The organism is Denitrobaculum tricleocarpae (assembly GCF_007004665.1).
Lineage (GTDB): Bacteria > Pseudomonadota > Alphaproteobacteria > Kiloniellales > Kiloniellaceae > Denitrobaculum > Denitrobaculum tricleocarpae.
Genome location: NZ_ML660058.1, coordinates 114,648 through 171,168, shown reverse-complemented (window position 1 = coordinate 171,168; position 56,521 = coordinate 114,648). Strand labels below are relative to the sequence as shown.

At 59.9% G+C, this 56,521-nt stretch carries 54 protein-coding genes (2 of these 54 only partly in view); 25 read left to right on the top strand and 29 right to left on the bottom strand.

Annotated features, from left to right (window positions below):
* The 4 genes from FKG95_RS19850 to FKG95_RS19835 all read left to right on the top strand — a co-directional run.
* On the top strand, positions 1-1,067 hold the 3' portion of the coding sequence (locus tag FKG95_RS19850) for an ABC transporter substrate-binding protein (RefSeq protein ID WP_142898157.1). Its footprint begins 49 nt before the window's first position; 1,067 of the gene's 1,116 nt are visible here — the last part of the coding sequence; the start codon falls outside the window, past its left edge; the stop codon is at positions 1,065-1,067.
* An 82-nt stretch (positions 1,068-1,149) separates the two neighbouring features.
* Positions 1,150-2,199 (top strand): FecCD family ABC transporter permease, encoded by a 1,050-nt coding sequence (locus tag FKG95_RS19845; protein ID WP_142898156.1) that lies wholly within the window; start codon positions 1,150-1,152, stop codon positions 2,197-2,199.
* Positions 2,196-2,954, top strand: a complete 759-nt coding sequence (locus tag FKG95_RS19840) for an ABC transporter ATP-binding protein (protein WP_142898155.1) — start codon at positions 2,196-2,198, stop codon at positions 2,952-2,954. The genes FKG95_RS19845 and FKG95_RS19840 overlap by 4 nt, the downstream gene beginning before the upstream one ends.
* Before the next feature lie 163 nt (positions 2,955-3,117).
* On the top strand, positions 3,118-3,579 hold the full coding sequence (locus FKG95_RS19835) for a GNAT family N-acetyltransferase (RefSeq protein WP_142898154.1): 462 nt from the start codon (positions 3,118-3,120) through the stop codon (positions 3,577-3,579).
* Between the two features lie 4 nt (positions 3,580-3,583).
* Here the strand turns inward: FKG95_RS19835 and FKG95_RS19830 are convergent, their stop codons facing one another.
* Both FKG95_RS19830 and FKG95_RS19825 read right to left on the bottom strand, forming a co-directional pair.
* Positions 3,584-4,525 carry a DMT family transporter gene (locus FKG95_RS19830; protein WP_142898153.1) on the bottom strand — a complete coding sequence of 314 codons (942 nt, stop codon included), beginning with the start codon at positions 4,523-4,525 and terminating at the stop codon, positions 3,584-3,586.
* A 108-nt stretch (positions 4,526-4,633) separates the two neighbouring features.
* Positions 4,634-5,212 (bottom strand): TetR/AcrR family transcriptional regulator, encoded by a 579-nt coding sequence (locus FKG95_RS19825; protein ID WP_142898152.1) that lies wholly within the window; start codon positions 5,210-5,212, stop codon positions 4,634-4,636.
* A gap of 72 nt (positions 5,213-5,284) precedes the next feature.
* On the opposite strand from FKG95_RS19825, the gene FKG95_RS19820 reads away from it, so the two are divergent.
* Entirely contained in the window at positions 5,285-5,962 is a 678-nt protein-coding gene (locus FKG95_RS19820; RefSeq protein WP_142898151.1) for a hypothetical protein, read from the top strand.
* Positions 5,963-5,977: 15 nt separating this feature from the next.
* Here FKG95_RS19820 and FKG95_RS19815 read toward each other — a convergent pair whose 3' ends face one another.
* The gene (locus tag FKG95_RS19815; RefSeq protein ID WP_142898150.1) at positions 5,978-6,355 is read right to left on the bottom strand and encodes a DUF7079 family protein; all 378 of its coding nucleotides are present in this window, start codon (positions 6,353-6,355) and stop codon (positions 5,978-5,980) included.
* A 50-nt stretch (positions 6,356-6,405) separates the two neighbouring features.
* The gene (locus FKG95_RS19810; RefSeq protein WP_142898149.1) at positions 6,406-7,017 is read right to left on the bottom strand and encodes a LysE family translocator; all 612 of its coding nucleotides are present in this window, start codon (positions 7,015-7,017) and stop codon (positions 6,406-6,408) included.
* Between the two features lie 210 nt (positions 7,018-7,227).
* Here FKG95_RS19810 and FKG95_RS19805 point away from each other — a divergent pair, with 210 nt between their 5' ends.
* Entirely contained in the window at positions 7,228-8,103 is an 876-nt protein-coding gene (locus tag FKG95_RS19805; protein ID WP_142898148.1) for a hypothetical protein, read from the top strand.
* A gap of 79 nt (positions 8,104-8,182) precedes the next feature.
* Here FKG95_RS19805 and FKG95_RS19800 read toward each other — a convergent pair whose 3' ends face one another.
* The 3 genes from FKG95_RS19800 to FKG95_RS19790 form a co-directional block, all read right to left on the bottom strand.
* Complete coding sequence (locus tag FKG95_RS19800; protein WP_142898147.1) at positions 8,183-8,623, bottom strand: DUF1801 domain-containing protein; 441 nt, start codon at positions 8,621-8,623, stop codon at positions 8,183-8,185.
* A gap of 212 nt (positions 8,624-8,835) precedes the next feature.
* A complete protein-coding gene (locus FKG95_RS19795) occupies positions 8,836-9,672 on the bottom strand; it encodes a dimethylarginine dimethylaminohydrolase family protein (RefSeq protein WP_218940272.1) in 837 nt (278 codons plus the stop codon).
* Positions 9,673-9,941: 269 nt separating this feature from the next.
* The gene (locus FKG95_RS19790; protein WP_142898145.1) at positions 9,942-11,870 is read right to left on the bottom strand and encodes a hypothetical protein; all 1,929 of its coding nucleotides are present in this window, start codon (positions 11,868-11,870) and stop codon (positions 9,942-9,944) included.
* A 391-nt stretch (positions 11,871-12,261) separates the two neighbouring features.
* Between FKG95_RS19790 and FKG95_RS19785 the strand changes: the two genes are divergently transcribed.
* Positions 12,262-13,350: a DMT family transporter gene (locus tag FKG95_RS19785; protein WP_142898144.1), complete on the top strand. Its 1,089-nt coding sequence runs from the start codon at positions 12,262-12,264 to the stop codon at positions 13,348-13,350.
* Here FKG95_RS19785 and FKG95_RS19780 read toward each other — a convergent pair.
* On the bottom strand, positions 13,342-13,572 hold the full coding sequence (locus FKG95_RS19780) for a hypothetical protein (protein ID WP_142898143.1): 231 nt from the start codon (positions 13,570-13,572) through the stop codon (positions 13,342-13,344). The two genes, FKG95_RS19785 and FKG95_RS19780, sit on opposite strands and share 9 nt — an antisense overlap.
* 41 nt (positions 13,573-13,613) lie before the next feature.
* Positions 13,614-13,955, bottom strand: coding sequence for a RidA family protein (locus tag FKG95_RS19775; RefSeq protein WP_179954187.1), 342 nt, complete (start codon positions 13,953-13,955; stop codon positions 13,614-13,616).
* Positions 13,956-14,167: 212 nt separating this feature from the next.
* On the opposite strand from FKG95_RS19775, the gene FKG95_RS19770 reads away from it, so the two are divergent.
* Positions 14,168-15,637: a P-loop ATPase, Sll1717 family gene (locus tag FKG95_RS19770; RefSeq protein WP_142898141.1), complete on the top strand. Its 1,470-nt coding sequence runs from the start codon at positions 14,168-14,170 to the stop codon at positions 15,635-15,637.
* 76 nt (positions 15,638-15,713) lie between these two features.
* Here the strand turns inward: FKG95_RS19770 and FKG95_RS19765 are convergent, their stop codons facing one another.
* Together FKG95_RS19765 and FKG95_RS19760 are read right to left on the bottom strand one after the other, a co-directional pair.
* Positions 15,714-16,142, bottom strand: a complete 429-nt coding sequence (locus tag FKG95_RS19765) for a hypothetical protein (RefSeq protein ID WP_142898140.1) — start codon at positions 16,140-16,142, stop codon at positions 15,714-15,716.
* A 571-nt stretch (positions 16,143-16,713) separates the two neighbouring features.
* Positions 16,714-18,693 (bottom strand): copper amine oxidase, encoded by a 1,980-nt coding sequence (locus FKG95_RS19760; protein ID WP_142898139.1) that lies wholly within the window; start codon positions 18,691-18,693, stop codon positions 16,714-16,716.
* Positions 18,694-18,948: 255 nt separating this feature from the next.
* Here FKG95_RS19760 and FKG95_RS19755 point away from each other — a divergent pair, with 255 nt between their 5' ends.
* Positions 18,949-21,048 carry a PQQ-dependent dehydrogenase, methanol/ethanol family gene (locus tag FKG95_RS19755; RefSeq protein WP_218940271.1) on the top strand — a complete coding sequence of 700 codons (2,100 nt, stop codon included), beginning with the start codon at positions 18,949-18,951 and terminating at the stop codon, positions 21,046-21,048.
* A 100-nt stretch (positions 21,049-21,148) separates the two neighbouring features.
* Here the strand turns inward: FKG95_RS19755 and FKG95_RS19750 are convergent, their stop codons facing one another.
* From FKG95_RS19750 to FKG95_RS19735, 4 genes are all read right to left on the bottom strand, one after another.
* Positions 21,149-22,498, bottom strand: coding sequence for an MATE family efflux transporter (locus tag FKG95_RS19750; protein ID WP_142898137.1), 1,350 nt, complete (start codon positions 22,496-22,498; stop codon positions 21,149-21,151).
* A gap of 416 nt (positions 22,499-22,914) precedes the next feature.
* Complete coding sequence (locus tag FKG95_RS19745; protein WP_142898136.1) at positions 22,915-23,388, bottom strand: hypothetical protein; 474 nt, start codon at positions 23,386-23,388, stop codon at positions 22,915-22,917.
* Positions 23,385-24,728, bottom strand: a complete 1,344-nt coding sequence (locus FKG95_RS19740) for a C45 family autoproteolytic acyltransferase/hydrolase (RefSeq protein ID WP_179954186.1) — start codon at positions 24,726-24,728, stop codon at positions 23,385-23,387. Before FKG95_RS19740 ends, FKG95_RS19745 begins: the two co-directional genes overlap by 4 nt.
* Before the next feature lie 151 nt (positions 24,729-24,879).
* Positions 24,880-25,878: a hypothetical protein gene (locus FKG95_RS19735; RefSeq protein ID WP_142898134.1), complete on the bottom strand. Its 999-nt coding sequence runs from the start codon at positions 25,876-25,878 to the stop codon at positions 24,880-24,882.
* A gap of 94 nt (positions 25,879-25,972) precedes the next feature.
* Between FKG95_RS19735 and FKG95_RS19730 the strand changes: the two genes are divergently transcribed.
* Positions 25,973-26,917, top strand: a complete 945-nt coding sequence (locus tag FKG95_RS19730; protein ID WP_179954185.1) for a LysR family transcriptional regulator — start codon at positions 25,973-25,975, stop codon at positions 26,915-26,917.
* Here FKG95_RS19730 and FKG95_RS19725 read toward each other — a convergent pair.
* Positions 26,899-27,576: an HAD family hydrolase gene (locus tag FKG95_RS19725; RefSeq protein WP_142898132.1), complete on the bottom strand. Its 678-nt coding sequence runs from the start codon at positions 27,574-27,576 to the stop codon at positions 26,899-26,901. The two genes, FKG95_RS19730 and FKG95_RS19725, sit on opposite strands and share 19 nt — an antisense overlap.
* 221 nt (positions 27,577-27,797) lie before the next feature.
* On the opposite strand from FKG95_RS19725, the gene FKG95_RS19720 reads away from it, so the two are divergent.
* Entirely contained in the window at positions 27,798-28,082 is a 285-nt protein-coding gene (locus tag FKG95_RS19720; RefSeq protein ID WP_218940270.1) for a hypothetical protein, read from the top strand.
* A gap of 60 nt (positions 28,083-28,142) precedes the next feature.
* On the opposite strand, the gene FKG95_RS19715 is transcribed toward FKG95_RS19720, so the two are convergent.
* The 8 genes from FKG95_RS19715 to FKG95_RS19680 all read right to left on the bottom strand — a co-directional run bounded on the left by FKG95_RS19715 (position 28,143) and on the right by FKG95_RS19680 (position 37,672).
* Positions 28,143-29,084: a DMT family transporter gene (locus FKG95_RS19715; protein ID WP_218940269.1), complete on the bottom strand. Its 942-nt coding sequence runs from the start codon at positions 29,082-29,084 to the stop codon at positions 28,143-28,145.
* A 373-nt stretch (positions 29,085-29,457) separates the two neighbouring features.
* Positions 29,458-30,459 (bottom strand): ABC transporter substrate-binding protein, encoded by a 1,002-nt coding sequence (locus tag FKG95_RS19710; protein ID WP_142898131.1) that lies wholly within the window; start codon positions 30,457-30,459, stop codon positions 29,458-29,460.
* Positions 30,460-30,583: 124 nt separating this feature from the next.
* Positions 30,584-31,723: an ABC transporter permease gene (locus tag FKG95_RS19705; RefSeq protein ID WP_142898130.1), complete on the bottom strand. Its 1,140-nt coding sequence runs from the start codon at positions 31,721-31,723 to the stop codon at positions 30,584-30,586.
* Entirely contained in the window at positions 31,720-32,601 is an 882-nt protein-coding gene (locus FKG95_RS19700) for an ABC transporter permease (RefSeq protein WP_142898322.1), read from the bottom strand. Before FKG95_RS19700 ends, FKG95_RS19705 begins: the two co-directional genes overlap by 4 nt.
* Before the next feature lie 61 nt (positions 32,602-32,662).
* Positions 32,663-33,493, bottom strand: coding sequence for an ABC transporter ATP-binding protein (locus tag FKG95_RS19695; RefSeq protein ID WP_142898129.1), 831 nt, complete (start codon positions 33,491-33,493; stop codon positions 32,663-32,665).
* A gap of 113 nt (positions 33,494-33,606) precedes the next feature.
* Positions 33,607-34,839 (bottom strand): Zn-dependent hydrolase, encoded by a 1,233-nt coding sequence (locus FKG95_RS19690; RefSeq protein WP_142898128.1) that lies wholly within the window; start codon positions 34,837-34,839, stop codon positions 33,607-33,609.
* Between the two features lie 106 nt (positions 34,840-34,945).
* Positions 34,946-36,223 (bottom strand): NAD-dependent dihydropyrimidine dehydrogenase subunit PreA, encoded by a 1,278-nt coding sequence (gene preA / locus FKG95_RS19685; protein WP_142898127.1) that lies wholly within the window; start codon positions 36,221-36,223, stop codon positions 34,946-34,948.
* A 102-nt stretch (positions 36,224-36,325) separates the two neighbouring features.
* The gene (locus FKG95_RS19680) at positions 36,326-37,672 is read right to left on the bottom strand and encodes an NAD(P)-dependent oxidoreductase (RefSeq protein ID WP_142898126.1); all 1,347 of its coding nucleotides are present in this window, start codon (positions 37,670-37,672) and stop codon (positions 36,326-36,328) included.
* Between the two features lie 362 nt (positions 37,673-38,034).
* On the opposite strand from FKG95_RS19680, the gene FKG95_RS19675 reads away from it, so the two are divergent.
* Entirely contained in the window at positions 38,035-38,733 is a 699-nt protein-coding gene (locus tag FKG95_RS19675; protein ID WP_142898125.1) for a TetR/AcrR family transcriptional regulator, read from the top strand.
* A gap of 59 nt (positions 38,734-38,792) precedes the next feature.
* Here FKG95_RS19675 and FKG95_RS19670 read toward each other — a convergent pair whose 3' ends face one another.
* Positions 38,793-39,350 (bottom strand): hypothetical protein, encoded by a 558-nt coding sequence (locus FKG95_RS19670; RefSeq protein ID WP_142898124.1) that lies wholly within the window; start codon positions 39,348-39,350, stop codon positions 38,793-38,795.
* 132 nt (positions 39,351-39,482) lie between these two features.
* Here FKG95_RS19670 and FKG95_RS19665 point away from each other — a divergent pair, with 132 nt between their 5' ends.
* Both FKG95_RS19665 and FKG95_RS19660 read left to right on the top strand, forming a co-directional pair.
* Complete coding sequence (locus tag FKG95_RS19665; protein WP_142898123.1) at positions 39,483-40,259, top strand: hypothetical protein; 777 nt, start codon at positions 39,483-39,485, stop codon at positions 40,257-40,259.
* A 281-nt stretch (positions 40,260-40,540) separates the two neighbouring features.
* Positions 40,541-41,488 (top strand): DUF2336 domain-containing protein, encoded by a 948-nt coding sequence (locus FKG95_RS19660; protein WP_179954184.1) that lies wholly within the window; start codon positions 40,541-40,543, stop codon positions 41,486-41,488.
* Positions 41,489-41,566: 78 nt separating this feature from the next.
* Here FKG95_RS19660 and FKG95_RS19655 read toward each other — a convergent pair whose 3' ends face one another.
* A complete protein-coding gene (locus FKG95_RS19655) occupies positions 41,567-41,755 on the bottom strand; it encodes a hypothetical protein (protein WP_142898121.1) in 189 nt (62 codons plus the stop codon).
* Between the two features lie 239 nt (positions 41,756-41,994).
* Here FKG95_RS19655 and FKG95_RS19650 point away from each other — a divergent pair, with 239 nt between their 5' ends.
* Together FKG95_RS19650 and FKG95_RS19645 are read left to right on the top strand one after the other, a co-directional pair.
* Positions 41,995-42,564, top strand: coding sequence for a hypothetical protein (locus tag FKG95_RS19650; RefSeq protein WP_142898120.1), 570 nt, complete (start codon positions 41,995-41,997; stop codon positions 42,562-42,564).
* A gap of 9 nt (positions 42,565-42,573) precedes the next feature.
* Positions 42,574-43,020, top strand: coding sequence for a GNAT family N-acetyltransferase (locus FKG95_RS19645; RefSeq protein WP_142898119.1), 447 nt, complete (start codon positions 42,574-42,576; stop codon positions 43,018-43,020).
* Here FKG95_RS19645 and FKG95_RS19640 read toward each other — a convergent pair.
* Entirely contained in the window at positions 43,017-43,907 is an 891-nt protein-coding gene (locus FKG95_RS19640; protein ID WP_179954183.1) for a LysR substrate-binding domain-containing protein, read from the bottom strand. The two genes, FKG95_RS19645 and FKG95_RS19640, sit on opposite strands and share 4 nt — an antisense overlap.
* Positions 43,908-44,075: 168 nt before the next feature.
* On the opposite strand from FKG95_RS19640, the gene FKG95_RS19635 reads away from it, so the two are divergent.
* Positions 44,076-45,398, top strand: a complete 1,323-nt coding sequence (locus FKG95_RS19635; RefSeq protein ID WP_142898117.1) for a serine hydroxymethyltransferase — start codon at positions 44,076-44,078, stop codon at positions 45,396-45,398.
* Positions 45,399-45,404: 6 nt separating this feature from the next.
* Here the strand turns inward: FKG95_RS19635 and hutG are convergent, their stop codons facing one another.
* Positions 45,405-46,199, bottom strand: a complete 795-nt coding sequence (hutG, locus tag FKG95_RS19630) for an N-formylglutamate deformylase (RefSeq protein WP_142898116.1) — start codon at positions 46,197-46,199, stop codon at positions 45,405-45,407.
* 169 nt (positions 46,200-46,368) lie between these two features.
* On the opposite strand from hutG, the gene hutC reads away from it, so the two are divergent.
* The 6 genes from hutC (at position 46,369) to FKG95_RS19600 (ending at position 51,919) form a co-directional block, all read left to right on the top strand.
* The gene (hutC, locus tag FKG95_RS19625; RefSeq protein ID WP_142898115.1) at positions 46,369-47,091 is read left to right on the top strand and encodes a histidine utilization transcriptional repressor HutC; all 723 of its coding nucleotides are present in this window, start codon (positions 46,369-46,371) and stop codon (positions 47,089-47,091) included.
* Between the two features lie 279 nt (positions 47,092-47,370).
* Positions 47,371-47,949, top strand: a complete 579-nt coding sequence (locus FKG95_RS19620) for a LemA family protein (protein WP_142898114.1) — start codon at positions 47,371-47,373, stop codon at positions 47,947-47,949.
* 12 nt (positions 47,950-47,961) lie between these two features.
* The gene (locus FKG95_RS19615) at positions 47,962-48,906 is read left to right on the top strand and encodes a DUF3137 domain-containing protein (RefSeq protein ID WP_142898113.1); all 945 of its coding nucleotides are present in this window, start codon (positions 47,962-47,964) and stop codon (positions 48,904-48,906) included.
* 187 nt (positions 48,907-49,093) lie between these two features.
* Complete coding sequence (locus tag FKG95_RS19610; RefSeq protein ID WP_142898112.1) at positions 49,094-50,059, top strand: DUF3137 domain-containing protein; 966 nt, start codon at positions 49,094-49,096, stop codon at positions 50,057-50,059.
* The gene (locus FKG95_RS19605; protein WP_142898111.1) at positions 50,056-51,042 is read left to right on the top strand and encodes a DUF3137 domain-containing protein; all 987 of its coding nucleotides are present in this window, start codon (positions 50,056-50,058) and stop codon (positions 51,040-51,042) included. Before FKG95_RS19610 ends, FKG95_RS19605 begins: the two co-directional genes overlap by 4 nt.
* A gap of 85 nt (positions 51,043-51,127) precedes the next feature.
* Positions 51,128-51,919 (top strand): hypothetical protein, encoded by a 792-nt coding sequence (locus FKG95_RS19600; protein ID WP_142898110.1) that lies wholly within the window; start codon positions 51,128-51,130, stop codon positions 51,917-51,919.
* Between the two features lie 50 nt (positions 51,920-51,969).
* Here FKG95_RS19600 and FKG95_RS19595 read toward each other — a convergent pair whose 3' ends face one another.
* Entirely contained in the window at positions 51,970-53,727 is a 1,758-nt protein-coding gene (locus FKG95_RS19595; protein ID WP_142898109.1) for a methyl-accepting chemotaxis protein, read from the bottom strand.
* A gap of 728 nt (positions 53,728-54,455) precedes the next feature.
* Between FKG95_RS19595 and FKG95_RS19590 the strand changes: the two genes are divergently transcribed.
* Together FKG95_RS19590 and FKG95_RS19585 are read left to right on the top strand one after the other, a co-directional pair.
* Positions 54,456-55,616: an ABC transporter substrate-binding protein gene (locus tag FKG95_RS19590; protein WP_142898108.1), complete on the top strand. Its 1,161-nt coding sequence runs from the start codon at positions 54,456-54,458 to the stop codon at positions 55,614-55,616.
* Positions 55,617-55,717: 101 nt separating this feature from the next.
* Positions 55,718-56,521 carry the 5' portion of a branched-chain amino acid ABC transporter permease gene (locus FKG95_RS19585; protein WP_142898107.1) on the top strand. Its footprint extends 57 nt past the window's final position, so only the first 804 of its 861 coding nucleotides appear in the window; it begins with the start codon at positions 55,718-55,720; its stop codon lies beyond the right edge, outside the window.

The window sequence follows — 56,521 nt, the reverse complement described above, 5'->3', positions numbered from 1 at the left end:
TCAGCCTCTCGCTGCCGCTGAGCGCATCGGCCGAGACCATCACCATTACCGATACCGAAGGCCGCAGCGTTGAGGTCCCGCATGGCGCTCAACGGGTTCTGCTCGGCTTCTATTTCGAGGACTTTTACGCCATCGTCGGCGAAAACGCCTTTGACCGGGTCGTCGCTATCTCCCGTGAGCCCTGGGAGGGCTGGCGCAACAGCCAGTTCCAGGCCTACAGCGCGGTCTCGCCCCGCATCGCCGAGCTGATCGATGTCGGCTACGAAGAAGCTGGTGGTTTCTCCGTCGAAAAGGCGATCGCGGCCAAACCGGACGTCGCCATCATCGCCGCCTGGCAGTACCGCGGCCTGGGCGAGGAAGGTGTCGCCAAGCTGGAAGCCGCGGGCATACCGGTCGTGGTCGCCGATTACAACGCCCAGACTCTCGAAAAGCATCTGGCGAGCACACGCATCATCGGCAAAGTCATGGCGAGCGAAGCACGCGCCGAAAAGCTGGCCGGGGAGTACGAGGCGGCGGTGCTGGACGTCATCCAGCGGGTCAAGACCGCCGGGGGCACACCGCAGCCGGTCTATGTCGAACTCGGCAGAGCCGGGCCGGAGACCTATGGCAACTCTTACGGCAACACCATGTGGGGCGGCGTGATCAAGATGGCCGGCGGCGACAACATCGCCGAGGGCAAGATCGCGAACTGGGGGCCGCTGAACCCGGAATACGTTCTGGCCCGCAAGCCCGTGGCCGTGCTCCTGGCCGGCTCCGACTGGGTCGGACGGGACACCGCCGTGCTGATGGGATTCGGCGTGGAGGCGGGCACCACCCGCGCCCGCATGGCGGCCTACGCCAAGCGCCCGGGCTGGAGCAGCCTGCCCGCCGTCCAGAAGGGCGAAGTTCACGCGGTCTATCACGGCGGTGCACGCACGCTCTATGACTACAGCTTCCTGCAGTACATTGCGAAAATCCTGCATCCGGAAGCCTTCGCGGACTTGGATCCTGTGGCGAACCAGGCGCGCTTTTACGAGACCTATCTGCCGATCGAGGCTAACGGCAGCTTCATGGTGAAACTGGATTGATCAGCCGAGACACCCCCGCTGCGCGGATCTTTAAAAGTCGGCGCAGCGGGGGTGCCCTTCCCTGTTCGAAAAGGCACTCAAAATGTCACTGACCGCATCGGAGCCCCTCACCTACAGCACACTGGTCCGGCGCCGCAGTCTCATCCTGCTGGCTGCCGTGGCGGTTCTGGCGCTGGTCGTCGTGATCGACATCCTGGTCGGACCGGCCTTTCTGGGTTTTTGGGATGTCCTCTCCGCACTCACTCTGCCGGAAAGCCGGGTGGACGCGACGGTTCACGTTATCGTCCATGAAATCCGCCTGCCCATGACCCTGATGGCCCTGCTGGTCGGTGCCTCTCTCGGCACCGCCGGCGCCCTGATGCAAACCATCCTGGGCAATCCGCTGGCCAGCCCCTACACACTGGGCTTCTCGGCTGCCGCCGGCTTCGGCGCGGCGCTCGCCATCCTGACCGGTTTCGAGCTGCCCCTGATCCCCAGCTTCTCAATTCCCGTCGCCGCCGCTCTCGGCGGTTGCCTGGCGGCCTGCATCGTCTACGGCATGGCACGGCTGCGCGGCATGACATCGGAAGTCATGATCCTGGCCGGGATCGCCACGCTCTTCATGTTTCAGTCGCTGCAGTCCCTGGTGCAGTATCTCTCCGCGCCGGAGGTGCTGCAGGAAATCGTCTTCTGGCTCTTCGGCAGCCTGGTCAAGGCGACCTATCTTTCCGTCTCGATTACCGGCGGAATCCTGTTCTTTGTCATCGTCCTGCTGCTGCCCGAGGTCTGGAAACTGACGGCGCTCAGGCTGGGCGACGAGCGGGCGCAGAGCCTGGGCGTTCCGGTCGAGCGTCTGCGGCTCAAGATCTTCACCCTGATCGTCCTGCTGACCGCCGGTGCCGTGGCCTTCGTGGGCACCATCGGCTTCATCGGACTGGTCGCGCCCCACATCGCGCGGATGCTGGTGGGCGAAGATCAGCGCGTGCTGCTGCCCATGTCCGCGGTCACCGGCGCTTTCGTGATGGCCGGCGCGTCCGTGATCTCGAAACTGATTTCGCCGGGCGCGATCGTGCCGATCGGGATCGTGACGGCGGTCATCGGCGTGCCCTTTCTTTTCCTTCTGATCATTCGCGGCCGACGGAGATTCTGGTGACCCTGAACGTCAAAGATCTCGAGGTCGCGCTCGGCGGTGCCGCCATCGTCAAGCGGGCCAGTCTTTCCTGCGCACCGGGGCAGTTCGCCATGCTGATCGGCCCCAACGGCGCCGGGAAATCCACCCTGCTCAAGGCGCTCTCTGGACTGCTGCCGTCTCGAGGCCACGTCAGTCTCAAGGAGGCAACGCTGGGCAAGGCGGAACGGCAGGAGGTCATCGCCTACATGCCCCAGGACATCGGGCCGACCTCCTCGCTCACGGTCCTGGAGGTGATTCTGCTGGGCCGCCTGCGCTCACTCGGCCTCTCGGTTCCGGGAGATCTCGCGGAGGCCGCACAGGCTGCGCTCGCCCGCTTCGGTCTGGCCGCGCTTCAGGGGCGCACGCTTGACGCCATCAGCGGCGGTCAACGGCAGTTGCTGTTCCTCGCGCAAGCCCTGTTCCGCCAACCCGACGTTCTCTTGCTGGACGAACCGACCGCAGCGCTGGACCTTCGGCACCAGCTCGTGGTTCTGGAGGCTGTCCGGAAGCACTGCACGGACCATGGCACCATCGCCATCGCGGCCATGCACGACCTCACGCTGGCGGCGCAATTCGCCGACCAGATGATCTGCCTTTCCCAAGGCCGGATCGAGGCAAAGGGTCCGCCCGAAAATGTCCTGACCGTCGACCGCCTGCAGAGGGTTTACGGCGTCGAGGCCGAGATCTCCTTGAGCGCGCAAGGCCGCCCGAACGTCATGCCGCTCAGGGCGAGTTAGGAAGAACAGGCGACACCGCTCAATTGCGGCCTGGATCCGATACGAGTCCAGGGCGCCTGTCGCCTTGCCTTTGGCCCTGCCGGGCCGTTCAGACCGGACCTTTCGTGAGCGGCCAATCTCAGGGATCTTAGGATCTATCCGGCCTCAATAAGGAAATGCTCTCATGGCCCGCGAAACACTGGTACGTCCGCCCCTACAGACGGAATTCGATCCCTGGCTGCGCCTTTGGGAAGGCTACAACAGCTTCTATAAACGCAGTGGCCCGACGGCTGTTCCGGCGGAAGTCACCAGGACGACCTGGGCGCGTTTCTTCGATGCCACCGAACCGGTCCATGCGCTGGTTGCGGAACGTGACGGCGCGCTGGTCGGACTGGTGCACTTCATCTTTCACCGCAACACCACCATGCTGGGGCCGACCTGCTATCTGCAGGATCTCTTCACCGACGAGACGACACGCGGTCAGGGTGTCGGGCGCGCCCTCATCACGGCAGTATACGACGCCGCGCAATCCGAAGGTGGAACCCGAGTTTACTGGCATACGCACGAGACCAACGAAACGGCCATGCAGCTTTATGACAAGATCGCGGTCCGTCCGGGCTTTGTCATGTACCGGCAGGACTTTTGAGAGATCAGGCTTTCACCGCAAAGATCGACCGGAGAAAGCGCCAGGGCCGCCCATCAATGGCCGCCAGACCCAGCCCGATCAGCGCCATACCTGTCAGGTGCTTCGGCAGCAGCACTTCGCCCAGGATCAGCACACCCAGCAGGACGGCGCTGACGGGAATGAGGAAAGTTACCAGCAGCAGGTTGGTCGCACCCGCCGTGGCGAGAATCCGGAAGTAGAGAATATAGGCAACAGCGGTCGAAAGCGCCGCGACACCGATCAGCGAACCGATCGCGGCAGCACTCGGCATCGGCAGCAGCCAGGGCTGATCGACGATCAACATCACCGGCACCAGCATCACGCTGGAGGCCGTCACCTGCCCGGTTGCCGTCGCCATGGGGGAAACTTCCAGCGCCCGGAAACGGCGACCATAGACCCCTGCGAAGGCGTAGGACAATGCCCCCGCGAGAACGGCGAGCTGAGCGACCACATTCACGCCAAGCCCGGTCAGGGCATCACCACCGATCATGACCGCGACCCCGGCAAGACCGGCAAACACACCCATCACCCGACCTTTCGTGATCTTCTCATCCGCCGTCATCCAGTGCGCGACCAGGACGGTGAACAGCGGCGTTGTCGCATTCAGGATCGAGGCAACACCGGACGCAATATGGATCTGTCCCCAGACGATCAAAGTGAAGGGGACGACGTTATTGAGAAAGCCCATAACGAAGAAGGCGCGCCAGACGGTACCGCTCGTGGGAATCCGTTGTCCCAGGAACCGCAACAGAGTGAGCAGGATGAGGGATGCCAGAACCACACGGCCCACCACGACCGTCAGGGGCGGCAGCTCCCGCACGGCGATTTCATTGAAAAAGAAGGATCCGCCCCAGACCAGCGACAGCAGAATCACCATCCCCCACTCCAGCGCGCCCATTGAGCGATTGATCGCCGCTCCATTCGTCATAGCTTCCCGCCCGATCCCATTAAGCATCTCAAGGCTGGGAATTATCTGCTTTCACGCGATGAAGCCATCCGTTTCTTGCGCTGAAACAAAAGGGACCTGTGAAACGGTTTACCGCAAGCACAGCATCGCGGCATCGCATATCGCGCCAAGCCGGGCTTTGTCGCGGGTCAGGCGGCCGACAACGCCAAAGCCCTGAAAGCAGGCATTGAGATGCGCGGCAAGCAATGCAGGATCTTTGTCAGGACTTAATTCACCGGCAGCTTGCGCCTCGATCAGTCTCTCCTGGAAGGCCGTTTCAATTTGTATGACACCGGCGGCGACACAGGCTTGAATGTCCTTATCCGCCTTTGCCATCTCAGTGGCCGAATTGGTCAGCAGACATCCGGCCAATTGCTCGGGCTCGAGATCCTCGTAAGCAGTCCGGAAAAAAGCCTCGATCGCTTCCAGCGGGTCTGCGGTCTGCAAAAGCACCCAGACCCGCTGTCCGACCACCTGCTCCCGGTAAAAATCCAGCACCGAGAGGAACAGGTCTTTTTTGCTGCCGAACGCGTTATAAATGCTGCCCGGCTGAAGCCCGGTTGCCGCCTCGAGATCCACCATCGACGTCGCGCGATAGCCCTTCTCCCAAAAGACCCACATCGCGGCCTCCAGAACCTCGTCCGCATCGAACTCCTGATGACGCCCCATCTTGTCTCCACTTGCATTCGATTTCGCGTATGATATCCTTTTTTGAATGATCACTCAAGAATGGAGCGCAGCATGGCAGGTCAGCTATCAGCCTTCGGTGAACTGGAGGGAATCGAGGGCGTCTTCATCGCGGACAGCAACGATCTGCGCTGTTCGGCACTCAAGCTGAAAGACGACCGCCTGTGTCTCTTCAGTCCGGTAACGGGTCTTGGCGAAAAAGCGTTGGAAAGTCTGGCCGGGATTGGCGAAGTGGCGTTTTTGCTGGCCCCCAATCACTACCACAACAAGGCTCTGCGCGCCTATGCCGACGCCTTCCCAGATGCCGAACTCTGCGCCTCCGACAAAGCCGCGCCACGCTTGCGGAAGGTCACCGGCCTGGACATAGCGAGCCTGAAGAATCTGAGAGCACTCCTGCCGCCCGGCGTCGACTTTATAGAGCCTGTGGGTTTGAAGACGGGCGAAGTCTGGTTGCGGATGCGCAAGCACAAAGAAACAAGCTGGCTTGTCGTCGATGCCTTTTGCGGCCCGAAGATCCAGGCCAGGCGGAAGGAGGCAGCCAAACCCGAAATCCTCAAACCCTTCCCGACCTACGGGACAGGAGATAAAGCCGCTTACGCCGCCTGGGTGTGCCAGCAGATCCGCGAAGATGAACCCAAAAGAATCATTCCCTGCCACGGCGCGGTTCTGCGCGCGCAGGATCTGCCCGCAAAGCTGGAGAGCCTGGTCCAAGAGGTCTTTGTCGGCTCATAGGAGAGAGATCCGATGCTATACCAGCCCGCGCTCCAGGCACTCCCGGACGCGGCGCCAATCGGGCCGTACAAGAGTCATCTGCCTGCGGGTTCTCCAGTCGTGGAACCAGGTAAAATACCGCGGGCGTGACCGCAAGCGCTTGCAGACCATTTCGCACACCTGTGACTGGCTCCAGGGTTCCCACTCGCCTGCAGCCGCCAACATATTGCCCCAGAAGACCGGCGTCACTTCGAACCGCAGAATTTCCTCGGCCTGATCGGCCGTAAATCCCGCCGCGCGTATCGTCTCTGCGATGCCTGCGAAATCGGTTTCGTCGAGCTCCGTATCCAGAAACAAATCGGACAGGGCACGCCAGACCGGCGCACGGCGGGTTATCTCCTCAGCGTTATGCATTCAGCGTCCAAGGCGTTGCAATCCCCTCCGGCTCAGCGCCTCGACGCAGTTCATCGCTCCGACAGGGCCAGCCGCAGACCGAGAAGGCCGAAGGCGCCGGCGAAACCGCGCTTCAGCCAGAGCATAACGCCGGGCTTGGAGACCACATAGTGGCGGGCGGCTGCCGCGAAGGCCCCGTAGCCGATGAAAACCACGAAGGTCAGCAGCATGAAGACCGCCGCCAGACCCAGCATGGTCGCTGTGGGATTGACTGTATTCACCGGAACGAACTGCGGCAGGAACGCGAGGAAGAAAAGCGAGAGCTTCGGGTTCAGGATGTTCAGAAAGAAACCGTTGAAGACGACCTTGCCTGCCGACATGGGCGTAGTCTTCTCGGAAATCTCCATGCCACCGCCGTCCCGAAGCACGCACCACGCCATGTAAAAAAGATACGCGACACCGAGGTACTTGATGACCTGGAATGCCAAGGCAGAGGTGTGAAGCAGCGCCGCCAGCCCGGCAACCGAGGCGATGATCGCCGGAATGATCCCCAGGGTGCAGCCCAGCGCCGCCAGAATACTGGCCCGCCAACCCTTACCCAGCCCGATGGCCAGGGTGTAGAGAACACCGGTGCCAGGCAGAAGCACGACGATGATCGAGGTCAGGAGAAATTCCAGCGACATAGAGTAGCTCCACAGTCAGCGACTTATTCTCACTCAAGAAGACCAGAGTTCCGGACGGCTGGCAAGTTTTGCGGAGTGTCGCACCGCCCGGCACACCCGGCCGGCGATCCAGCGTAAGCAAAGCCAGGTTTGAAGCGTTAAGGTTTTATTGGAACTTCGCATCTCATGATAACGGCTTAAGCTATAAACCTCACAGTCTTTCAGAGCCTTATGACGGTCTCGACCAGATCAATCCTTGTCGCTGCGGCCTGCATCACGGCCATGGCCATAGCTCTGTTTTTTACGGCACGCATATTTACCGATTATGACTTGGGGCCGGGACCGACAGCGGAGATATACAATTGGTTCTCGGTTACGATTGTAGGTCTCTATATCGCCTGCTACCTCGCAACCAACGCGGCGGTCTCGACGGTCTTCCATCCCGGCAGCCGATCGCTTCAAGTCTTAGTCGGCCTGCTCGCAGGTTGGATCATTGTCGCAGGTCCCTTCTTTGGCTGGACAATAGTCGCCGGCCTCGGGGTCTCGGCACTTATCTCGTGGATCCTGACACTGACACCCTTTGTCTCTGCTTCTCCGATGCAGGATCTTGCCGTCATCATCAGCCCGCTCGTCGCGGGATGTATAATCGGCGTTCTCGTTCAGTTTACGCAACGCATCCTCACAGGGCAGCAGTTATGGGATCCGCGGTCAAAGCGTGAATTACAGGGTCATTGCGTCGGCTTCGCCCTGGTCATCTATGTCACTTTTTACGGTCTTTCCGGGCTTGGTGACGACCTTGCTACGCTCGGCGAGGAAGGCGCGACAGCTTGGAGCTTTGCCGCTCACCTCTGGCTGATCTTTATTGCAGCTCCCTTGGCTCACCTTGCGCGCACATCACTGACGCGGACTCTCTATGGAGCCCCGAAGTCACATGCCCAACCATTGCGCCTGCTCTGCCTCGGTCTTTTGCTTTTTTTCATCGGCGGCGCAGGGCGCAGTATTGAAGCCAAAGACTGGCGCCTTCTCGCCATCTGGCCTGTCGAAGACATTTCCAGCGTCATGTTTTGGAAAGACCACGTAAAGCGAGAAGCACGGGGCATGCCCTGATGCGGCGAACCTGAAACTCGTTTCAGCTCGGCTTCGTAAGCAAAAAACATCCCACACAGCAATTCCAGCCAAGCCAGATCTACTTTGCCGAGGCTGCCCCCTTCTTCCGTGCGTGATAAGTCAAAGCCAGAGCGATGCAGTGTCTCAAAGCGTCTTCATCAGGCTTATCGGTCGCCTCGAAGACCATGGCGCGATTGCCCTCGAAGCGGAATTCGTCCGGATAGAGCGCGCGGAAGTCCTCGATCAGCGTGGTCTGGCAGTGACAGTAGAGCGCGTAGCGCCCCGCTTCCCCTTTGACCTGATCGATGCGGATGGTGCTGCCGCTTTTGGGTTTAAGCGTCAGATAACTCGGCTGACCCCATTTGAGGGTTTCCTGAAGCTGACCGGCCTCATCCGTCGTCGTCGCTGTTTCAAGAATCAGTGACCGCAGATTCAGGAGGCTTTCCCGGACGTCAGGCGGATAAGAATCGAAAACCGCTTTTACGGCTGAGTCGGCGATTTTCCGGGTCCGGTCGTTCATTATGCAGCTCCTCTCGCGCGCGACGACAGTCAGACACTAGACCGGATCATGTTTTGACGGAACCACAGAGTGGTTCCGTCAAAACATGTGAATCCGCTCTGAATCTTAGTGTTAGATCAGATTCACAAGCACGATAGATCGCCTTCGGCGATTCCATCTAAACTTGATCTGATCTAGCCGGTCACCGGCGAACCACGCAACGCAGCTTGAGACTAAAGCGCGTCCCGGCAAAGCGCCTGGCAGAGGCAGTGCACCCCGCCGCCGCCCAGGGTGAACATGGACATGTCCGGGTCGTACACCGTGAAGCCGAGCGCACGCATCTTTTCGTTCAACTCACTGGCCCCCTTCATAGACAGTACCTTGCCGTTGCCCAGCGCAACCAGATTGACCCCCAGGTTTTTGGCCTCCCGATAGGGGACGTCGACGAAGTCGAAACCCCATTCCTTCAGTTGCGCGACCAGCCAGGGCTCCAGGGCATCGACACAGGCGACCAAGAGCTTCTCGGCCAGGGGCACGACCAATCCATCCATGTGAACGAACTCACGGCTGATCGGTGCGGTGACCGCCTCCCAGCCTTCGCCGCGCACGAAATCGGCGACCTGTTCCGCACCTTCCTTTTCGGAACGCTCGCCGCAATACCCGATCAGGACCCGGCCCGGCTCCAGGATGACGAAATCGCCGCCCTCGAAGTGACCCGCGGTCGCGAAGTTCCAGATCGGAATAGCCTTCTCCTGATAAAACCGGATCGCCGTCACGTAATCCGCGCGCCGCACTTTGAGCTGCATATGGCAAATCAAGGCGCCCCAGGGCGTCATGGCCGAAGAGTCGCGGGCGAAGAAGTTCCGGTGCAAAACCGGGTCGGCCTCCAGATAATGGCAGGCGACGCCGTTGTCCTCGTAGATCGACACCATCTCGGCATGCTGCGCCATCGCTGTCTGCAGATCGAACTTCACCCCGGTCTTGTGCGCATTGGCCAGCGTCCGGCCGATCAGCGGCCCGGCCTCGACCCAGCGATAATACTCCGGCTTGCCCAGCAAGACATCGCGCAAGGATGCGGTGTCGTTGTTGATCCCCCAAGACCTTTTGGTTCCAGTCGCCGGCCCTGCCTCTTCTCGCGTCTCTTCTCGCGTCTCTTCTCTCTGCCTTGCCCCTGGCATTTGCATCTCCCGTGTCGCATTGCAGGCAAGGAGGCTAACGCCGGATGACTTCAGAAAAAACATCAAATACACAGTCCGGTCTTTGACCGGTATGGCTGCAGCCCGACGGCGCGGGACATGAACTCGACGGACCCGGTGCGGCGGGCCTCTCAGGCGCCGCCTCAATAGCAGTTGTTTTCCTGCGCGATCGTGGCAAGGGTCGGTCTGATCAGAACATCCAGGTTCCGCTCGTCCTTCCCGCCCTGACGGAACAGTCGGCCAACAATCGGCACCGTGGTGACGGGACTCTCTTCCGGCAGGGTCGTATGCACGACAAGATCCATCGGCCTGGCAAGATCTTCTCTTCTGATCTTGAAGAGCGCACCGATGGACCGCATGCCTTTGTTGGCGGTCTTGAAGCCCATCATCCTCCAGAGTCCGGCATCCTGCGCTGTCCCCTCGGTCAAGGAAGAAACAACGTAGACATTGCGCCCGTCCGCGCTCCAACCGCCACTCTCTTCCTTGACCAACTCATTGTCGACCCAGGCGCGATAGGTCCAGGTCACACTCAGGTGCCATTCGTGCCAGAGGCCGTAGAGGCGAATTTCATCGGGTGCGCGGCGGCGGCCTTCGGAGTCTTCCAGGAAAACCGACTGGAAGGTGCCATCACCGGGCGAGTCTTCGATGCTGATGCTGACCAGAAGCCCCTCGTCGGTCCAAAGCGCACCAGACGCCAGCTCGACGCCCTGAGCCTCCTGGGTCACTTTGTCATCGTCGTCGATGGGGTCGTCATCCAGATCGGGTTTTGGTCCGATAGCCGGACGGCCGCCGCCGCTGCCGAAGGTGCTGCGTCCCTGCCCGAAGCCGCCGCCGATCGAATTGCCGCCGCTGCCCCCGACCCCGAAACCGCCACCGAAAGCTTCCTTGACCTTGTTCTTCAGGCGCGCGCCGCTGCCGATCTTATCGTTCGCGCCGACCACGGCGGCAAGGTGTGCGGGAGGCATGGGGCAGACATAGGAGGTCCTCGTCTCCTTGGGCTCTGGCTTTTCCTGAACCGGCGCGCTGCCGGTCCCGGCGGACACGCAGGGATAGTCATCCGGACAGGTGAGCGTCATTTTTTCACCTGCGGCCTTGGCCTGCTTCACGCAGTTCCGGATACAGTCAAAGTAGACGTTGCGCGCCTTTTCGGTATGGCCTTTGACCCACTTCAAGTGATCCTGCCAGCTCTTGGCCTCGGCCTGCGCTTTTTTGAGGGCCGCGCTGACCGACGCGACTTCACCGCTCAAGCGCGCGACCGCCGGCTCGTAAATCGAGAGATCCTTGCCCGCCCGGATGACCGCCTGGCGCTCCTGGAAGGTACTGTCGGGATAGATGGTTTTCTTCACGGCCTTTTTGGCCTTGGCGACTTTCGCCTTGCTTTCCGCGAGATCGGCTTCGAGTTTTGTCAGCCTTTTCTGCAGGCCGGCGGCTTTCTGAGCGGCCTCGTTAGATATCTTTTCGGCGCTCTTCAGGGATTTTTCCCACTCCCGCATCTTGTCGAACGCCGCCTGGCATCTGTGACGGCAGATGGCATCGCCGACAGTCTCTCCGGGCAGCGGCTTGATCCGTCCGTCATCCTCGGCCTCGGCCTCGGTCTCTTCCTCCTCCTGCTCAGGCTCTTCTTCCGTCTCTTCCACGCTTTCCTCGCCGGCCGGTCCGCCATCGCCGATCAAACCAACGCGAGTACATTCAAGCTCCAGCTTGCTGACGAACTCGCGCATTTTGGTAATGGCTTGCAGATGCCGGATCTTCGCATCACCGGAAAGCTTTTCGTTTTCGATGATCATGTTGCGGATCTTGACGTTGAACCCGATCAGCCAGGAATTGCAGATCAGTTCACCCGAATTCAGCGCCAGTTCCGAGAGCGCGCCGCTCGCGCCGCGCACCGTGTTTCCCTGGGTTTTGAGGGCAGCCAGTTCGCTCTGAAGGGCATCGCCCAGATTCTGGGTCTCCGCGTCCATACCCAGTTCGCCGAGCGCCTTTCCGACCGGACCCGCTTCTGCGGACTGGAAAGCAGCTGGCACAAGTAACAAAGACACCAGAAAGACAAAGATTGAAATGAAACGCGCCACAAAAATTCCCCGCCGATTAACTATATTCCCCAAACGGCGCGCGATACTTTCTAAGTTATTGATCTTGTATTGATTTATTAAATGAAAATCGAAGCGCCCATGCCGTTATAACACATATGATATCTGTTTTCCATCAAGTTGAATGTTCAACACTTGGAAATACAGCAGCTGACGTAGGGGAGATCAGGCCTCATGGCGGTTACAGGAGATAGCGCGGCGCGCCGGCCAGCAGGTCTTCGGCCTGCGCCATGCTGTAACCTGCGCGCTTGGTCAACTGCGTTCACAAAGCCGTTCCAGGCGCAAAGCTCACGCCCGAAGTATTTTTACACGTATACATATGACTATGTTATGCTGTGGCTGGAAGTACTTATGACGAGGAGCGCGTCAAAGGATGACGACGCCAGAAAACCACGGCGGGCCGGCTGCGCCCGACGGGCGGGGTGAGGCTGTGTCTGCGCGCAGCGGAGCGTCTGCAAGACAGATGTCCGGCGGGTCAAAGCCCGGTGCGTCCCGGTCTGGTCTGCGTCCGGAGTGGCGCTACAGCCTGCCGCTCTTCATTCTGGGCGCGTCCTGGGGGCTGCAGTTCACACTCCTGAAAATCGCAGGCGATTCAGACTTGAACGAACTCGCCATTCTCACCATTGCGATGTTTCTGTTGGCCTGCGCCTATCTCGTGGTGATGGCCTGCAAAGTAATCTGGTTTCGCCCCTCGCTCTCTCATCTCTGGTTTTTCCTGATCAGCGCCTTCTTCGGCTTCGTGGTGCCCTTGGGTGCTGTCATTCTGGTGGCCGAGCAGCTCTCCGCCGGACTGATCGTGTTTTTCGAATCCCTGACGCCGGTTCTGACCGTGGTCATTGTCCTTCTGGTGGGGACCGAGCGCCTCAATGCGCCACGGCTGGCCTCTGTAACGCTGGGCATGATCGGGGTGTTGCTCGTGCTCTGGCCCGATCTCACTTCCCCCGGTTCGGCGCGGATGGAGAGCCTGCTGCTCGCGCTGATCATTCCGCTGGCTTATGCCATCGACGGCGTCTATGTCGCGGCCCGCTGGCCGTCCGATCTGGATGCCTTTCAGGTCGTGACCGGCGAGGCCATCGCGGCGACGGTGATGCTGTTGCCGTTCTTTCTGTGGCAAAGCTTCTCTTCCTTCGAGGCCATGGCGGCGCTCGCCGCCCCCTGGCTGCACGCGCCCTGGGGTTGGGGACAGTGGGCGGTCCTAGCCTTCGTGCCGGTGAGTTTCCTGGAGGTCTATCTCTACTTCTACCTGCTCAAGCAGGCGGGCGCGGTTTTCGTATCCATCGGCAGCTTCATCGCGCTCTTCGGCGGAATCTTCTGGGGGATGCTGTTGTTGGGGGAACGGCATTCCGCAACGGTCTGGATCGCAGTACTGCTGGTCTCCTGCGCGCTCTATCTGGCGAACTTCAGGGCCACCCGCCCGGGGGAAGCCAAGACCGAGCCAGCCGTCGTACGAGTCTCAGACTGATGGCCCGCCCTCCGATGACCCGCCGGTTTCGACACCCGGCGCTCTGGCATATTTTTCGGAACAGGCGGCACTGCAAAAGGGTTTGTTGGCGCCCGGCGCAAAGAGCGTGGGCGAAGGACCGATGCCCGCCCAATAGGTCGAGCCTTTGGTATCGGCACCGCAAACGGCGCAGGGACCGAAGGCGAAGTCACTTACCTCCCGCCCTTCGTGGTCGAATGTCATCAGACAAATTCTTTCGGAGATCGTTGGGGGTTTGGGCAGATCTATTTCGCCGCCAGCAGTTTGATCTCGACCAGATCGCCCGGCGCAAGGTTCGTGCCGACACAGGCCCGGCACGGCCAGCCGTCCTCGGGAATCCAGGCGCACCAGACCTCGTCCATTTCGGCCTTGGTCGCCATGTCGGTCAGATAGACCGTTGCTTCCAGAATGCGGTGCTTGTCCGTGCCCGCGTCTTTCAGATTGGTCTCGATCGCCGCCAGGGTATTGCGGGTCTGCTCGGCGACCGTCTTCCCGGCGCCGGTTCCCACGGTCCAGACGAAGTCGCCGCGCACGACGGCACGGCAGCGGCCAGGGGCCGTCCCGGGAAGTCTTATAATCTCCGTCACGATCTGCGGTCTCCCAAATACTCGGTTTCAAGGCGAAGTCATGGGGCCATCACAGCAGCAACATATCGGAATTACAATGCCGGTTTTATACCTGCGGATGTTAAAGGGCCTAAAGTCGTTAAACGGCTGGTAGAGTTCACGGAAACCTTGAAGCGATTGTCAAAAATCATCCGGACCTATGTTACTTTGAAACAAATAAATACGGGGAACAGATGGCGATGGACAATGCGACGGAAAACCCATGCCTGAAAGCCGTTGCGGCTTGGAAACTTGAGGAGCGCGGCGAAGAGAACGCGCGCTATTTCTTCGAGACCCAGAGGATCACAGGCCTTTACAGCGGCGAGAGCTGTTTTGTGATCGGGCGTAAAGGCTCGGGCAAGACAGCCATCGCCGAACACATTCTCAATATGCAGGATCACAGCACCTTCGCGCAGACCCTGTCCTTTCGAAACTTCCCCTTCAATATCCTCGCGCAGTTCGATCAGGAAGGCTTTTCCACCTCATCACGCTTCACGAATATCTGGAAATACATCACCTACATGACGATGCTCCGGACCTTCGCGAAGAACCACGCCATATCCGCCGAGCTGCGCGCGCTGATCGATGACGAGATGCCGCAGGACCTGGGACGCGCCACATCAAGCTACATCCAGCAGATCACGGACCGTTCCTTCGGTCTCAAAATTCTGAGCAGCGGCGGCAGCGCCTCGACAAAGAATGCCTACCTGACCAACGAAACCGCCATCTACGAGCGCGTCGCGATCCTGGAAAACATCATCGACCAGCACATCGACGAGAGCACCTATTACATCCTCTATGACGATCTGGACGACGACTACGACCGGGAAAGCGCCCACCCCGAAAGCACCTATGCCAAGCTCCTCGGCGGGCTCTTCAAGGCGACGGTCGACATCAAGGCCAGGTTCGCCCGGCGCGCAAACTTCTATCCGATCGTGTTCCTGCGCGATGACATCTATGATCTGCTGCGCAGCAACAACAAAGCCAAGCTGATGAGTGACATCATCGATCTGCGCTGGCAGAACTCCGTCCTCAGCGACATGGTGTCCCATCGTATTTTCAAGGCGGCGGCCTGTTCCCCGCCTGACGGCGTGACCGACTCTTCCGCGCTCATGGAAAAGGCCCTGGGGCTGCTGTTCGACAGCACGCGGGTTTCATTGAACGGGAAACGGCGGACCCGTCCGCTGATGAGCGAGATCGAAAGACGCAGCTACGGGCGCCCGCGCGACATCATCGCCTATCTGCAGCTTGCCGCCAGCAACGCCCTGCAGAAGGGAGAGACCATGATCTCGGTGGAGACCCGCAAAAACCTCGACCGGCTCTATTCCGAATATCTGATTACCGATCTGATCGACGAGTTGCACACGCGGATTCCGGATATCGAGGAGGTCTTCGCGATCGTCTCAAGCAGCGGTAAAGCCAGCCTGCGCTATCAGGACCTGGAGGTCGCACTCAAAGACAACCTGGATCAGTTCAGTGCTCACACCGCCGCGCTCGGCCCCAGAGGCATCATCGACCTTCTGGTCAAATCAAGCGTGCTCGGCAAACAGCTGCCCGTCGAAAACCAGCAAGAGTTCCGTTACCAGAACCGCTTCATCCGTGTTTCTCCAAACGATAAGCTCTATATCCACCGCGGTCTTCACAGCGGCCTCGTCGTGTCCTGACGCACGCGCCGGACGCTCGAATCTCGCGCTGAAGCCGCTGAGCAAACCTCGAAGAGATGGCGATCAGGGCCGAGACTCAATCGGGGCTGAGAAACCGCGACATTTCCGTCAGGGCAAATTCCGCCGTGTCTTCGATCAGGGATGCGGCCTTGGGCTGAAGCTTTACGTAACGCGGCCGCTTGTGCGGATCGCTCAGGCTCACGAAACCGGCCTCTTCGGCGATGGTGATCGCCCGGCGCACCTGAGACGCCGAGAGATGCGGTACGAATTTCTCCGCATCGGACAGGCTGGTCCGCCTGCCCTTGGCATCGTTGCGGTAAATCTGGGTGAGAAGCGGCCAGTAGTAGGCCGAATCCATTTTTTCGAACTTCGAAACCTCATCAAACCAGCGCATGCTGGCCTTCTCGATGGCCTGAATGTAGCCGATGACGCTCTCGGTCTTGCTATCCGGAACGTTTTCGGCCGCGCTCTGATCCTGCTCTTTTTTCGACATCGTGTCGGGCATGATAAATCCCCTTAAAGCCGCTCATTGCGGTCATGCAGACGCTAAATTAAACTCTCTATAATGTCAATTAGCATTGCCTTAAGAGAGATATAAAAAATTAATTTGGCAATCAATTAATTTTCAATTTGACAATTATATGCATACGAGCTACATAAGAGGACATGAGACGGCATTGGTCTCATGAAGTTCAACAAGTGAAATGGCTAACAGGAGAGCCGATCATGTATGCAACGAAACACTGGACACCTCCGCTGAGTTTGAGATCGCAGGCGTCTTTGGTGGGCATCGCGATCGTCTCAATCGGGATGAAGGACGGTCGAACCAGAGCACTGAAGTTCCTGGATCACTGTCGGCATCAAGAGGAAGTTAGCCGCTTCACTGTGTCAAAGTCTTCACGTTAATTCGGCACAGCTGCTGGTTTCACAATTAGGGGAATTGGTGAAGCAGAACACTCCTCGCAAAAAAATTTAGATATCGAATTCGACAGATTTTATTGGACGGCAGTCGCAGGACTGCCGTTTTTTTTTTTGCGGTTTTCGAGAGCGGCAGTGTCTGCTGCGCGAAACCGGCCCTATTCGTCCTTGCGGATCGTCAGCGCCGGGTTATGGGCGAAGAAGTTATGCGGCATGATGTGGATGGTCTTCCACTCCGTCGACATCACGGGCCAGTCCTCCATGCGCGGAATGTGGTGAAAGCCCGCCGAAAACCAGGTGACGATGTCCTGCCCTAGCAGGTTCCGGTCCGCCCTCACCCATTCAGCCAGCGTATCCGAGCCGTCACCCTGCATGGGAAAAGCACCGCCGGCATAGCGCTGCGCCGGATCGTGGAGCGTGTTCCAGACGCTGTATTCGATATAGGCATTGCGCTTCATGGGCGGGTCGTTCTCAAAGTCGAAAGGCCCATAGGCGATACTGCCGTGATGAATCATGTAGCCGGGCGTGTGACCCAGCGGTCCCGTCCGGTCCGGATTCATGAGATGGAAGTAACGCGGCGACTTGGCACTGATCTGGTAGCGGGCTTCGAGTTCGGTCTTGGGCATTTTATGTTCGACCGTCCACATGGAGCGGCGCGGGCTGCCGGCTGCCGGCTTGGCCGGCACGATCTCCATGACCCCAAAGTTGTTCTTGGGTTGATCGATGTCGAAGTCGAGCCGGAAATTGAAGTAGTGATCGTGGAAGGGCGCCACCAGATGGGGCGCGATCAGAGTCCCGAAGCGGGTATCCTCGGCCGCGGTCGGATCCGCCATCGAGGTTGATGCCACGCCCTTGACCGCATCCAGCCCGGTCGCGCCGATCTTGATGTAGATCTCGCCATTCTGCTTGAAGCGGTAGTCGATCAGATAGTCGTAGTTGCCGACCTCCGACGCCGAACGCACCACCAGTTCCGTCTCCGGCCGCCCTTCCGCGGGCACGAAGGTTTCCTCGCTCTGCGCGAAGACCTCGAAGTGCCGCCAGGCCGGGTCGCCGATGTTACGCTCAAACACACAGATGGCGCCGGGGATCTCCAGCGGCTGTCCTGTATCGTCATTGATGACGGCCGGCAGGAAGGTCGCGTGAGCCGGACAGTCGACCCCGGGCGTCAGGGGCGTCAGGAAAAGCCCGAAGCCATACTCGCCGCTGTCCATGTAGGTCCGCCAGTACCAGCCCTCGCCCGGATCCATGTAAGGCACGAAGACCTCCGACAGGTGGGCCTGATAAAGCACCGAGCGCCATTCGCTGCCGTCGTTCACGTCGATGTTGGAGAGCACCACACCGGGCCGCTTGTCGATGCGGGTGCGGAAGCGCCAGATATCCCATTCGATCAGGCTGCCCTCGATCTTGTAATTGGGGCCGCCGGCCTGGGACAGGCGCGCCGGGTTGCTCTTGGGGCGCAGCGCGGTGCGTTCCGCCACCTCCTCTTCCGTGTAGCCCCAGGGGTCCTGCGGCAGCGGGATGGCGCCTTCGTCGACCACCCGCAAGGCCTCCCCCTTATTGAGATCGACCACGGCGAAAAGACCTTCGATCGGCTTGGCGTAGAAGTTCGAGCCGGTCGGGTTGAGATAACAGGGCACCTTCATCAGGCGCGTGCCCTGATATTCTTCCGTGAAGAAATTGCCCGCCGTCAATGGCAGACAGAAAACCTCGTCCGGCGTCAGTCCACGCTTTTCCAGTCCGGCACGCATCTCCGGATGACCGAGGGCGGCTTCCATGGCGCTGATGAACTCGGCAAAGAGCACCATGGGCTGCCCCGCTGCCGGTCCGTGCTCGTCGACAAAACTGTCGGTGATGTTCACGATCGCGCTCTGAAAACCCAGCGCACTGCTGTAGTGCACCCGGGCCCGGCGGTCGGGCGCCTCTCCCTCTGGCCAGGCCAGCACCTCGGCCTTGGGCGGCTCGATGAGTTCGATCAGGGGATACAGTGTTTGCGCGTCGGCGAGGCCTTGCGCGCGCATGATCTCGCTGACCCTGGCAATCTCTTGCGCCGACAGACCGTCGAGCGGATGGGCAGAGAGCGCTACGCTTCCCAGGCCCATTCCGCAAACGACGCCGATTAAAAGCTTCAGGCCTCTCATCGCACACTCCCCTGGGCTGCCAACCACTATTCCATGATTCATTTTTTCCACCATCATGCTAGGCCTGCCAGCAGTAGATTCCCATTGGAAAAACGTTGCAGGGCGGGCAGAAGCCGCGCTCCACCCAATTTGAACCGCCTCGACACTTCCCCTCAGAGTTGCGCAAAAATCACTCCCGACCTACCCTGTCGGCATGAAGGCGCGTCAAGACGCCTCAAAAATAACTGACCAAAAAATAACCTGTGGGAGGTTCCATTGAACAAGCTGTTTGCCGCTTCTTTTCTGCTGTCCGCCGGTCTGATCTCAACATCCGCAATTGCCCAGGACATCGCCGAAGACGCCATTCGAAAAGCCACCAGTGGCATCGATACCCAGGCCATCATCGACAACGCAGCCGAGACCAGAAACTGGCTGAACTACGGCCTCGATTACGCCGAGACGCGCCATAGCAAACTGAAGAACATCACCACCGAGAACGTCGGCGCATTGGGCCTGGCATGGCACCATGGATTGAAATCACGGCGCGGGGTCGAGGCGACGCCGATCGTGGTGGACGGCGTGATGTACGTCACGGCCTCCTGGTCCATCGTCCATGCCCTGGACGCAGTCACGGGTGAGGAACTCTGGGTCTACGATCCGGAGGTCCCGCGCGAGTTCGCTTTCAAAGGCTGCTGCGACGTGGTGAACCGCGGGGTCGCGCTCTACGAAGGCAAGGTCTTTGTCGGCGCCTATGACGGCTTCCTGCACGCCATCGATGCGGCGACCGGCAAGAGGCTCTGGAAAACCGACACCATCGAAAACCGCGAGATGTCTTATACCATCACCGGCGCGCCGCGCGTGATCAACGGCAAGGTGATCATCGGAAACGGCGGCGCCGAATTCGGCGTGCGCGGCTACGTCAGCGCCTACGATGCGAAAACCGGCGATCAGGCCTGGCGCTGGTACGTGGTGCCCGGCGATCCTTCCAAACCCTTCGAGGATGCTTCGATGGAAGCCGCCGCCAAGACCTGGGACCCAGCGGGCGAATGGTGGAAAGCCGGCGGCGGCGGCACGATCTGGGACGCCATGGCCTACGACCCGGAGCTGAACCTGCTCTATGTCGGCACCGGCAACGGCAGCCCCTGGAACCGCAATCTGCGCAGTCCCGCAGGCGGCGACAATCTCTACCTCGCCAGCATCGTTGCCCTGGATCCGGAGACCGGCGAATACCAATGGCACTACCAGAACACGCCGGGCGATAGCTGGGACTACACCTCTACCCAGCACATCATCCTGGCCGACCTGAAGATCGATGGCGAAGACCGCAAGGTGCTGATGCAGGCGCCGAAGAACGGCTTTTTCTACGTTATCGACCGCACCGACGGCAGCTTCATCTCCGCCGAGCCCTTCGTGAAGGTGACCTGGGCGACCGGCTACGGCGAGGACGGGCGCCCGATCGAAGCCGAAGGCGCGCGCTCGACCACGGAACCCTGGGAGACGGTTCCCTCCGCCTACGGCGCGCACAACTGGCACCCCATGAGCTTCAATCCGGAGACGGGCCTGGTCTATATTCCGGCGCAAGGCGTGCCGCTGGTGCAGACACAGGATGCGGCCTGGGAACTGAACAAGCACAAACCCGGTTCGGTCATGTCCGGGCTCGGCTGGAACCTGGGTTATCTCTTCAACACCGTCGCGCCGGAAGCCACGCCCTTCGGTCACCTGCTGGCCTGGGATCCGGTCGCCCAGAAAGAAGCTTGGCGTGCGGAATACGTTTCGCCCTGGAACGGCGGTACCCTGACCACAGCGGGCAACCTGGTCTTCCAGGGCACGGCCGACGGGCGCTTCATCGCCTACAACGCAAAGACGGGCGAGGTGCTCTGGCAGACCCCGGTCGGCTCAGGCGTGGTGGCCGCGCCCGCGACCTGGGAACACGAGGGCGAACAATACATCACCATCGCGGTCGGCTGGGGCGGTGTGTACGGCATGCTGCAACGCGCGACCGAGCGCACCGGTCCGGGACGGGTCTATACCTTTAAAATAGGCGGCACCGCAGAACCCCCGGCTTACGTCGAGCACGATCCGAAGACGCTGGTCGCCGGCCTGCCCTACAATCCCGATGACGTGGGACCGGGTGCCGCACTATATGTGGCGAACTGCCTCTTCTGCCACGGCGTGCCCGGGGTCAACAACGGCGGCAACGTGCCCAACCTGGGCTACAGCCAGGCCAGGACCCTCGCGGATGCCGAGGAGATCGTCTTGGGCGGATCGCTCAGCGGCAGCGGAATGCCGAACTTCAAGGACAAGCTGAGCGAGGATGACTTGGAAAAGGTCATCGCCTTCATTCAAGGCACTGCGGATGCGGTCAGGCCGAAGTGATCTGAAGGTTCAGGCGACACGGGGACTTGGTCTTTCTTGGCCTTAAGTCCCCGCTCCCTCTCAATGAGATCGTGATTTCGACAAAAGATGTGAATCCGTTCTAGTGTCCGCGCCAGCCTGGGCCCAGAACACAAAGCGCCTGTCCGACCCCCATGATGGTCAGGCCCACCGCAACGGCGGCGAAGAGCGCGGTGACCTCCCAGGCAAGGGAGACCGCCACTGCGCCGATGCCCGCGACCGTCAGGAAGCGGATAACCGTGACAGAGACCGGCAGAACCATGCGGCCGTTTCCCTGGCTGGCGAAATAGAACGCCTGCCCCGCGCCGAACAGACCGTAAAAAGGCGCCGCGATGGCGAGGTAAGTGACACCATAGGCATAGGCGCCGGGATCCGCCGTAAAGAGATCGAGCCAGAGACCGGGCAGGATCGCCACAGAGAGTCCCAGCGCGCCGGTGAGTACCAGGGTGATGCCGGCCCCGGCAAAGGCAAAGCGGCGCGCGCGGGCAAATTGGCCGGCGCCCACGTTGATGCCGACCGCCGCCGTCAAAGCTGCGCCCACCCCAAAAGCAATCGGTACCAGCATCAGTTCCAACCGGGCCCCCAGTCCGTAACCGGCCAGCGCTTCGGTTCCGTAGCGGCCGACATAGCCGGTGATCACGACCACGGTCATGGCCATGCAGGCACTGTTGATGAGACCGAGACCGCCGACACGCATGATGTCGCGAAGAGGTGCCCATTGCAGGGCGTGCGGGCGTAAGCGCACACGCCCTTTGCCGCGAAACAAATGTGCGGCGAGATAGGCCGCGGCAGATCCCTGGCAAACGACCAGCGCGGTCGCAGTGCCCGGCACGCCTAGCGCCGGAAGACCGAACCAGCCCAACGTCAAGGCACCGGACAAAAAAACCTGCAGGATGCTGGCGGCCGCGATGGCGCGGGCCGGTGTCGCCGTGTCGCCGGTGCCCCTGTGGATCGCGGACAACACAAAAATGAACCATATGGCCGCCGCACCGCCGAAGGCGACCCGGGCATAGGCGACAGCACCCTCGAGGGCGTCGCCTTCGCCCCCCAGAAGCTCGAATATGGGCCGGGCGAACAAACCCAAAAAGATCATGAAAACCCCGGACCCGGCGATCCCGATCAGCACCGCATGCCAGGCCGTGCTCTCGGCCCGCTCGACCTCCGCGGCACCAAGGGCGCGGGCCACCGCCGAGGTTATACCGCCGCCGATCGCTCCGCCGGCCATCATTTGCATCAGGCTCAAAAAGGGAAAGGCGAGTGCCAAACTTGCCAAAGCCGCAGTGCCCAACTGCCCCACATACCAGGCATCGGCGAAGGTCACCGCTGTCCACAGCGCAACCGCAACGACGTTGGGTGTCGCCAGACGCCAGAGCACCTTTGCGATGGGTGCGTCTAATATGAGTTGAGTGCCTGGCGCATGAGACCTGGACAAGCTGTTATTTCCCTTAGAACCGACGCTGACGGCAGGCAGTATTAATGGCAGCTATGCTCCATTCCCGACAGTTCATTGCAAAGACAATCACCCGCTGCTGGCCGGGCCGCCGGAGAGCTCCGCAGCGACCAGCGTGCCAAGAGGGGATAAAGATAGTTGAAAAGACACCAAAGACAGTTTCGGTCAAATCAATCTCGCAAAATTCTGGCACATACCTTGTTGGCAGCAAAGATGCGAGTTTCAATAAGGTCAAGGCTAGTGTGATGTTTCTGAAGTTCACCGCATAATGTGCGGCGAGTTTTAGAGACTGAATCACACTAGGCTCAATGAGTGAGTGTGCCGTTGAATCTGAAATTCAATGAGGTGAATTTCAGATTCGGGATACTAGGCCCAACGACTCATTGCGCAATCTACTCTTACGGCAGCACCTTAATGCCACCTTTTTCCGAAACAGCGATAACAAAACGATCGCGAAGCTGCGGCGTGCTCACAAAGCCCTGTGTAAAGGCAGTGTAAATTGTATACCCACCAATTTCCCGATAACCCGCTTCACTTGAAATCTGAATCCCGTTCGACAATTTCGGGATTTTCGCGAGCACATTGGAAGGGACGAACAGCTTCTTATCACGGAACTCGATTGTCAGTTCCTGAAACCTGCCATTGCCGTTCTTGTCACCACTGACAACTATGGGCCCGTGTTTCCAATGGGCAGATGTCTCGAGACGAAACGTGGAGATCGGTTCGAGGCCTTCCGGGGACGCATTGGCTACTACCGCGCTGAAGACCAGGCAAACAAGAACAATGCCGAAGAGTGTCTTTAATGAATTCGCCCCTGAAGTGTCTTTACAGGAAAAAAAGTCGCGTCTAACAGAGTCTGCCCGGTTCGTCATACTTCTCTTTTTGGCCCTTGTGCGTTGTAGGCTCTGAATAAATCCTCGACGCTGACCCCGGCGATGGTCATGCCCTTGAAGTTGCAGTTCCGAGTAATCTCGACATCGGCAAGACTGATGTTGTCAAAGCGTGCGCCGGCCAGGTTGATGTCAGCAAATTTTGCGCCGGCCATGTTCGCATTCTCAAAGACCGCATCTTTCAACGAGACGTCCCTGAAGGCGGCGCCGCTGAGATCGGCGTCGATGAAGTTCATATCGGAACCGCCGCTTTCCCCTTTCGCCTTCTCGCGGGCGCGTCGGTTTGGGTCAGAGGGTTTGAGCCTGCCGCCCAGTTGTCCTGTCAGTTGCGTGACCGCAAGATTGCTGCCTGCCGCCCAGGCACCGATATCGAGCTCCACCGGGGTGGCGTCGCCGCCCACACCGACCAGCATTTTCCGTTGAGCGGCATCACAGACGAGGCTGTGCAGCGTACCGCCGCCACGCGTATAGCCATGGGCGAAAACGGTCGAGCGAGAAGCATTGAGCCGAAGGAATAGGTCCGCCGCCGTGGTTCGATCACGCGACCAGATCTCCAAAGTCGGGAGCCGCCGGCAGGAACTGGCGTTGCGACGGTTTTGGCTTTGCAGTTCCGGGGACTGGTAGTGATTTGTGCAGGCAAGCTCCCTGCCCTCGCGCACGGCGATCCCGGCAGGCGAGGCTTCGACCACGGCCGCCTTGCCTTGCGCATCGGTGATCGAGTAGTTGAAGCCGAGACCGTGCGGCAGGCGTTTGGCCAGATCCACCGCTTCCGCCGTGGTTGCGCATTGATCCAGCAGAATCCGCACGATCAGAATACTGACCAGCCCGGGCTGCCAATTGGCCTCGTTCACGTAGTGCAGTCCGACGCAAAGGCCATGCTCGTTCATACCGTCGTCCCGCCCGGTGAATCGGTCGGAAAAGCCGATGTTGGCATTCACACCCTCGGGCTGAACGGCGATCAGCAGGCGATCGTAGCGTTTCGGACTGAAGTCGTAGTTACGTCCGTAGAGCCCACCGGTCATCACCGCGGAACAGCCGCGTTTGGGATAGCGCAAACGGCCATTGGAAAATTCCGCCACCGCGCGTTCCAGAGAGATTTTAAGCCCGTCCGCGAGGCCGTGTAACTCCTCCCAGATATTGGGCGCGTAAGCGTTGAGCGCGGCCTCCGCGTTCTTCAGGCTGAAGCCGAAAGGCCAGCGTTCCTTGCGACGCTTGAAAGCGCGCCCGCGGGGTGTCTTTCGAAAACCCTCGGCGACCTGCAGCCCAGTGTCATAGGAACTGCCTCTGCAGGTCAGAACATCGACGCTCCATTGCTGTGTCATCCGCGACTTCCGATTTTCCTTGGGGACCGTGCAAAGCAAGACACGGCGATCGAGTCGCAGAGTATCCTGATTGGGAAGCGCCGATCCAATCAACTTAGGCGTGGAAGAGAGATTCGACCTGTCTACAGGGTCTGGTCGCTTAGCGTCTGCCTTACCCGTCGCCGAAGTGCTCCATCCTGGCATCCCCCGCCGCGCGGATTTCCGCCGCGGCCGCGGACAGCAGTGCGGTCACCGCCTCAAGCTGTCCGGCAAGGCGTTCCCGATCGTCGGTGTACTCAGGCCGTTCGATCTGAGCCTGCAGCATCTCCCGCCCTATCCAGGCGATATGGCGGGCGTACTCACTGGCCGCGACATGCTTGGGGTCGGCCAGATATAGCTGATCGAAGCGGGTGAAATCGGGCACGCCGATCTCGCGTGGAACATAGCCGTTCACAAGCGTGATGCGTTCCCCGGCCTGCCGCAGGCCCTTGGCCCGGTGCGCGACCATGTTTCCCTGCTGCAGAACCGCGTGCCCCGCCCCGGGAAGACTTGGAGAGATAACGCGATCTGCCGGCAAAGGCTCTCCACGGCCAGTGATCGCCTGCATCTCGTTCTTGGTGCCCTCGAAATACTGGAACTCCCCACCCTCGACCTCATTTGGGTCGGTCACGAAGAGAACGTAATCGATCCGCAGCGTGTCGGTGTGCCACTTGTCGACATTCTCGCCTACCGTCTCGGGGTTATAGTTCAGATGGCCGAGCTGATGGGGAATAGAGTGCGGCAGCACTTCGCAGCCGCAGATACCGGAGACCGCTTCCGCCACCTCCGGCGACAGGCAGAAGTCCCGCAGGAAACGGGACTGATACACGCCGCCGCGCACGAGACGCGGGATCCGGTCATTGCTGCGGGCATAGCGGGCAAGGCTGCGCGCCACCTCCTGCAGGCAGGCCACGCCCTCATCGCTCAAAACCCGGAAGCAGGAGGTGATGCCCAGATCCGTGGGGCAGTCAGCAATCTCCCCAGGCGTGTATCCGAGTTCTTGCAAAGTGACAATCGTCTCGGGCTTCTCCAGCGCTAGATGAGCGCCCGGCTTGAACTCGGGCTCTTGCTCCAGACGCGGAAAACCTTCCGGAAGCTCGGTTGGAAATGCAAGTGGCTCGGCGCGCGGCATGAGGCTCTCCTCTCCAGATCACAGGGAGAGACTACGCAGGCGCAAAACCATCGACAAATTGATTATCAGACAGTTTTTCATTAAAATCTTTCATATGATAAAAATCGAATGGCGCCACTACCGGATCCTGCTGGCCATCCAGGAAAGCGGGTCGCTCACCGCGGCAGGCAAGGCTGTTGGCCTGACTCAGTCCGCCGCCAGTCATCAGGTCAAGGAGGCGGAGCGAAGGTTGGGTGCCAATCTGGTCCTGCGGCGCGGACGCTCGCTCCGGCTGACCGAGGCTGGTAAGGCCCTCGCCGATGCCGCGGCAGCCTGTGCTCCCCTTCTGCTGGAAGCCGAAACCAAGGCGCGTGAGGTGAGCCTCCGCGTCTGGCAGCGCCTGCGCATCGCTTTCGGTCCTCAGGATGGATTGAACTGGGTTCCCGATGTTGGCGATTACCTGCGAACAAATCCCGACCCCATGCAACTGGATCTGATCGCGGCGGGCCCGGGTCAGGCCACGGACTGCCTTCGCCGCGACGAGGCGGATCTGGCATTAGAGGTCGGACAGGTTGCTTTCGCAGGGCTCAAACGCAGTCACATTTGCGACGACGAACTGCTGTGTATCTTCGCGCAGGACTCGGCGCTCTGTCCGGCGCTTGACCCGACCTTAGCCGATGAGCCGGTTACCGCGCAGGAGATCGCAAACCAAACCTATTTCGCGCATTCCCTGGTGCCGCAAGCCGGTTTCGAACTGGAGACCTTCTTCCGTCCCGCCGCCGATCGCCCGGCTCACATCGCGCAGGTTCAGTCGATACCCGCCATCGTCGCGCTGGTCGCGGCCGGACAGGGCGTGAGTATCCAGCCGCGCTCAGCGGTTGCCGCCGCGATTGAACGCAACGAGATTACAGGCCGCTCCCTGGCCCCCACGCCGGTCCGGCAGCCCTGGTTTCTCTACGCAAGGCCGGAGGTCATCGCACAACACGGCGAGCCGCTTTTCGCAGGTGTCGCTGAAGCTATCGCGCCGCACCTCGCCGCCTCTCACCACGCGCGGCCCTGAAAAACGCGCATGATATCGCTGAAGCCGGAGAAGACCTGCTGCGCACCCGCTGCCCTCAAGCGGTCTTCCAGATCGGCATCGGCATGTCCGCCCCCGGTGAAGCCCCAAACCTCCATCCCCGCCGCGGCGGCACTGCGCACACCGTTTACGCTGTCCTCGATGGCGAGACACCGGCCGGCATCGACCTTGAGCCGCGACGCCGCAAGCAGGAATAGATCGGGCGCGGGTTTGCCGTGCGCGACGTCATCGCCTGAGTAGATGTGGGGATCGAAACGGGCATCAAGGCCGGTGATCTCAAGCTTTCTCCGCAAGATGGGACCGGAACTCGAAGAAGCGACAGCAACCGCGCCGTCGTAGCTCTCCAAAAATCCCTCCAAGCCGTCAAACGACGTGAGTTCAGATTCGTAGCGGGCCAGGCATTCCCTCTTCAGATCTTCGAAAAACGGCTCAGGCAGGGGGCGATCGTGCAGCGCCCTGTGATCCCTCTCGAGCGCAATATGAAAGTCCTGGCTGGTCAGGCCCACGAAACGGCTGAGGTAGTCAGTGGTGTCGTACATCAGCCCCACGCGCGCCAGATGTTCGCGCTCAACCGCAATCGCGATCCGTTCCGAATCCACAAGAACCCCGTCGCAGTCAAAGATGATCGCACTCTTCGTCATTCGCTTATTTCGCCCCAATCATTGGATGGGTTTCAATTAGTCCGACCTCGTCTTCTTTTGCAATCAGAGACTTGCACGACCCACCCTCTCTCCTAGATACTGTATGCACACGCCTCATTTGCGGTTCCCTGGCGGACTTGCGCCACCAGGATGACGCAGCAAGGAGTGGCGCCGGAAAGAACAGTGCGCAGAAAGCGTCCGATAAAACCTGGGAGTAAACAGTGGACCTGAAGGCATTCAATTCTTCGCTTGATATGTCATCGCCACCAGCCGGCTATAGCCTCCCGCTTCAAGCCCTCTGGTATCAGGCCAAAGGAGACTGGGACAAAGCCCACCAGCTTGCACAGGCCGATGACAGCAAGGCCGGCGCCTGGGTGCACGCCCATCTGCACCGCGTCGAGGGCGATGCCTCCAACGCCGCTTACTGGTACCGGCGTGCGGGTCAGGACGTTCCCGCAACCTCCCTCAGCGGCGAGTTGCAAAGCATCGTCGAGGCGCTGGATTAACCTGAGACCACTTGCGGGTCGGCGTAAGATCTTATCGCCACCTCTCTCCAAGTGAACACATCACTTGCCTGCCTCCAACGCCTTCTGACGACGCGCCGCCAAGGCTTCGCGATGCGAGATATAGGTTGCCGCACCAATGACGATCGCGCCGCCCAGGAAGACGAAGGGATCGAGACTCTCATCAAAGAGCGCCATGCCCAGCAGCGCCGCCCAGACCAGTTGAAGGAACATAATAGGCTGGGTCACGGTGATCGGCGCGGCCCGGAAAGCGCGGGTTTGTGTGTAGTGTCCCGCGGTCGCGAAGACCGCCGTCAGCGCCAGCCACATGAGCTCTTCCAGGGTGGGATCGCGCCACTGCAGGATCGCACCAGGCAGCAGGACAATCACACACACGACCGAGAGCATGCCAACGATCGCCGAGGGATCCGCCCGGTCGGTCAGCTTCTTTGCGATGATGAAGGATGCGGCGAAGAGAGGTGCCGCCACCACCTGCGCCAACTGTCCCGAGTTAATCTCCTGAAAGCCCGGACGCAGGATCACCAGGGATCCGGCGAGACCGACGAGAATGGCCAGCGTCCGGCGGAGCTGCAAGCGCTCGCCCAGAAAGAACGCGGCTGCGATGGTGATATAGATGGGTGCCGTATATCCAATGGCAGTGACCTCGGCGATCGGAATACGGGCCATGGCATAGAACCAGAGCATAACGGCAATGCCGTGCACCAGCCCGCGGAACCCGTAGAGCTTCAGCAGTCCCGGTTCCATGCGCTGCTTGGTGAGCTTGACCAGCACCGGCAGGATCAGCAGCAAACCGAAGCAGTAGCGGATGAAGGCCGCCTCGATCGCCGGCATGTCGGAGCCCAGATGACGCACGATCCCCGTCACGGCAACAAAGAGAAAACCGGTCAAGAGCATCCAGCCGACGCCCTGCAGCACATTGTTCCGGGGCGCCGGGACGGCGGCTGGCTCAAGTGGTGCGGCAGTCTTGGTCTGATCCGATGGCACTTGGTGGGCTCTGTTCAATCAGGTGGAGTGTGATTCCTGTTCCTGACGTATCTTGCCAGGAGGGATCCCACTTGAATCTGCGATCACCACGCCGAGGAGTGAAATCGAGAAACGGAAAAGGCTTCGCGTCAAGACGGGATGCGTCTTTCTACGTTGCCATCTTTTAGTGTCGGGTTAGCCGAATTGCTCTCAGGTACATAAGTCAGTCACTATGAAAGCCTCGACCAACGAGTGCAACGAGAAAGCATTTTTCGCGCTCTGAGATGCATTAAAGTGCAGCACAGTCGCATTCTGGCTTTGGTTTCAAGAGAAAGGGGAAGCTGTAACACTTCCCCTCTCGACCGGATCATCGCAAATCTGCTCTCGCAGGACCTTACTGGCCCTGAGAAATATTCCAGACCGCATGACTCCAGGCACCTTCCGGAGCCTTGGTAATCACAGGCGTTGAAGCATTGCCCAGCAGCACATCGACCGTACGCTGATAGTCGGCGGGATCCAGGAAGCCGATGCCTTTGTCGGAGCCGGCAACCAGCTTGTTGATCTCACGCACCATGCGCTGCTGATGCTTCTCGGTCTGTGCGCCGGTGGCGTCGTTCTCGAGCACGATCTCAGCCGCTTCATCCGGATTGGCCGCGGCGTATTCCCAGCCCCGCACGGAAGCCGCGACGAACTTGGCCATCTTGGAGACGAAGGCTTCGTCTTTCAGGTTCTCTTCCAGAACGTAGAGACCGTCTTCCAGAGTGGCCACGCCCTGGTCCTCGTACTTGAAGACCAGCAGGTCTTCGGGCGCGAGGCCGGCATCGATGATCTGCCAATACTCATTATAGGTCATGGTGGAGACACAGTCCGCCTGCTTCTGCAGGATCGGGTCGACATTGAAGCCCTGCTTGAGGACCGTAACACCATCCGCGCCGCCTTCGGTCGGAAGACCGAGTTTGCTCATCCAGCTCAGGAAGGGATACTCGTTCCCGAAAAACCAGACACCCAGGGTGCGGCCTTTAAAGTCGGCGGGCGACGTGATGCCGGAATCCTTACGGCAGGTCAGCATCATGCCGGAAGACTTGAAGATCTGGGCGATGTTGACCAGCGGCACGCCCTTCTCGCGCGATGCCAGCGCGGAGGGCATCCAGTCGATGATCACATCGGCACCTCCGCCGGCGATCACCTGCGGCGGTGCAATGTCGGGCCCGCCCGGCTTGATGGTCACGTCGAGACCGGCCTCCTCATAGAAGCCCTTGTCCTTGGCCACGTAGTAGCCGGCGAATTGCCCCTGAGTGACCCATTTCAGCTGTAGTGTCACTTCCTCAGCAGCCTGCGCCGCAAAAGCCGACAAGCCAACCGCGGCCGCGGCGGCAAGCAGTATAATTTTTTTCATTAAACCTCTCCTGTTATTATCCCTGCATGACGATCCGCTTTTCTGTGCCGGATCGCCCTTTTCACCAGTCGCTTCGTTGTTGCTCCGTCGATTCTCTCGTTTTTTGGGCGCCGACCGGTTTGTCTTACCCTCCCCTGCGCCGATAAGAAGGATGCCAGAAGGTCAGGCTGCGTTCCAGCATTGCCAGACCACCGTAGAACAGCGACCCCGACAGCGCGGCAATCGCAATGGTCGCCCAGACCAGGTCCACATTCATCCGCCCGACCTCAGTCGAGATCCGAAAGCCCATGCCGACGATCGGTGTCCCGAAAAACTCGGCCACGATCGCGCCGATCAGGGCCAGTGTCGAGTTGATCTTCAAGGCGTTAAAAATGAAGGGCAAGGCCGAAGGCAGCCGCAAAAGCAGCAGCGTTTCGAAATAACTCGCCGCGTAGGAGCGCATCAGATCCCGCTCCATCCGCCCCGATGCCGCCAGCCCGGCAATGGTATTCACCAGCATGGGGAAGAAGGTCATGATGACTACCACCGCCGCCTTGGACTGCCAGTCGAAGCCGAACCACATCACCATGACCGGCGCGATGCCGACGATGGGAATGGCGCTGACGAAGTTGCCCAATGGCAGAAGGCCCCGCTGCAGGAAGGGTACGCGGTCGACCAGGACCGCGACCAGCAACCCGGCACCACAGCCCATCAGGTAACCGGGTATGACCGACTTGATGAAGGTCTGATAAAAGTCCGCCCACATGGTACCGGTGCTGCCGCCCATCACCTCCCCGATTGCACTCGGTGACGGCAGCAGCACACGCGGCACCCCAAACCCCTCGACCAGAACCTGCCAGAGGTACAGAAGCCAGAACCCGAAAAGAGCGGGCACCAGCAAGGCGAAAACCGTGCTGGCCTGAGGCGATGCCCCGCGCAGATCCGAGAGCAGCGCCATCGCCCGCCAGGCAACGAAGGCGAGCGCAAAAAGATAGAGCCAAAGGCCGACGCCCAGCTCGAACCCGGTTTGTCCTTCCGCCGCAGCCGCTATAGCGGCGAGCGGCACAAAAGCTCCGGCAAGAAGACCCGCGACCGCAACCCCCGCCGCCTGGGCGCCGCCGCGTCCGTTCCAGAGACACCAGAGCGCGCAGAGCGAAGCGATGCTCAGTGCGACTGTCGCCGAGACTCCGCTGAACCAGGTAAACCCGCCGAGCTGCGAATCGATGACCACACTCAGCGCCGCCAGGAGCAGGAAAACCGCCAGCGAATTGATGCGCAGAGTCATCGCGCACCTCCCGCATGGATCACACCCATGTGGCGCAGGACGAACTTCTCGGCCACGCCGACCAGCGCCACCAGCAACCCGGCCAGGATGGAAGCCGTGACCAGCGCCGACCAGATTTGGATCGTCTGACCATAGTAAGAACCGACCAGAAGGCGCGCCCCAATGCCCGCCTGCGCGCCGGTCGGCAACTCACCGACGATGGCGCCGACCAGGCTGATCGCAATCGCGACCTTCAGGCTCGCAAAGAGAAAGGGCACCGATGAGGGCCAGCGCAGTTTCCAGAAGACCTGCGAGGCCGAGGAACTGTAGGTGCGCATCAGATCGAGCTGCAGCGGATCGGGCGACCGCAGGCCCTTGACCATGCCGATGGTCACCGGAAAGAAGCAGAGGTACATGGAGATGATCGACTTGGGCACCAGTCCGGTCAGACCGATCGCGCCCAGGACCACGATGATCATCGGCGCGATGGCCAGGATCGGAATGGTTTGGGATGCGATGACCCAGGGCATCAGGCTCTTGTCCAGAGCCTTCACATGTACGATCCCGATCGCAAGCAACATTCCCAGGGCCGTGCCCATGGCAAAGCCGAGCAGGGTCGAGGAAATCGTGACCCAGGAGTGATAGACCAGGCTGCGCTTCGAGGTGATCTTCTTGCCGAGGATGGTGTCGTTCATCTCGACCAGCACCTGGTGCGGCGCGGGCAGGATCGGCCGCTCCATCGCCCAGGCATCGTCGGTTAATTGCCCGAAGGTCCACTCGGTATCATTGCGCTCGTAGCCATCGATCAGACGCGGCGCGTTGAGGTAGACCGCACCGGCGTACCAGATCAGAACGATCACCAGCAACATGACCGCGACCGGTCCGGTCTTGCCACTCATGACACGCGACAGCAAACCCGGCTGCCGGACCGCGGGTGCTGCGCTGGAGGGGTCGGCGACCTCAGTCGTCATAGCTGTGTCCCGCCCGCAGCCCCTCGCGCACCCGGTGGGCGATCTCCAGGAATTCGGGAGTCTCGCGGGCATCCAAAGTCCGGTCGGGCGGCAGATTGCAGTCGATCACATCGATGATCCGGCCCGGGCGCGGCGACATCACCACGATCTTGGAGGAGAGGAAAACCGCCTCCGGGATCGAGTGGGTGACGAAGACCACCGTCTTTTGGGTTTTCTCCCACAAGCGCAGAAGCTGCTCGTTCAGATGATCCCGTGTGATCTCGTCCAGTGCGCCGAAGGGTTCGTCCATCAGCAGCAGATCCGGTTCAAAGCTTAGCGCGCGGGCGATGGACACCCGCTGCTGCATGCCGCCGGAAAGCTGCCAGGGAAACTTCTTCTCGAAGCCTTTGAGGTTGACCAGTTCCAGGTACTGCGCGGCTCGCTGCGCCTGTTCGTCCTTGGAGAGCCCCATAATCTCCAGCGGCAGGGTCACGTTGCGGTCGACCTGCCGCCAGGGATAGAGCGCGGGCGCTTGAAAGACGTAACCATAAGCCCGGTTCAGACGCGCGTCCCGGGGTGTAACACCGTTGACCGTGATGCGGCCCTGGGTCGGCTGCTCCAGGTCCGCGATCACCCGCATCAGCGTGGTCTTGCCGCAGCCCGAAGGCCCGATGAAAGATACGAATTCGCCCTGCTCGATCGTCAGGTTGACGTTCGACAGGGCGTAAACAGGTCCGTCCGCTGTCTGGAACGTCAATGACAGCTGTTCGGTCTCCACCACGGAGTTTCCGGCGCTCCGGTTCGCCGCCGCGGGTTCGGCTTTCACCGCCACGTTTTGCATTCCAACCTCAAATTTCCGGCCCGGCGCAACAGCCAGGCTCTGTCCCCCAGATCAATCCTCTTCCGCCCGATGGCCGCTTTGACGCGAGCGCTTTTTCTTGTTCGAGAGCTTTATCAGAGAGTCGCGCGGGCCACCATGGCCTGCAGCAGCACATTGCAACCGGCCGCCAGATCTTCCGGCGTGGCATTCTCAACCTCGTTATGGCTGATGCCGTCTTCACAGGGCACGAAGATCATGCCCGTCGGCGCAACACGGCTGATATAGCAGGCATCATGTCCGGCCCCGGAGATGATATCGCGATGCGCGAAGTTCTCGCTCTCGGCTCCGCCGCGCACGGCCTTTACACAATCGGCATCGAAGGCGATGGGCGGGGAATACCAGATCTCCTTGAGATCCAGCTCCAGGCCATCTTCGGCGCAGACCTTCTCGCAGACCTCCTTCAGCTCCGCCGCCATCGCCGAGAGGGCTTCGTCTTCGGGATTGCGCAGATCGACCGCAAAGAAGACCTCGCCCGGAATGGTGTTGCGCGAGTTGGGGCTGACCTGCATCAGGCCTACCGTGGTCACGGCATTCGGCGCGTACTTCATGGCAATGTCGTTGACCGCCGTCACCACCTTGGACGCGCCGAGCAGCGCATCCTTGCGCCGGTTCATGGGGGTCGTGCCCGCATGGGATTCGGCACCGGTCATGGTGACCTCGAACCAGCGCTGGCCCTGCGCGCCGGTGACCACGCCGATGGTCTTCTCTTCGGCCTCCAGGATCGGCCCCTGCTCGATGTGGGCTTCGAAAAAGGCACGGATCTTACGGCCACCGACCGGCTCGCTGCCCTTGTATCCGATGCGCTCCAACTCCTCGCCCATGGTCTTGCCGTCCAGATCCGCACGGCTGTGACCGTACTCCAGATCGAAGACACCGGCGAAGACGCCGGAAGACACCATAGCCGGGGCGAAACGCGAGCCTTCCTCATTGGTCCAGACGGAGGCCTCGATGGGCGCATCGGTCTCGATGTTGAAGTCGTTCAGGGTGCGGATGACTTCGAGGCCCGCCAACACACCGTAAACGCCATCGAACTTGCCGCCGGTCGGCTGGGTGTCCAGATGACTGCCGGTCATGACGGGGGGCAGCCTGTCGTCCTTGCCCGGGCGGCGGGCGAAGATGTTGCCCATCTGATCGACCTTGATCGTACAGCCGGCCTCTTTGCACCAGTTGACGAAGAGGTCGCGGCCCTCCTTGTCCAGGTCGGTCAAGGCCAGGCGGCAGTTCCCGCCCTTTTCCGTGGCGCCGATCTTGGCCATCTCCATGAGGCTGTCCCAAAGGCGATCGCCGTTAACCCGCATATTCTGCATCTGTCGTCCCCGAGTTTTCCGCGGCCCTCATCTTGGCGTGAGTGGCCGCATCCCTGTAATTCAGCCGATTTCCGGCCTTGCTTGTTCGTCCTGCAGCTATCGGCGGTTATTCCGCCGCCTTGATGTTCGCCGGATTACGCGGATCCTGCAACCAGTTCATGTAAGGCTTGCCATTGTCGACCTCGACCATGGTGATGCAGTCGTCCACGGGACAGGCCAGCATGCAGAGATTGCAGCCGACGCACTCCGGCACGTTGACCTCATAGTGCCGCTTACCGTCCACGCGCTTGGCGAAGATCGCCTGATGGGAGGTGTCTTCGCAGGCCACATGGCACAGGCCGCACTTGATGCAGAGGTCCTGGTTGATCTCGGCCACGCACTCGTAGTTCATGTCGAGCTGGTTCCAGTTGACCACGTTCGGCACCGCCGCACCGCGGAAGTCGTCCAGGTTTTTGTAGCCCTTGGAGTCCATCCAGTTCGACAGGCCGTCGGCCATGTCTTCGACGATCTTGAAGCCGTAGTGCATGGCCGCCGTGCAGACCTGAACCGACCCCGAGCCCAGGGAAATGAACTCGGCGGCATCGCGCCAGTTGCTCACGCCGCCGATGCCGGAAATCGGAATGCCCCCGCACTCCGGATCGCGGGCGATTTCAGCGACCATGTTCAGGGCGATCGGTTTCACCGCCGGGCCGCAGTAGCCGCCGTGTGCGCCCTTGCCGCCAACGATGGGCGTCGGCGCCATGGCGTCCAGATCGACGGTCACGATGGAATTGATGGTATTGATCAGCGAGACCGCGTCCGCTCCGCCTGCCTTCGCCGCGCGCGCAGGATGCAGGATGTTGGTGATGTTCGGGGTCAGCTTCACGAAAACCGGCATGCGCGTGTACTTCTTGCACCAGCGCGTGACCATCTCGATGTACTCGGGCACCTGCCCGACCGCAGAGCCCATGCCGCGCTCGGACATGCCGTGCGGGCAGCCGAAGTTGAGCTCCACCGCATCCGCTCCGGTGTCTTCCACCAGCGGCAGGATGCGCTTCCAGCTTTCCTCTTCGCAGGGCACCATCAGGGAAACGACCATGGCCCGGTCCGGCCAGTCACGCTTGACCTGCTTGATCTCGCGCAGGTTCACATCCAGCGGCCGGTCGGTGATCAGCTCGATGTTGTTGAAGCCGGCCATGCGGGTGCCGTTGTAGTTCACCGCGCCGTAGCGGGAGGAGACGTTGACCACCGGCGGATCCTCGCCCAGGGTCTTCCAGACCACGCCGCCCCAGCCCGCCTTGAAGGCGCGCACGACGTTGTATTCCTTGTCGGTCGGCGGCGCAGACGCCAGCCAGAAGGGATTGGGAGATTGCACGCCGGCAATGTTGCAACGAAGATCAGCCACCTCGACCTCTCCTATATTTTTCAGCCCCTTGGAGCCACCTGTTAATAAAGTTTCTTAACGAATTGCACTTGACGGCAGCGTCGTTTTTCAGCCGCCCGGTTTTTAACTGCGCAGCTTCCGGTCGATGGCCGCGGCGGCAACCTTACCGTCCTGAACCGCCACAACTGTCAGGTCGTCTCCGGTCACGCAGTCACCGCCGGCCCAGACATCCGGCAGCGAGGTCTGACGGTCTTCGTTGACCGCGATCCGGCCGCCGTTCAGTTCGAGCACATCGGCTGAACCATTCACCAATGGCGTCGGCACAAAGGTTTGTCCGATCGCTTTGAAGACCTGGTCCACCAGCAGCGTGAAGTGATCGCCGGTTCCCATCAGGCGGCCGTTGTCGTCGAGCTGCGTATATTCGAACTCGATTTCCTTCACCTGCCCGTCCTTGCCGATCAGTCTGGCCGGTTGGGCCCAGTGTTTGATCTTCACGCCGTTGAGCTGGGCGAAGTCCTGTTCGTGCCAGGTGGCGTTCATGTTCTCCTTGCCGCGCCGGTAGACCAGCGTGACATCTTCCGCGCCCAGGCGCCTGGTCTGAACGGCGATGTCGATGGCCGTGTTGCCGCCGCCGATCACCACGACCTTGCGGCCCACGGGAAGCTTCGAGAGATCTCCGCTCTGGCGCAGCTCGGCGATGTAATCGACCGCATCCACAACACCCGCCAGGTCTTCGTTTTCAAGCCCCAGCGCGTTGACCCCGGCCATGCCCATGGAGAGGAACACTGCATCATAGTCACGGCGCAGGTCACTGAGAGAAAAGTCTTTCCCGATCGCCTCACCGCACCGCAGTTCGATGCCGCCGAGCGAGAGAATGAACTCCACTTCCCGCTGCGCGAAATCATGCGGCACCTTGTAGGCGGCGATGCCGTATTCATTCAGACCGCCGACCTTGTCGCGCGCTTCGAATACCACGACGTCATGACCCAGCATCGAGAGCCGGTGCGCCGCCGAGAGACCGGCGGGACCGCCGCCGACAACGGCGACCGTCTTCCCGCTGGAGGGCGCACGCTCGAAGACTTCCGCACCGCTTTCGAACAGCCGGTCCGTGGCGAAGCGCTGCAGCTCGCCGATCTTGACCGGCTTTTCTTCCTGGGTGTTGCGGACGCACTCCCCCTCGCAGAGAATCTCTGTGGGGCAGACCCGTGCGCAGGCACCGCCCATAATGTTCTCGCTCAGGATATCAACCGCAGACCCCTTGACGTTGTCGGTCGCGATCTTGCGGATGAAACTCGGAATATCGATGCCCGTCGGACAGGCCTCGACACAGGGCGCATCGTAGCAGTAGTAGCAGCGCGACGCTTCGATCACTGCACGTTTGCGGTCGAGCGGCGGATGTACATCGTTGAAGTTTTCGACGTAATCATCAGGACGCAGCCGTCCTGCCTGGATATCAGCAGAAGCCGTCATCTTTCGGTCCCAGTATGTCTCTGTTCAAACGTATTCTTGTGGCCGGACTTTTGCCCGGCCCTGTTGTTGGCAAAAAGGTTAGTCAAATTCTGACCATATGGTCAACTTTTTTAAACTCACGAAATTTTATGCTTAATATCAAAAGCTTAAATATTGCGAACGCGTCTCATTATTACTTGAAATTGCCCCCGCAACAGCGAATGATGTCTCACTCGCGGCCTCTGTGTGAGAGAAGGAATTTTGCTTAGGCTGTGTCTGCCGTTATGCTTGTGCGGTAAAGATCGGCGGAGACCGACCTTGAGCCGGGCTGCCGGTCTCTGTGTCAAGCCGGTCTCTGCGCAAATAAGAAAAGTCGGAAAATCATGACGGAAGACATAAGGCGCGATGAAGCGCCGGGGGAAACGCACAGCGGTGATAGCACCGCGACCAGCGGCAGGAGTTCCGGGAAGACCGGACAGATCAGGGCGCGCAACAAGGCCAGGATCATTTCCGCCGCCGAGGAGGTCTTTGCCGCAAAGGGCTACGCGGGCGCGACAACCGCTGAGATCGCTACCAGGGCCGGTCTGCCCAAAGCCAATGTGCATTACTATTTCAGCACCAAAGAAGCGATCTACCGGGCGGTCATCGACAACATTCTCGATCTTTGGCTGGAGCCCTTTCAACGCATCACGGAAGACGACGATCCCGCCGAAGCGCTCGCCATCTATATCCGCACCAAAGTTATGCTGTCGCGCGACAAGCCCCTCGCCTCGCGCATATACGCCAACGAGATCATCCGGGGCGCGCCGATCCTCGCGGACTATCTGGGGACGGATCTGCGCGAATGGGTCGCGGAAAAATCCGAAGTGCTGCGCAAATGGGCGGACAAGGGCCTGATGGATCCGGTCGAGCCCGCCCATCTGCTCTTTCTGATCTGGGCCTCGACCCAGCACTATGCCGACTTCCAGGCCCAGGCCAAAGCCGTCCTGCACCACCGCGATCTGACCGAAGAAGACTTCGAGACCGCCGTCCAAACCATCACCCGCGTGGTTCTGAAGGGCTGCGGGGTCAAGACAGGTTAAAGTGGGACAGGTGACAGACCGCCCTCAGTTTTTATAGCCATCCTGTTCCCTGAGGCCGCTCAGTTTTCCGAACAGCCGGCCATCCGTGCTTCCAGTGCCGCACCCGCTTCTATGAAGTCAGCGGTGATTTGCGCAAAGGCTCCCCCTTCCGACATTTCGCTTCGGACAAAGCTGCGCATAGCGGGCCAGTCGGGATGGCCCTGGTTCCTGCCTTTCAGACGCTCCAGCCGCACGCTTTGCTCCCGGTATTCGGTGCTGTTGGCGGTCATCCGGTCAAGATCCTCCTGCGTCCAATCGAAGTTCCGGAACCTGGAGAGTCCGTTTTTGCCGTCCACGCGCTCCGGGGCGGTGGTGAGCAGGTAGTCCACCCGCGCAAACCGCATCTGGGCAAGAAGAAGCTGGAGGTCCCGATTGATATCTGCGAGCTCCGCAAACTCCGGCCTCCGATCGACGATCAAATCCCTCAAAGCGCGCTGGTAAGCGGTTTTCGCTTCGAGGTCGGCGTCGGCGATCTCACCCAGGCAGGTTGTATAGGCATCGGCAGCGGCGGGCCCGGCTTTGACGAAGGCCAAAAGCAGGAAGCCGCTCAGTGCAAGAGCGAATTTGCTGTCAGGCATAGCCCAGGTATCCCAAGACAAAAGATCTCGCGACGCTACGTGGAGGTTCTTTGTAAAGCGTAAATGACGCAACGTTTTGGCACGGTTTTTGCTACCTGTAAGCGAATTCGAGTGAACCAGAGGACATCCGTCATGATGCCGATTCAAGCGGGATTTTTCGTCAACTCTGCAAGTTTCAGAGGAATCGACCCGAGCTCTCTGAAAAAAACCGGCGGCAGCGAAGCTTCCGAAGCAAGTTCTCACAGCTACCAGGCGCAACAACAGAAGTACCTGGAAGCGCACTATACCAACCTCAACAGCACCTCAAACCAGGCAGCCCTTCAAGACTACGCAACAGTCAGCGTGAATGGAAAAGTTGTTGCAAGAATAGACAACAGCGGCTCCATCGAGACTTCCAACGGGCTCGGATCGAGCCTGTTCGGCGACCTGCCAAACGCCGTGAACGGCAAATCCGGCCCCATGCTGGCCCAGGCACGCGCGGAAAGAATTGCCGAGCTTACGGGTGGCAAAGTGGAAATATCTGCCGCTGCCCTGACCCAGGCAGAGTTCGATGCCCTGCCGCAATACGATGCAACCCTGACCGTGGCCGCCACGCAGAAGGATCCAGTGTACGAGCAACTGCAGCAGCCGCAGCAGGCCCTGAGCGAATTCATGACGCAGCTGATCGCGCAAGAAAGCGATGATGCCAACGCCACATCCAGCGATGCCGCCACCGAGTTCCTGGATTACATGAGTAAAACCCCGGAAGAGAGGTTCTTCGCGGCTTTCCTGAAAGAGGAGGGCCTGACAGAAGAGCAGTTTGAGAAGCTGCCGCCGAAAGAGCGCGCAGCCCTCATGCAGGACTTCGAACAGGAGATGAAGGACAAAACCTTAGAAGGCGTTGCTGAAAATATGGACAGAGCCACTTAGCACCAGCCTCTTTCCTCCAAGAAGAAGGGTCAGCAAACCAGAAAGTTGAAGCCGACACCTATCAAAGTCCGCAGCGCTCTACCAAACACTATATAGCGACGACGGCACATGAACTTTTGGTAGAAAAATCAAACTCAAAGGACCCGCGTTAAGCTTTGCATAACCACTGACGTAGATTCTGAGACAATTGCCGTTCATACGTTGAAAAAAGTGAGGCTGGCTCTCCTATGACGACGCAGAATACTCCTTCACCTCCTGGGCAAAAGCTCAGCGACAAGCCGTTGTCGAAACGAAGACAGCTTGCCGTCAAGTTGGGAGAACGTCTCGAGGGTGAGTTGAGCGATTCGGAGCGCGATGTCGCCTGGGGGATCGCACGGCAACTGATCGAGGATACCTCCCAGGCGGTTCGTGAAGAACTCGCGATCAGCCTCTGCAACCGGCCCGACCTGCCGAAGGAGCTCGGTTACATGCTGGCGCGTGATGCCGAGCGTGTTTCCGCGGCATTTCTTGCCAAAACCCCGGTCTTCAAGGACGAGGAACTCTGCGAGATCGTGCGCGTGGTTTCCAACAAGGTCCGCAAGGCCATCGCAGGCCGCCCGGCGCTCGAAACCGCTCTCGCCGACCTTCTCGCACAGGTCGGAGATGCCGGCGTTGCGGATATCCTGATTACCAACAAGGGCGCTCAGATCGGCATCTCCGGATACCGGGCAGTGATCGACCGCTTCGGGCACGAGCCCAGCCTGCTGGAGAAAATGGCAATGCGCTCACAGCTGCCGGCCAGCCTGGTCTCGGAATTGGTGGGCTACGTCTCGGAAGCAACGCGGATCTTTCTGGAAGAGACCTACGAGGTTCCGAAAGACATCGCGGAAAACATCGCGGAAGAAACCGAATCGGCCGTCCTACTGCGTCTGGTCGATGCACAGAAAAACGACGAAGCGGAAGCGCTTTTGCGGGTCATGTACAACAAGGGTCTCCTGAACCGCACGCTTTGCCTCTTGATCGCGCGCCGCGGCAACCTCTTTGCCTTTTCGACAGCCGTGTCGCTCCTGACCGACATTCCTGCGAAAAACATTGAGCTGGTCCTGCGTCAGGGCGCCGCCAATGCCATCGAGCAGGTGTGTCAGCGCGCCAAACTGCCTGAGTTCGCGAAGAAAGAAATCGTCGAACGCATCCTATCCTCCCGCAAGAGCGGATCCGGTGGCGCCGCGGCTCGGGGTGCAGTCGCCTGATCGCGTGACCGCGCTATTACAGGACATCCCATATAGGATATCCCAGAACCCCGATCCGGCTGTGATCCCAAACAGGGCCTACTTGTTCCCAATATTCTGATGCCGCCGGACCCGCTGCACCAGCTTGTTGTACTCCGCCTGCTCGCATTCGGCGAAGGCCTGACTTCCCGGCGTTAAACCGCGCTCGTCACGGCACACCCGCTCGGACGTGGTTTCACAGGCCGCGAGCGGCAGTGCCATAAGGGTGATGATCAGAAAAGAACGCATGACAAATGGGATCCTTTGCGAATTAACGACATCTAAACTAAATCCCGACCCAGACGTGAACCGCGACGCCCACGCTTCTGTAGATATGGGCGAGGTCCAACGGTTTGGAAAGCGTCACAACCACTTGCATTTGCGTTACCACTCGGCCATTCGATCTGAATTTCATCGACACCGCATCAATACACGCTTCAGTATATGGAAGTTCATGTCTCCGTTTCAGATCATCAGGCGTACATTTCATGTCCTTCCCCACAGAGTTACTGGTCGCCAAAGGCGGCGAACTGACAGGCTATCTGTTCGAAAACAAGAATATCGGGTTTCCGCGGACACTCTTTTTTGTCTCATACATCCATTTCGAAGAAGTCCAATATCTTGATGAAGACTTTGAATGTTCCCTGAACTCGGAAGACATCCCCTTCACGGGGCGCGACTGGCGAAGCCTCGAACAGATCGATTTCACCGCCGCAAAGGCGATAGAGCAGATCAATATGTCCTTCTATGACGGCGAACATCACTTCTGTCATGACATCAAGGGCAAGTTCACCTACCTCGGCGAGGATAAGTACAAAATTCGGCAATCGGCCAAGATCGACTACATGGGGTACGACGGAGACGACGCTCACCCCAACCTACCTGTGAGCGCCGAAGCAATCCTGACTTTCGACGGCATTCGCGTCGGCAAGGACAATCTGTCGAAACCCGCTTCGGCAACAGACGCAAAAGAGGCTTTGGCAGAATTTCTGGATCTCGACTTGCTCCAAGATCCCGATGAGTCTGAGTGGCACTATAATTTCAAACCTCGTTGGTAACGGCCGCAAATGAACCTCACATGCCGCGAAGCCCTGGCATCAGAGTTACAGGATCTTCTTCGCCTCTACCGTCAGCTCAATCCGGCGGACCCCGAACCGGATCCGCAGGCGGCGGAGGCCCTGTTTTCTCAGATGCGCGAAAACACCATGACACGGATCCTCGTCGCCCACGACGGGGAGAAGAGCCTTTCCACCTGCACCCTCGTCGTGGTGCCGAACCTAACCCGGAATCTTGAGCCCTATGCCGTGATCGAAAACGTCGTGACCGACGCGAAGAGCCGTGGTCAGGGCGCAGGTAAGGCGGTGATGTCCCACGCCATCGAGGAGGCCTGGAAAGCCGGGTGCTACAAAGTGATGCTGATGACGGGCACGCAGCGCGAGGGCACGATCGCCTTCTACGAGTCCCTGGGTTTTCGCGCGGACAGCAAGACCGGTCTGGAAATCCGAAGACCCTAGACCGGCTCAGATCCATTGCCCTGTTTCAGCCATTGCACCACCTGCCGGCTGACCTGATCTTCCCGGCTGAGTTTGGACACCAACGCGCAAAGCGGTTTCTCGCTGGGCAGGGAAAAGTTGAAAGCCTGAACCAACCGCCCTCGTGCCACGGCGGTTTCGACCAGCGGTTCATGGCCGATCAGCAGGCCCGCACCGTCAATGGCCGCCTGGACGGCGAGACTGTAGAGCGAGAACACCGGCCCGCTGTTGCCGTCGCTGGTGTGACGATGCCGGCCGCTGTGCGCCCGCGCGGCGCGCAGCCAGTCAGGCCAGTCATCGCGCCAGGTCTCGTCGTGCAACAGGACGTCATGAGAGGGCTCGGCCCTGCGTTTGAGCTTCTGTGCAAGCTCAGGGTTACAAACGGGAAAAAGGCGGTCCTCGGCCAGCACGCTGCATTCGACGCCTTCCGGCACCTCATTGAGAAAAAACAGCGCCAGATCGAAGGATTCGCGCTGCAGGTTCGGCGGACGTTCCAAGGCGGTGACCGAAATCAAGAGCTCCGGGAAAGCGGCCCGCAAGGCCGGCAGGCGCGGCGACAGCCAGAGTTGCGCCACAGAAGGCAAAGCAGCGATCCGGATCGAACCCGGCATACCGGCTCGCCGCAGTTCCTGAGCCGAAGCCCCCAAGGCGTCGAAAGCGGCCGTGAGAGCGGGCAAGACAGCGCGCCCCGGTTCGCTCAGCCGGACGCCCTGCGCCTTGCGTTCGAAGAGCCGGCAGCCCGCCCAGTCTTCCAGCAACTTGATCTGCTGGGCGATGGCGCCTGGGGTCACGCCGAGTTCTTCACCGGCTAGCGCAAAGCTCTCATGCCGGGCTGCCGCCTCGAAGGCACGCAGCGCCCGCAAAGGCATGGCTTTGGGTCTTGGGGGATCAACGGCCATACAAATAGTTAAGATAGACTCATTTTTTCTATGCCTCGATTCGACGATAACTGGTTTGCCAACGCGCCGCCAGACGTGGTTTCTGATGCGAAAGCGCCGGGGCTCAAGCTGGGCCCATCTAAAGACCGGAATGAATCGATGCCGAAGCTACAGTCGCGAAATTGGGTTCCCGCAGCCGCGGAGACCTACATCCAGTCCATCGCGGCGGAAACCGCGCATGCGGACTCTGAGACGCTAACCCGGCGGGTCGATGCGCTGATTGGAGAAAACCGCAGGATCCATGAAAAAGACTGCGTCAATCTCAATCCGGCCACCAATGTCATGAACCCGAGAGCAGAAGCCGTCCTGGCGCAGGGCCTTGGGTCCCGGCCCTCTCTAGGCTATCCCGGCGACAAATACGAGATGGGCCTGGAAGCCATCGAAAAGATCGAGGTCATTGCGGCGGAACTGGCAGCTGAGATCTTTGATGCAAGCTATGCCGAAATCCGGGTTGCGTCGGGCGCGCTCTCCAATCTCTACGCCTTTATGGCCACGGCTCAGCCGGGCGATGCGATCATCGTACCGCCCGGCGAGATCGGCGGTCACGTCACCCACCACGCGGCCGGCGCAGCGGGCTTTTACGGCGTCGAAATCCACAGCGCACCGGTCGACGCCGATGGCTACAGCGTCGATGTCGATGGCCTGCGCTGGCTGGCACAGGAAATCAAACCCAAACTGATCACTCTTGGCGGCAGTTTGAACCTCCTGCCCCATCCGGTTGCCGAGGTCCGGGCGATTGCCGACGAGGTCGGCGCCACCCTGCTGTTCGACGCGGCGCACCTCTGCGGCATGATCGCGGGCCGCGCCTGGAAAAACCCGCTCGATCAGGGCGCACACCTCATGACCATGAGCACCTATAAATCCCTGGGCGGCCCCGCAGGCGGGCTGATCGTCACCAATGACGCCGAACTTGCCGAGCGCCTGGACGCCATCGCCTTCCCCGGCCTGACCGCCAACTTCGACGCAGCCAAGTCGGCGGCGCTCGCGATCAGCCTGCTGGACTGGCGTGACTATGGTGCCGCCTACGCCAACGCCATGATCGAGACTGCCGCCGCTCTGGCCGAGGCACTCAAAAAGGAAGGCCTGCCGCTCTTCTCGACCGCGCAAGGCGTCACCACATCCCATCAGTTTGCCCTGAAAGCAGCCGGTTACGGCGGAGGTCAGGCGGCGGCCAAACGGCTGCGCCGGGCCAATATCCTGACCTGCGGCATCGGCTTGCCGATCGAACCGGTTACCGATGACATGAATGGCTTGCGCATCGGCACGCCGGAAATCGTGCGCTGGGGAATGACCGCAAAAGACATGCCCGAACTGGCGGGACTGATCGCGCGCGGGCTATCAGAGGAAGATCCGGCCCGGGTCGCGGCAGATGTCACCGCGTTCCGCAGCCGCTTCACCGATCTGCATCACATTCGGAACTAATGGGCTCTAAGCGTCCCGCGCCCAGGCGGCGACCGACTCCAAAAAGCGCCGCAGGACGGGCCGCACACCGGTCGCCAGGTCCTCGCGGAAGCCGAAAGGCGGGTCCTCGTTCATGTAAGTCGCCCAGGACTGCTCAAGCTGAATGGCATGTATGTTGTTCGCCGGATCGCCATAGTGGCGCGTGATGTAGCCACCCTTGAAACGTCCGTCGATGACAAAACTGTAATCTGCCGTCACCTTGGCAATCTCGCCAAGCCGGTTCAGCAGCTCAGGCGCCGCGGTTACGCCTCCGCCACTGCCCAGATTGAGATCGGTTAGCCGCCCGTCGAAAAAGCGCGGTACTTCGCTGCGGATCGAGTGCGCATCCCAGAGAACGGCAACCCCGTGCTTCTCCCGAATGGCCGCGAGTTCGCTGGCAATCTTGTCATGATAGGGCTGCCAGACCTTTGCTCTGCGCGCCTCGATCTCCGCCTCGTCAGGCTGTTCGCCCGTCCGGTAGAGCGGGGCTTCCGAGAAGCTGGTGGTCGGGCAAAGCTCGGTATTGTTAGCCCCGGGATAGAGCGGCTGACCACCGGGGTCGCGGTTCAGGTCGATTACATAGCGCGAATGGGTCGCGCGAATCGCGCCGATTCCCAGGTCCTCCAGAAAGTCATAGAGCTGGGGCAGATGCCAATCCGTATCCGGTACGTCCAACGCAGCGGGAGTCATGCGCGCCTGCTGTTTAGGCGGAATGAACACACCACTGTGCGGCATCGACAAAAGAACCGGTGCGGTCCCGGATTTAAAGACGAAGGGCTCCATTGAACTTCCGGTTTCTTACTCGCTTCCAAGGCAAGCCATGCTGGCCAGAGGGCGCAAGCTTGTCTATACAAGCCTGAGTATCGCTCTTTGGACCTTGGGATAACGTTAAGATGAAATCCGCCCGCCCTGCAACCTGTGTGAACGTCTTGCAGAGACTGGACAGGACCGCATGACCCTTCCGCAAGGCCAAAACAATGCGCCTGCCTACCAGCAGGTCAAAGATCATATTCTGGACCGCCTCCTGAAAGGCGATTGGCCCGAGGGTGCCCGCGTTCCTTCGGAAAATGAGCTGACCCGTTCGCTCGGCTTCTCGCGCATGACCGTCAACCGGGCGCTGCGCGAACTTACCGCCGAGGGCTGGCTGACCCGCACCCAGGGGGCCGGAACCTTTGTCGCCGAAAGCCGCCCGCAATCCGCCGTGCTGGAGATCCGCAACATCGCGGACGAGATTCGCGAGCGTGGTCACCATTACTCTTCCGAGATCTATTTCTTGCGGGCAGAAACCGCGGGCAGCGTGGAGGCCGGTTTGCTGGGCCTCGAAGAAGGCACCGAGATTTTTCACTCGCTCATCCTTCACTTCGAGAATGAACAGCCGGTGCAGCTCGAAGACCGCTTTGTGAACCCCGCAGCTGCGCCCGACTACCTGAGCCAGAATTTCAGGAGCATCACGCCCTACGAATACCTTATGAAGGCCGCGCCCTTGAGTGAGGCGGAGCATGTGATTCAGGCGATCCAACCGGACCCGGAAACCGCGCGGCTGCTCTCGATCAGCCCGCAGGCGCCCTGTCTGCTGCTCAAGCGCCGGACCTGGTCGGGAGATAAGTCGGTCACCTATGCCCGGCTTGTCCATCCGGGCGACCGCTTCCAGCTTTGGGGCCGCTTCAGCAGCTGACGTCCGGGCCACATCGGCGATGCCCCCCTGCCGGCACCGTTCAGGTTGTGCATCCGTAAAGCCCCGCTCAAAAGCCTGGAGGATCGCCATGCGATCATTCGCATTGCCTTCGACGGCGCCAACCTTCGCAACGTAGAACATGCTTAACCTTTATTTACCATTCCCGGCTTATGTTCTGATCGCGAAATAGATCTCGAAAACTGGTAGCGGCTCCACTAAGAATGATACCTGTGTATTTGGATCTTCAACGAATCCTAAACCCTCGGGGGGAGTGACGGGATGGAATTGGGAACGCTGTTGTTGATCATCGTCGTACCCGGCGTGATCCTCTATATCTGGTATGCGAAACTCATCAGCCGCCGAAACGCAGCGCGCGAAGCCCTCTCGTCGATCGATGTCCAACTCAAGAAGCGGCACGATCTGCTGCCCAACATCCTGAAGCTTGCCGGCCGTTTCATGACCCATGAAAAAGATCTGCTGGAAGGTCTGACGGCCTTGCGCGCGCGCGTTGATGCCGGTTACGACCCGAGCGACCCGGCAGCCGTTCAAGCCCATCTGACCGCCGGCCAGGAGCTGCAAAGCGGCATGGCCCGTTTCTTCGCAGTCGCTGAAAACTACCCGGAGCTTCGGTCTGCGGAAACCATCACAAAAGCTCAGGACACCTTCACGGAAGCCGAGGCCCACATTTCGGCCGCACGGCGGTTTTACAACGCCGCCGTGACCGATTTGAACAACGCTGTCGAGATTTTTCCCGGCAGCATGATTGCGGGCTGGGCGAAGGTAAAGCCCATGCCCTTCTGGGAGATGGAAGACACTAGCCACCGCGCGGCCGTGAATGTCGACGACTATCTGAAGTGATCGGGGAAGACGATGGACTTGCCTTCACCGACACACACGCGCTCGCTGCTGGAGCGGTTCGAAGCGGTTTTCGAAGAAAAGATCGCCCCGCGTCTGCAGGCCCGTGATCACGAGCGTGTCGCTCTGACACGCAACAAGGGCCGCAACTGGGCAGTGATCATCGCGGCGAGCGCCGCGGCGACCTCCATCATGTTTTTTCTCACCCGCGACGTTGATTCGGTCTTCATGGCCCTGCCCGTGGGCGCAGGCGTCTATTGGCTGCTGATTGCCAGGCCGACCAAACGTCTGACCGACAGCATAAAGCAGGAGATCTTCATTCCGCTTTGCGACGCTCTCGGCTTTACCTACCGCCTGCGACCGGATGGTTCGAACGCCCGCTATTTCACCGAGCTCAGACTGGTCGGCGGCTTTAATCGCAGCAGGTTCGAAGACGAAGTCTCAGGCCGCTATGACGATCTCGATTTCTCGCTTGTCGATGCACACCTCAAGGACGTCGACAAAGACAATTCCCGCACGGTCTTTCATGGCTTGCTCGCAGCCTTCGAGATGACAAAGAGCTTTCGGGGACGCACGCTGGTGCTGCGGGACGGCGGCATGCTGGGTAATTTTCTCGGCGGCATCGGCAACAAGCTGGAACGCGTGCGATTGGAAGATCCCAGGTTCGAGCGGGCCTATGAAGTCTATTCGAGCGATCAGGTTGAGGCGCGCTATCTGCTGACCCCGGCCTTCATGGACCGCCTTCTGGACCTGGAGCGGCAATTGAATTCGAAGGTCCGCCTTGCTTTTGACCGCAACTCGCTGCTTATGTCCATCGAACTGAGTCGCGACGCCTTTAACATCGGAAAACTGGAAACGCCCCTGTCGGACAAAAGGCGGCTGCTGGGAATCGTCAAGGACCTGACCATGATCTTCGATGTGGTCGAAACCCTCCGCCTCAACGCAGAGACAAAGCTTTGAACGATAAGTCCGCTCTTTCCGACCAACCCGCAACGGCACATTCCGGCGTCCCCCTGGCCATAAAAATCGCCGCGACTACCTGTAACGATGGCATCGCGCCGCGCCTGATCACGCACTCTCCGTTACAAGCAATTTCGTTAAACTTTGCTTACCAATCAAAGCGTATTTTCGGAACGCTAGCGACATCTTGAAAAGTGATGGTGGAAATATGCACTTGCCATCGACAGCCCGCACAGGGTCATTGCTGGACAGGTTCGAGACAGTTTTCGAAGAAAAGATCGCACCAGGTTTAGAGGCCCGCGATCACGAACGGATCGCGCTCGCACAGAAAAAGCGTAGGAATTGGACTCTGGTTTTGGCCGAAGGGGCCGCGGCCGCTCTCGTCGCATTCCTCATCACCCATTCCGTTGACGCCCTTCTCTTAGCTGTACCCACGAGTGCTGTCAGCTACTGGTTACGCATTGCAAGACCAGTAAAACGCTTTACCGACAGCGTCAGGCAGGACGTCTTTGTTCCGCTTTGCGATGCGCTTGGCTTTACTTACCAACTGCAACCCAATGGCTCCGACGTCGGATACTTTCAAAAACTCGGGTTGGCCGGCAGTTGCAATCACCGCCGGTTCGAAGGTGAGGTGTCGGGCAGATACAAGGGTCTCAATTTTTCTCTGCTCGGCGCCCATCTCCGATACAGGGGTATCGAAAGCATGCAGACGGTCTTTCACGGTCTTCTTGTCTCTTTTGATATGAGCAAAAGCTTCCACGGACGTACCCTGGTGCTTCGGGATGGCGGCCTTGTGGGCAATTTTTTGGGCCACGGCGGCAACAAACTGGAACGCGTGCGCCTGGAAGACCTCGAATTCGAGCGTGCACACGAAGTCTACTCGAACGACGAGATCGAGGCACGCGATCTGCTGCCCCGCGCATTCACTGACCGGCTTCTCGAGCTGGAAGAGCAACTGGCGGCAAAGGTTCGTCTTGCCTTTGACCGCAACTCGTTGCTTATGTCAATCGATCGTAACCGTGACGCCTTTAGCATCGGCGGGCTGGATGCACCACTGGCGGACAAAAAGCGTTTGCGGGAATTCGTTATTGACCTGACCATGATCTTCGATGTGGTCGAAACCCTCCGCCTCAACGCAGAGACAAAGCTTTGAACGATAAGGCCGCTCTTTCCGACCAACCCGCGACGGCGCATTCCGGCGTCCCGCTGGCCACGAAAACCGCCGCGACCATCTACAACGAGGGCATCGCGCCGCGCCTGATCGAGCTGGTCAAGAAGCATCAGGCACGCAAACGCAGCGACGAGTTGACCTGGATCGCTTCTCTCGCGATTGCCCTGGTGGTCGGCAGTCTGGCCTATCTGGCAATCGGTACGGTGAACGGCGTGCTTCTGGGCGCACTGGCCGGTGGCGGCGCGCAGTGGGCGCTGAGCAAACGGCCACGGCCGGACATGACCCTGGCCATGCGCCAGGAGATATACAAACCCCTGTGCGATGCCGCCGGTATTTCCTATGCGCTCGCGCCCATGCAGTCGAAGGCAAAGAACTTTGCCAGCTTTGGCCTGGTCGGCGGCTTCAGCACATCCCGCTACGAAAACCAGTTGGCGGGGTCCTACAAGGACATCGTCTTTCTGCAAACCGATGCATTGCTCAAGGAGAACGGCGAAGGACAGCCATCGGTGGTCTTCAACGGCCTGCTTTCGGTATTCGAACTCTCGCGGCGTTTCAGGGGTCAGACGCTCATCCTGAAGAATGACAGGCATCTGCACGCAGTTTCGCAGGGCTTTCAAACGCCGCCCGAGCGGGTCGAGCTTGGCGATTGGACCTTCGAGCAGAGCTTCGAAATCTATGCGACCGATGAAGATGAGGCCCGCTCCATCGTCACGCCGGTCCTGCGCGGGCAGCTGCTGGCTTTGGAACAGAGGCTGGGGTTCGATATCCAATTCGCCTTCACCGGTTCGACCATGCTGATGTCGCTTGATCTGACGGAAAACGCTGCCGAGGTCACGGATCCCACCTGGCCTGCCGACGACCCCCGCCGCCTGGAGGCGGCCCTGATCCGTTTCTGGGCCATATTCGAAACCCTTGATGTGCTGAAGCTGGACAGCAGCAAAAGCAAAGCGCCCTTTCAGATATGACCTCGTGTGTTCAGGCCGGGAGTCTTCAGCCGAAGGCCGCGGGCGGCTTCAATGTGACACGGGACAGCTTTAACCGGGAGACCGCATGACCGAGATCCTCGCCGCAATGATCGAGTTCGACAACGTCGCAGACTTCGGAGGCGCCGACAGCGGCAGTTACGACCAGTTCGACGATGCTCTCTCACGAGCCGACGCTATGATGAGCCAGTATGGCAACGGCAAGGAACTTAAGATGTTCGTCGCGCCCGAATACTATTTTTCCGGTCACAGCATCACCGAAAAAGGCGGAACCGCGATCACGTCCCTCTCCCGCAGCCAGAAACACAGCCTCTACGACAAAATCGCGCAGTCTTCGAAAAGCTACCCGAACATGCTGATCATTCCCGGCTCGATTGCCTACTCTAAAGCGCGCGGGTTTTCCAAGCGCAAGTACTACAATGTCTGCCCGATCGCGGCCAACGGTCGGATCATTCACAAGTACTACAAGCAAACCAACGACACCTATCAGTCGACTGACGATTACAAATCCAAGGACTACGGCGCGACTTTTGCCCATGCCAATTTGGATTTCGGTATCGATATCTGCCTGGATCATGGTCACAAGATGCTCAAATCGAGCCTGGGCAATGCCACGGTCGACGTCCATATCCTGATCGCCGACGGCGCCGCGCCCTCCCCCATGTCCATCGCCGCCTCCACCGATGGGGGCGCCATGGTTTTTTGCAACATGGCGGGACGGGGAAAAAATGGTGTGTTGAGCGTCGTCGCAAATAAATTCGGCAACCCGAACACCGCAGGCAGAAACATGGTTGCGGAGCTCTCGCAACCTTTGACCGGCGGTATGCAGGTCGCTCTCTACAGAGGCAGCGTGAACTGAATGGGCCGGGGCTCAGGATCCGACGCGACCGAAAGCACCGGTTGCTCCGGTTACGCCGCCCGAATTTCGGAGAGAAAGCGGTCAACTTCCTGCTGCAGGATCACCGACTGTGTAGAGAGCTCGCCTGATGCCTGAAGCACCTGACTGGCGGCATGTCCCGATTCATGTGCCGCGTCGTTGACGCCCGAGATGTTCGACGTCACCTCCTGCGTTCCCTCCGCTGCCTCCTGGATATTTCGGGCGATTTCATTGGTCGCCATACTTTGCTCCTCGACGGCGGCGGCAATGTTGCCCGAAATCTCGCTCACCTGATTGACGGTCGAGCTAAAGCTCTCGATCGCCCTGGTCGTACTCAGGGTCACGCTTTGCATACCGGATACGTGGCTTGCGATCTCCTGCGTCGCACGCGCGGTCTGGGTCGCGAGGTTTTTAACTTCGGAGGCAACGACGGCGAAGCCCTTTCCGGCGTCTCCCGCCCGCGCGGCCTCGATGGTTGCATTCAGCGCCAGGAGATTCGTCTGCTCTGCAATCTCATTGATCAGATCGACGACTTCGCCGACCTTCGCTGCCATCTCCGCCATATCCTTGACAGTCGCGGAAGTTCTGCTGGCTTCGTCGACCGCCGTGCCGGTGATCGACGCGGACTGATCGACCTGGCGGGTGATCTCGCTGATCGAACTCGATAGCTCCTCGGTCGCGCTTGCCACGGTGTTGACGTTCGTGGTCGCTTCCTCCGATGCCGCCGCCACAGCCGCGGCCTGCGCGGAGGTTTCCTCCACGGCCGAGGTCATGACCTGCGCCGAAGACTGCAACTCGGTCGAAGCCGAGGTCACCACCTGAACGATTTCGCCGACCGAGTTTTCAAGATCGTCCGCCATGTTCAACAGTGTCTGTCGGCGAGCCTGTTCCGCGCGCTCTTTCTCACGGGCTGCCTCGGCCTCCAGTTCCTTGTTCTCGATCAGCTTTTCCCGAAAGAGCTCGAGCGCACCGGCCACCAGGCCGATTTCATCATCGGATCTGACCTGCACCGACACGTCCGTGTTTCCGGCAATGAGCTCTTTGAGGGCACCCACGAGTTCGCAGAGCGGCCCGGAAATGACCAGGCGAACCAACAGCACCGATAGTAACAGGCTGACGACAAACGCTGCGGCGGAGATTCCGATCAGCGTGTGCAGCGTTTGCTTTTCATGCGCGTCGACAGTCAACATGGCCTCGCCGGTAAAGCGCACAATTTCGGCCTGCAGTTCTTCCAGTTCGTGATTGAGTTCTTCTTCCGCCGCTTCGATCGGCTCTTCCATGGTCATTGCCTGCGCGATCTCGCCGGCAGACAAGAGGGCGAAAATCGCGAACACCTGTTTGTCGAATGCAGCGTGATGGGCCTCAACATCCTTCAGAACGTCCAGGATGTGTTTGAATTCCTTCTCTTCGATTGGGTTGTGCGCCAGTTTCAAGGCTTCAGCCGCCAGTTCCTCGCCCTGCAGGATTTCTTCATCCACTTGATGAGCCAACGCTTCGAACCTGGAGACTGCCTTTTCAAACTTCTCCTGCGTGTGGGCGTCATCACCCATTGTGGCGCCATACCGCAGAGCCCGTTCGAACTCGATGGCCTGCTCGAGTTGGTGAACCGTGATTTTGCTGATGATCTCGGTCAGAGGGATGTCTTGCTCGGCAACGGTCTCGATTTCCACAGCGATTCTCGACATCTGCGTGATGGCGATTCCTGCGACGAAGGCGAGCGCCAGGAGGCAAAAGCCGACGATCGCGAGGACTTTGTTTCCGACACTGAGATTCCTGATCTTCCGCAGCATGGCTTCTCTTCCCTTGCCAATCCGACCGTGACGCCTCGACAATCGGATAATACAACTATAACTATTCAGCAGGTATTCGCGTCCAGCTCTCTTATGGGATCGAACAAAACCCTGCTTAGCCGGCGAAAGTCTTCTTCAACACAGATGCCCCCCGTTTCGAGACGAAAGGTCTCATGACAAGTTTTAAATGAAACCCTGGCGCGAACCCAGCTGCCCCCTTCAAGCAAGCCACTTTCCACTTAACAGCAGGTTAAATCTCAGCCTTAACAGTCTAAAACTTCAGTCAAAAACCAACTTTTTTTCCAGGTTCTCCTTTTGACGTAAATTGCACTTCGTGTTGCTTCTTCTTCCAATTGTACCAGCCATGTACTCGCGACTGCCGCACCTTGCGCGCAGACGCCAGACAGTCTCCTCCAGAACACTCAAGACCCGGGATAATCAAGCCGTTCCGTCAGTCGGCGCGCCGCAGTTGGAACTGCTATTGGTAGCATCACCGGTTAGACTACACGGTAGGGCTGTTGCACTGCAGCGAACAGGCGACGCCGAGGCATTACGGCGATTTGACTCGTGAAAATTTCCTTGCCTATACTTGTATATACAAGTGAGGCAGCATGATGCTTCACAAAAAAACCGCTGCGAAAATAGACGGATGATGCAAGCGCTCGCCTTGCCCGTTCGGACTGGCATAAACCAGCGCTGCAGCGATTCATCAGGGAAACGAGACTGATATGCAGGAAAACTTTTTCAAGCGGGTCGCCCTCGCCACGGCTGTAAGTACGATGGTTTTTGGCACGGCTGGAATCGCCCAGTCCGACAGTATCAAGATCGGGATCAATGTGCCGCAGACCGGCTTTGCCGCCGCCGACGGCACCTCGGCGCTGATCGGTGCGCAGCTCGCGGCAGAACAGGCCAACGCCAATGGCGGCGTCAACGGCAAGACGGTCGAGTTGGTGATCTACGACGATCAGGCTTCGCCCAAGTCCGCTGTGCCCATCGCCACCAAGCTGGTCGAGCAGGACGAAGTCAAGATCGCGATCTCGGGCAGCTATTCCGGCGCGACCCGGGCCGCCGCCGGTGTCTTCCAGGAGGCGGGCGTGCCCTACATCTCGGCCTTTGCCGTGCACCCGGAAATCACCCGCTCGGGCGACTACGTCTTCCGCACCTCCTTTGTCGGCGAAGTCCAGGGCCGCGCCGGCGCGAAGCTGATCGGCGAAAGCCTGGGCAAAAAGAAAGTCACCCTGATTACGCTGAAAAACGATTTCGGCCAATCCCTGGCCAACGGCTTCAAGGAAGCCGCGGAGCAATTCGGCATCGAGATCATCAGCGAATACGAGTACTCGATCAAAGACCGTCAGTTCGGTCCCATCGTGGCCAAGGTAAAGTCCGACGCCCCCGACGCAATCTACGCCTCGGGCTATTTCTTCACCGCCGGCCCCCTGGTCTCACAGCTTCGTTCCGGCGGCATCGAAGTGCCGGTTATCGGGCAGGAAGGCTACGATTCCCAGAAGTTCATCGAGATCGCGGGCGGCGCCTCGGAAGGCGTGATCATCACCACTTCGCTGGACCGGGATTCGGACTCTCCGGAAGCCAAGGACTTCATCGCCGCCTTCGAGGAAAAAGCCGGATACAAGGCCGACATGGTCGCGGCCTCCGGCCATACCGCCATGAAGGTCGCGATCGCGGCTCTGCGCGAGGCGGGCAGCGAAGATCCCAAAGCGATCCGCGACGCCGTCGCCGGGCTGACGCTCGAAGCCTCCACCGGCACCATCTCCTTCAACGGCCTGGGCGAAGTCCGCAAGGACGTCCAGGTGCAGGTGGTCAAGGACGGCAACTGGCACCGCCATTCGATCATCAATGACCCGGACCTACTGGCCCCGCCTGAGAAGTAAGCCTGTTCCAAGGCCGTCCCCCGGCGCTGTCCCGAGTGCGGACCGCGGGTGGGACGGCCTTTTCTGTTCCCGTCATCCGTCTCCCCCGCAAGGCCCGCTGAATGCTCGCTTTCGAACTCCTGCTGCAAGGCCTGGTGCAGGGCAGCATCTACGCTCTGATCGCGGTCGGCCTGACCCTGGTTTACGGTCTGCTGCGCATCCTCCATGTGGCCCACGCCGGGCTCTTTACCCTGGGCGGATACATCGGCGTGATCGTGACCAATGCCACGGGAAGCCTGCTGCTGGCGCTTCTGGTCGCCATGCCGGCCATGGGTCTGCTCGGCATCGGCATCTACCGCACCTGTTACCAGCCGCTGCTGAGCCGGCCGCCCTACGTTGCCCTGATCGCATCCATCGGCCTCTTCATCATGATGGAAGAACTCTTCCGCCTGATCTTCGGCCCCTACGGCCTTTCCTTTACTGCGCCGCCTCTGCAAGATCCGGTTGCCGTCTTCGGCGTCAATCTGAAAGAGGCCGAACTGGCGACCATGATCGGCGCGCTGGTTCTGATCGGCGGCCTGGCGCTGCTGACCCTCCGCACCCGTATCGGCACCGCCTCCCGCGCGACGGTCACCGATCCAAAGATGGCCGAAGCCTTCGGAGTCAATATCGGGCGTATTCGCGACATCAACTTTTTCGTCGGCTCGGCCCTGGCCGCCGCCGCGGGCGTCATGGTCGCCCTGCTGAACAATCTGGTGGAGCCGACCATGGGCAGCGTGCCCAGCTACAAAGCCCTGGCGATCATCGTCCTGGGCGGCCTCGGCGATCTGCGCGGCACCCTGATCGCGGCCCTGGCGCTGGGCGTCATCGAGGCCTACGGCACGATCTATCTGGGCAATCTGCTCGACCGGGACGCCATTGCCTTC

Excerpts from the sequence above, each read along its gene's own strand:
- hutG (WP_142898116.1), bottom strand. The coding sequence starts at position 46,199 with ATGGAGCCCTTCGTCTTTAAATCCGGGACCGCACCGGTTCTTTTGTCG.
- FKG95_RS19845 (WP_142898156.1), top strand. The coding sequence starts at position 1,150 with ATGTCACTGACCGCATCGGAGCCCCTCACCTACAGCACACTGGTCCGG.
- FKG95_RS19805 (WP_142898148.1), top strand. The coding sequence starts at position 7,228 with ATGACGGTCTCGACCAGATCAATCCTTGTCGCTGCGGCCTGCATCACG.
- FKG95_RS19820 (WP_142898151.1), top strand. The coding sequence starts at position 5,285 with ATGGCAGGTCAGCTATCAGCCTTCGGTGAACTGGAGGGAATCGAGGGC.
- FKG95_RS19700 (WP_142898322.1), bottom strand. The coding sequence starts at position 32,601 with ATGAGTGGCAAGACCGGACCGGTCGCGGTCATGTTGCTGGTGATCGTT.
- FKG95_RS19690 (WP_142898128.1), bottom strand. The coding sequence starts at position 34,839 with ATGCAGAATATGCGGGTTAACGGCGATCGCCTTTGGGACAGCCTCATG.
- FKG95_RS19730 (WP_179954185.1), top strand. The coding sequence starts at position 25,973 with ATGATAAAAATCGAATGGCGCCACTACCGGATCCTGCTGGCCATCCAG.
- FKG95_RS19665 (WP_142898123.1), top strand. The coding sequence starts at position 39,483 with ATGATGCCGATTCAAGCGGGATTTTTCGTCAACTCTGCAAGTTTCAGA.
- FKG95_RS19705 (WP_142898130.1), bottom strand. The coding sequence starts at position 31,723 with ATGACTCTGCGCATCAATTCGCTGGCGGTTTTCCTGCTCCTGGCGGCG.
- FKG95_RS19620 (WP_142898114.1), top strand. The coding sequence starts at position 47,371 with ATGGAATTGGGAACGCTGTTGTTGATCATCGTCGTACCCGGCGTGATC.
- FKG95_RS19825 (WP_142898152.1), bottom strand. The coding sequence starts at position 5,212 with ATGGGGCGTCATCAGGAGTTCGATGCGGACGAGGTTCTGGAGGCCGCG.
- FKG95_RS19800 (WP_142898147.1), bottom strand. The coding sequence starts at position 8,623 with ATGAACGACCGGACCCGGAAAATCGCCGACTCAGCCGTAAAAGCGGTT.
- hutC (WP_142898115.1), top strand. The coding sequence starts at position 46,369 with ATGACCCTTCCGCAAGGCCAAAACAATGCGCCTGCCTACCAGCAGGTC.
- FKG95_RS19635 (WP_142898117.1), top strand. The coding sequence starts at position 44,076 with ATGCCGAAGCTACAGTCGCGAAATTGGGTTCCCGCAGCCGCGGAGACC.
- FKG95_RS19830 (WP_142898153.1), bottom strand. The coding sequence starts at position 4,525 with ATGACGAATGGAGCGGCGATCAATCGCTCAATGGGCGCGCTGGAGTGG.
- FKG95_RS19640 (WP_179954183.1), bottom strand. The coding sequence starts at position 43,907 with ATGCCTTTGCGGGCGCTGCGTGCCTTCGAGGCGGCAGCCCGGCATGAG.
- FKG95_RS19835 (WP_142898154.1), top strand. The coding sequence starts at position 3,118 with ATGGCCCGCGAAACACTGGTACGTCCGCCCCTACAGACGGAATTCGAT.
- FKG95_RS19765 (WP_142898140.1), bottom strand. The coding sequence starts at position 16,142 with ATGCCCGACACGATGTCGAAAAAAGAGCAGGATCAGAGCGCGGCCGAA.
- FKG95_RS19695 (WP_142898129.1), bottom strand. The coding sequence starts at position 33,493 with ATGCAAAACGTGGCGGTGAAAGCCGAACCCGCGGCGGCGAACCGGAGC.
- FKG95_RS19615 (WP_142898113.1), top strand. The coding sequence starts at position 47,962 with ATGGACTTGCCTTCACCGACACACACGCGCTCGCTGCTGGAGCGGTTC.
- FKG95_RS19815 (WP_142898150.1), bottom strand. The coding sequence starts at position 6,355 with ATGCATAACGCTGAGGAGATAACCCGCCGTGCGCCGGTCTGGCGTGCC.
- FKG95_RS19710 (WP_142898131.1), bottom strand. The coding sequence starts at position 30,459 with ATGAAAAAAATTATACTGCTTGCCGCCGCGGCCGCGGTTGGCTTGTCG.
- FKG95_RS19745 (WP_142898136.1), bottom strand. The coding sequence starts at position 23,388 with ATGACGAACCGGGCAGACTCTGTTAGACGCGACTTTTTTTCCTGTAAA.
- FKG95_RS19595 (WP_142898109.1), bottom strand. The coding sequence starts at position 53,727 with ATGCTGCGGAAGATCAGGAATCTCAGTGTCGGAAACAAAGTCCTCGCG.
- FKG95_RS19655 (WP_142898121.1), bottom strand. The coding sequence starts at position 41,755 with ATGCGTTCTTTTCTGATCATCACCCTTATGGCACTGCCGCTCGCGGCC.
- FKG95_RS19785 (WP_142898144.1), top strand. The coding sequence starts at position 12,262 with ATGACGACGCCAGAAAACCACGGCGGGCCGGCTGCGCCCGACGGGCGG.
- FKG95_RS19725 (WP_142898132.1), bottom strand. The coding sequence starts at position 27,576 with ATGACGAAGAGTGCGATCATCTTTGACTGCGACGGGGTTCTTGTGGAT.
- FKG95_RS19680 (WP_142898126.1), bottom strand. The coding sequence starts at position 37,672 with ATGACGGCTTCTGCTGATATCCAGGCAGGACGGCTGCGTCCTGATGAT.
- FKG95_RS19770 (WP_142898141.1), top strand. The coding sequence starts at position 14,168 with ATGGCGATGGACAATGCGACGGAAAACCCATGCCTGAAAGCCGTTGCG.
- FKG95_RS19590 (WP_142898108.1), top strand. The coding sequence starts at position 54,456 with ATGCAGGAAAACTTTTTCAAGCGGGTCGCCCTCGCCACGGCTGTAAGT.
- FKG95_RS19645 (WP_142898119.1), top strand. The coding sequence starts at position 42,574 with ATGAACCTCACATGCCGCGAAGCCCTGGCATCAGAGTTACAGGATCTT.
- FKG95_RS19675 (WP_142898125.1), top strand. The coding sequence starts at position 38,035 with ATGACGGAAGACATAAGGCGCGATGAAGCGCCGGGGGAAACGCACAGC.
- FKG95_RS19600 (WP_142898110.1), top strand. The coding sequence starts at position 51,128 with ATGACCGAGATCCTCGCCGCAATGATCGAGTTCGACAACGTCGCAGAC.
- FKG95_RS19740 (WP_179954186.1), bottom strand. The coding sequence starts at position 24,728 with ATGACACAGCAATGGAGCGTCGATGTTCTGACCTGCAGAGGCAGTTCC.
- FKG95_RS19760 (WP_142898139.1), bottom strand. The coding sequence starts at position 18,693 with ATGAGAGGCCTGAAGCTTTTAATCGGCGTCGTTTGCGGAATGGGCCTG.
- FKG95_RS19780 (WP_142898143.1), bottom strand. The coding sequence starts at position 13,572 with ATGACATTCGACCACGAAGGGCGGGAGGTAAGTGACTTCGCCTTCGGT.
- FKG95_RS19650 (WP_142898120.1), top strand. The coding sequence starts at position 41,995 with ATGTCCTTCCCCACAGAGTTACTGGTCGCCAAAGGCGGCGAACTGACA.
- FKG95_RS19735 (WP_142898134.1), bottom strand. The coding sequence starts at position 25,878 with ATGCCGCGCGCCGAGCCACTTGCATTTCCAACCGAGCTTCCGGAAGGT.
- FKG95_RS19670 (WP_142898124.1), bottom strand. The coding sequence starts at position 39,350 with ATGCCTGACAGCAAATTCGCTCTTGCACTGAGCGGCTTCCTGCTTTTG.
- FKG95_RS19810 (WP_142898149.1), bottom strand. The coding sequence starts at position 7,017 with ATGTCGCTGGAATTTCTCCTGACCTCGATCATCGTCGTGCTTCTGCCT.